Raw genomic sequence first — 57,671 nt, 5'->3', positions numbered from 1 at the left:
CTATACTTTACACACAAGGATTAGGGGCTTTTCCCCTGACAACCCAAAGTTCCGGAGGTGACACATGAAACGCAAAAACGCTTCGTTACTCGGTAACGTGCTGATGGGGTTGGGGCTGTTCGTGATGGTAGCCGGCGTGGGTTATTCAATTTTAAACCAGCTGCCGCAGCTTGATCTTCCGCAATACTTTGCGCATGGCGCGATATTGAGCATCTTCATTGGTGCAGTGTTGTGGCTGGCGGGAGCACGCGTGAGTGGCCATGAGGAAGTGTGTGACAAATACTGGTGGGTGCGCCACTACGATAAACGCTGTCGTCGCGACCAGCATAAGCACAGCTAGTGCTATGATAAAGAACACCGAAACGGCTCCTGAGGGAGTCGTTTTTTTTGCATCAAAGGTTGACCCTCACGTAACGTAAGGCTCCAGAGTGATGCCACTGGCAAAGAAAAGGAGCAGTTATGTTGATTCAGGTGGGTGAGCTGGCGAAACGTGCCGGGATCACCGTGCGGACATTGCACCACTATGAGCAAACAGGGTTGTTGCTGCCTTCTGCCAGAAGCGCGGCAGGTTATCGGCTTTACAACCTGGCGGATGTCCAGCGTCTGCACATGATTCAGGCGCTGGCAAAAGCGGGGCTGGAACTTGCTGAAATCAGGGATTTCCTGGAACAGGAGTCGCTGTCGTTAACCGAATTACTCGATGCGCAAATCACGCTGCTGGATAAACAGCTGCGCAGCATACATACGCTGCGCGACCGGCTGGTGGAGCTGCGGACCGGGCTTCTCGACGATGCGACGCCGGATCTGGAATCCTGGCTACAGACTCTGGAGTTAATGAATATGTACGATCGCTGGTTTAGCAAAGAAGAGTTACAGCAGCTCCCGTTTGCGGTGCAGAAGGATGCGCTGGCGGCTATCTGGTCAGGGCTGGTTGCAGAGGCAAACACGCTGTTGAAACAGCACATACCCGTTACGGACCCGCGGGCCATGGACCTGGCGACGCGCTGGATGGAACGCCTGGAGCAGGATACGGCGGGCAAGCCGGAATTTCTCACCCGGCTGAATGAAATGCATAGCGTTGAACCGCAGATGCAGGTGCAGACCGGTATCACGCCGGTGATGACGGTTTACATCACGCGCGCGTTTGCGGAATCAAAGCTCAACATATGGGAGAAGTATCTCACTGCCGAAGAGATGGCCTTTACCCGGGCACACTACTTTGACCGCATGATGGAGTGGCCGCCGCTGGTGGCAAAACTGCATCAGGCGCTGCGAGAAAATATCGACCCCGCCTCTGACGATGCGCAAAAGCTGGCTGAAAACTGGCTGACATTGTTCCAGTCTTACGCGGGCACCAGCCCGGAGACTCAGCAAAAGTTTCGCACGGCCATGCAGCAGGAGCCGCATCTGATGAAGGGAACCTGGATGACGCCTGCCGTGCTTGCTTGGCTCCAGCAGGCGATCGGGGTAATGATGCAAAGACGTTTCTCTGCATCAGGTGGCTCACAGATCCGCTAATGCGGCTTCACGGTTAGGATAAAAGGCAAGGCGGCCAGGGATCGGCTGCACGCCCGCCCGCGCCATGGTGCGCAGTGGCTGAAACTCCAGGTTACTCACCCGCAGTTCACAGCCTTCCGGCAGACGTGCAACAAAGCGCTGGAAGGCATCCAGGCCGCCTGCATCCAGCACCGGTACGGCATCCCATTTCAGCACCACAACCCGTTTGCCCGCGATGCGGGACTCCAGATCGCTGAACAGACCTTCCGCCGCGGCGAAGAACAGCGGGCCAATCACGCGCAGAACCAGCACATCATCAGGCACCTCTACGTTGACCGGGGAGAGGCGCGTCATTTGCGCAATGCGGCGCATAAACAGCAAAGAAGCCAGCACGATCCCGACGCTGATGGCGATAACCATATCGAACAGCACAGTCAGCGACATGCAGATCAGCATCACGATGATGTCGTCTTTCGGCGCGCGACGCAGCAGGTTCACCACCTTATGCGCCTCACTCATGTTCCAGGCCACCATCAGCAGCAGGGCGGCCATGGCGGAAAGCGGTAGCCAGGAGAGCAGCGGGGCGAGGATCAGCAGGGCGAGGATCACCAGCACGGAGTGGATAACCGCCGAAACGGGTGAGGTTGCCCCCGCGCGCACGTTTGCAGCTGAACGGGCGATGGCTGCCGTTGCGGTAATTCCGCCGAAGAACGGCGCGACAAGGTTGCCTAATCCCTGACCGACCAGCTCGCTGTTGGCTTTGTGTTTGGTGCCGGTCATCCCGTCCAGAACGACGGCACAGAGCAGGGATTCAATCGCCCCCAGCATCGCCATAGAGAACGCGGCGGGAAGCAGGGCGCGCAGGGAATCCCAGCTTAGGGTAAAGCTGGAGCCGGGCATGTCCCACGGCAGCACCAGCTGCGGCAACAGCTGCGGAATGCCGCTACCCTGTGAACCGTCCGCCAGAACATAGTGGAACTGCGAGCCGATAGTCGCGACGTGACCACCGAACATATTGACGATGGCCATCACCGCGCAGCCCAGCAGCAGCGCGGGCAGGTGGCCCGGCAGACGGATCCCCAGACGAGGCCAGACGATCAGCGTGCCCAGCGTCACAATCCCAATGGCGGCATCGCCCAGGTTGGCCGTCGGCAGCGCCATAAACAGGGCCCCCACTTTTTGCAGGTAGTGTTCCGGTACGTGGGGCATCTGCAGGCCGAGGAAATCCTTAATCTGCATGGTTCCGATGGTGATCCCAATCCCCGAAGTGAACCCCAGCGTCACGGAAAGGGGGATGTACTCGATCAGCCGCCCAAAGCGGGCCAGGCCAAACAGAATTAAAAAGACCCCGGACATCAGGGTGGCGACGAGCAGGCCTGCCAGACCAAACTGTTGCGAAACGGGGTAGAGGATCACCACAAAGGCGGCGGTCGGGCCGGAGACGCTAAAGCGCGAGCCGCCCGTCAGGGCAATGACTATCCCGGCAACGGCCGAGGTGTACAGGCCATACTGCGGGGCAACGCCGCTGCCAATCGCCAGCGCCATCGCCAGCGGGATGGCAATAATGCCTACGGTGATCCCGGCAATCAGGTCACGCACAAAGCGTGAGGAGGTGTATTTCTCTTTCCAGCAGGCGTCGATGAGGGCGCGAAAGGGCAGAACATGTGAGGAGGTTACGTTTTTCACAATTATCTATCATCCGTATGCGCATCATCTGTCATATCAATGGCAGGTGAAGGAGGCATTAATCATACAAATAAAACCCAGAGACAAAAAAACCCGCCGCAGCGGGTTTTTCGGCCGTGTTCGATTAGTGTTCGAACATTGCTGAGATAGATTCTTCGTTGCTGATACGACGAATCGCTTCGGCCAGCATCCCGGACAGGGTCAGGGTACGCACGTTTGGCAGTGCCTTGATCTCGTCGCTCAGTGGGATGGTATCGCATACCACAACTTCGTCGATAACGGAGTTGCGCAGGTTGTTTACGGCATTGCCGGAGAAGATCGGGTGGGTCGCGTAGGCGAATACACGCTTAGCACCACGCTCTTTCAGCGCTTCAGCCGCTTTACACAGCGTACCGCCGGTATCGATCATGTCGTCGACCAGCACGCAGTCGCGGCCAGCCACGTCACCGATGATGTGCATCACCTGAGAAACGTTAGCGCGCGGACGACGTTTGTCGATGATCGCCATGTCGGTATCGTTCAGCAGCTTAGCGATAGCACGGGCACGTACCACGCCGCCGATATCCGGAGAAACCACGATTGGGTTATCCAGGTTCAGCTGCAGCATGTCTTCCAGCAGAATTGGGCTGCCGAATACGTTATCAACCGGAACGTCGAAGAAGCCCTGGATCTGCTCTGCGTGCAGGTCAACGGTCAGTACGCGGTCAACGCCGACGCTGGACAGGAAGTCAGCGACAACTTTAGCGGTAATTGGCACACGCGCGGAACGGACGCGACGGTCCTGACGGGCATAACCGAAGTAAGGGATTACAGCAGTGATACGGCCTGCGGAAGCGCGACGCAGGGCGTCGACCATAACAACCAGTTCCATCAGGTTGTCGTTCGTTGGAGCACAGGTGGACTGGATGATGAAAATATCACCACCGCGTACATTTTCGTTAATTTGTACGCTGACTTCGCCGTCGCTAAAGCGACCTACGGCGGCGTCGCCGAGGGAAGTGTACAGGCGGTTGGCAATACGTTGTGCTAGTTCCGGGGTGGCGTTACCAGCAAAAAGCTTCATATCAGGCACGAGAAGAACCTCAGGCATGCGTCCAGTGGTGGATAGCGTTCGCCGCAAACTGTGCGGGCCAGGCGAAGGCTATCCAGGCGGTGTATTAAAGAGCGCGATGCAACGTCTGGAACAGGGTGACGTTGTCACCGAAACTCAGTCTGCGCCAGAATGGCCTGCTGTAGGGGGGAAATGTTCATCCCACGCGCTACAAAACCATGCAGCCAAACCGGCGCTTGCTCAAGCACCTGACGAGCGGCGGATTCGGTGTCAAATTCAGCAAAGACACAGGCCCCTGTACCAGTCAGGCGCGACGGCGCGTATTCTAACAGCCAGGAAAGCACCGCATCAACCTCGCGAAAACGTTTTCTTGCGATATCCTCGCAATCGTTGCTGAATTCACAATTTAATAACGTTTCTATTGACCGAACCGGGGTATTCCTTTTCAGGTCAGGATCTTTAAAGATGACCGGAGTCGGAATGCTCACGCCAGGGTGAGCAACCAGATACCATTTCTCCGGCGGTTCAGCCGGGGAGAGGATCTCACCCACGCCCTCAGCAAAGGCCGCATGACCGCGCACAAACACCGGGACATCCGCCCCCAGCGTCAAGCCCAGAGTTGCTAGTTCGTCCTTCGACAGCCCGCAGCCCCAGAGGTGGTTCAGCGCAACCAGCACGGTGGCGGCGTTAGATGAGCCGCCGCCCAGACCGCCGCCCATCGGCAGGCGCTTCTCGATACGGATATCCGCACCGCTTCCTGCGGGCAGACGGCCTGATTCCGCCGCGGCTTTCATCAGCAGACGCGCGGCGCGCACGATGAGGTTGTCCTCATGCGCCACGCCATCGACCGGCGTCAGGAGGCAAATCTGCCCGTCCTGACGCAGTTCAATGGAGATCGTGTCGCCATAGTCAATAAACTGAAACAGCGTCTGCAGGGTGTGATAACCGTCAGCGCGCTGGCCGGTGATGTACAAGAACAGGTTCAGCTTTGCCGGAGAGGGCCATTGGGTCATCATTTAACGATCCAGTTGTCCATTTTCAGCTTGATACGCTGGCTGCCCTGGGTCAGCTCCATATTCGATGGCAGCGACGGTTTACTCTTACTGTCATAGGCGCTGTACACCACTTTCCAGGTTTTACCGTTTTGGGTGTAGTTCACCTGGCTCAGACGATACTGATCGTCCAGGGTGTAGTCGGTGGCGTCACCCGGCAGGCCGAGGATCCACTGGCGCAGGCTGTTGAGCGGGATAGGCATCCCGGTCAGCTTGCCAATCATCTCTTCGGCATCGGTCGCGGTGTAGTGCTGGCCTTTGTTATCGGTGATCTGCGCTTCGCCCGGTTTAGCGATAAGCTCCAGCTCGGTGCTGCCCAGCGGGTTCAGCAGCAGCAGGCGATAGTGGTCCTGACCCGTCTGCTGCCAGAAGAAGCGGGCATAAACTTTTTGTTCGTCAGAGAGATAAGCGAACGCGCCGCGGGTCTGGTACTGGTTCAAATTACGGACGTCCTGCTGGTGCTGACGCCACTGCGGTGAATCAGGGCTTTTGCCCGGGCCTTTTGGCTGGGTGACGGTACACGCGGTCAGAACCAGTGCTGCCAGCGGCAGCAGGCGAATCAGTCGGGTCATAATGAGGACAAATCCTTGAGATACGTTGCAGTTATAACTGTTAATGCTAGCGTCGAAGGGGGCTACCGTCTACGTTCAAATTATCTCAAAGCGTTGTGTAACCTATTACTCCGAAAGGGGGCTGTCTCTTTTATTGATCTCGCGCATCCTGTATGATGCGTTCTGCTAACCTTATTAACGCTGGTACTACTCCCGCTCAACATGACCCTATTAGCACTCGGCATCAACCACAAAACAGCCCCGGTTTCGCTGCGAGAACGCGTAACGTTTTCGCCAGATACGCTCGACCTGGCGCTGGACAGCCTGCTTGCACAGCCGATGGTGCAGGGTGGCGTGGTGCTCTCGACGTGCAACCGTACCGAGCTCTATTTAAGCGTGGAAGAGCAGGACAACCTGCATGAAGCGCTTATCCGCTGGCTATGCGACTACCACAACCTCAACGAAGACGAGCTGCGCAATAGCCTGTACTGGCATCAGGACAACGATGCCGTCAGCCATCTGATGCGCGTCGCCAGCGGGCTGGATTCGCTGGTGCTCGGCGAACCGCAGATCCTGGGGCAGGTGAAAAAAGCGTTTGCGGATTCGCAAAAAGGGCATCTGAAGGCCAGCGAGCTGGAGCGCATGTTCCAGAAGTCGTTCTCCGTGGCGAAGCGTGTGCGAACCGAAACCGACATTGGTGCCAGTGCGGTTTCCGTTGCTTTCGCGGCCTGCACCCTTGCGCGCCAAATCTTTGAATCCCTCTCCACCGTCACCGTGATGCTGGTGGGCGCGGGCGAAACCATCGAACTTGTGGCGCGCCATCTGCGCGAGCATAAAGTGAAAAAGATGATTATCGCTAACCGCACCCGCGAACGCGCGCAGGTGCTGGCGGATGAAGTGGGCGCAGAGGTGGTTGCCCTGAGCGACATCGATGAACGTCTGAAAGAGGCGGACATTATTATCAGCTCGACCGCCAGCCCGCTGCCGATTATCGGAAAAGGGATGGTGGAGCGTGCGCTGAAGTCCCGTCGTAATCAGCCGATGCTGCTGGTGGATATTGCCGTCCCGCGCGATGTTGAGCCGGAAGTGGGCAAGCTGCCTAACGCCTACCTCTACAGCGTGGATGACCTGCAAAGCATCATTTCGCACAACCTCGCCCAGCGTAAAGCGGCGGCGGTGCAGGCGGAAACCATCGTTGAGCAGGAAACCAGTGAGTTTATGGCCTGGCTGCGCGCGCAAAGCGTCAGCGAGACCATCCGCGAGTATCGCGGACAGGCGGAGCAGGTGCGGGATGACCTGACAGCCAAAGCGTTAGCGGCCCTGGAGCAGGGCGGCGACGCACATGCAATTATGCAGGATCTGGCGTGGAAACTGACCAACCGCCTGATCCATGCGCCAACCAAATCTCTTCAGCAGGCTGCCCGTGACGGGGATGATGAACGCCTGACTATTCTGCGCAACAGCCTCGGGCTGGAATAGCGCCCTATACCCATTTTCTAAGACAAGGTGCACTTACGCCTATGAAGCCTTCTATCGTCGCTAAACTGGAAGCTCTGCACGAGCGCCATGAAGAAGTCCAGGCGCTGCTCGGCGATGCCGGGACCATTGCGGACCAGGAGCGTTTTCGCGCGCTCTCACGTGAATACGCGCAGTTAAGTGATGTTTCTAAATGCTTTACCGACTGGCGACAGGTTCAGGAAGATATCGAAACCGCGCAGATGATGCTCGACGATCCTGAAATGCGCGAGATGGCGCAGGAAGAGTTGCAGGATGCGAAAGCGCGTTCTGAAGAGATGGAGCAGCAGCTTCAGGTGCTTCTGCTGCCAAAAGATCCGGACGACGAGCGTAACGCGTTCGTGGAAGTCCGCGCCGGGACCGGCGGTGACGAAGCGGCACTGTTTGCCGGGGATCTGTTCCGCATGTACAGCCGCTACGCCGAGTCGCGTCGCTGGCGCGTGGAGATCATGAGCGCCAACGAAGGCGAACATGGTGGCTACAAAGAGGTTATCGCCAAGATTAGCGGCGACGGCGTGTACGGTCGTCTCAAGTTTGAATCCGGCGGTCACCGCGTGCAGCGCGTACCGGCCACCGAATCCCAGGGCCGTATTCACACCTCCGCCTGTACGGTGGCGGTGATGCCGGAGCTGCCGGAAGCGGAACTGCCGGACATCAATCCGGCGGACCTGCGTATTGATACTTTCCGCTCCTCTGGCGCGGGTGGTCAGCACGTTAACACCACCGACTCCGCCATCCGTATTACCCACCTGCCAACCGGCATTGTCGTCGAATGTCAGGACGAGCGTTCACAGCACAAAAACAAAGCCAAAGCGCTGTCCGTGCTGGGCGCGCGTATCCACGCGGCCGAAATGGCGAAACGCCAGCAGGCGGAAGCGTCTACGCGTCGTAACCTGCTGGGGAGCGGCGATCGCAGCGACCGTAACCGCACCTACAACTTCCCGCAGGGCCGTGTAACCGACCACCGCATCAACCTGACGCTGTACCGTCTGGACGAGGTGATGGAAGGGAAGCTGGACATGCTGATTGAGCCTATCGTGCAGGAATACCAGGCTGACCAGCTGGCGGCACTGTCCGAGCAGGAATAATGGATTTTCAGCGCTGGTTACGTGAGGCGGCCGGTGAGCTTTCCGAAAGCGAAAGCCCGAAACGCGATGTCGAAATTTTGCTTGAGCATGTGACGGGTAAAGCCCGGACGTATCTGCTGGCTTTTGGTGAAACCGAACTGACCGCGGAGCAGGAAGCGCAGCTCGCCGCGCTGCTTGCCCGTCGTAAAACCGGCGAGCCGGTGGCGCACCTGGTCGGGGAGCGCGAGTTCTGGTCGTTACCCCTGTTCGTCTCGGCGGCGACGCTAATCCCGCGTCCTGACACCGAATGTCTGGTGGAGCAGGCGCTGGCGCGTTTACCGGCGGCGGCCTGCAGTATTCTCGATCTCGGGACGGGAACAGGTGCTATCGCGCTGGCGCTCGCCACCGAGCGGCCCGACTGCGCGGTGACGGCGGTGGATGTCATGCCCGACGCGGTGGAGCTGGCGCAGCGTAACGTGGAACGTCTCGGGGTCCGCAACGTGACGGTGCTGCAAAGCAGCTGGTTTTCCGCGCTGGAGAATCGCACATTTGCGATGATTGTCAGCAATCCTCCTTACATCGACGAACATGACCCGCACCTTGCGCAGGGAGATGTTCGCTTCGAACCGCTGACGGCGCTCGTGGCCGCCAACGCGGGATTAGCCGATCTTGATTACATTGTGACAACGTCACGGGAACATTTACTTCCCGGCGGCTGGCTGCTCGTGGAGCATGGCTGGACGCAGGGAGAAGCCGTGCGGGCACTGTTTACGCAAGCAGGTTATGACGCTGTCGAAACCTGCTGCGACTACGGCGGCAACGAACGCCTGACGCTGGGGCGGTGGTCTTGAGTTCCGGGTATCTGCCATTTACTGATAAAGGCGTAAGGCTGACTGAAAGGCGGTTTGGCGTTATCATCTACATCGTTTTGAGTTTTATCTCGTCCGGGCGTCGCTGTACGCTCGGTCGTTACTGGGGTAAGTCATGAGGTCCTTAGCCGATTTCGAATTTAATAAAGTGCCGCTTTGCGATGGCATGATCCTGATTTCTGAGATGATTCGCGACGATTTTACGTCGCAGTTTGTCTACGATGAGCTGGAGAATCTGGTCAGCCTGGCGCGTGAAGAGATTAATCAGGCGCGGCCGCAAGACTGGCAATTAGAGAAGCTGCTTGAGCTTTTCTACGGCGAATGGGGTTTCTGCGACACGCGGGGCGTGTATCGCCTGTCTGACGCATTATGGCTGGACCAGGTCTTAAAAAATCGTCAGGGCAGCGCCGTTGCGCTGGGCTCTATTTTACTGTGGGTCGCGCACCGCCTGGATATTCCGCTAGTCCCGGTCATTTTCCCGACGCAGATGATCCTGCGTGCGGAGTGGCTGGACGGTGAGATGTGGCTCATTAATCCCTTCAACGGCGACACGCTGGATGAACATACGCTGGACGTGTGGCTGAAAGGCAACATCAGCCCAGTGGCTGAGCTCTTCAACGAAGATCTCGACGAGGCGGATAACGCAGAAGTGATCCGCAAGCTGCTCGATACGCTGAAGTCAGCGTTAATGGAAGAGCGTCAGATGGAGCTGGCCCTGCGCGCCAGCGAAGTGCTGCTGCAGTTTAATCCGGAAGACCCGTACGAAATTCGCGACCGTGGGTTGATCTATGCCCAGCTCGACTGCGAACACGTGGCGCTAAACGATCTGAGCTATTTCGTTGAGCAGTGTCCGGAAGACCCCATTAGCGAAATGATTCGTGCGCAGATCAACGCGATCTCGCACAAGCAAATTACACTGCATTAATCTTAATTCCGATTCACACCTGAATAAGGCGATCCTATGAAACAAAAAGTGGTTAGCATTGGTGATATCAAGGTAGCAAACGACCTGCCTTTCGTGCTGTTTGGCGGCATGAACGTGCTGGAATCCCGCGACCTCGCCATGCGTATCTGCGAGCACTACGTGACCGTGACCCAGAAGCTGGGCATCCCGTACGTGTTTAAAGCCTCTTTTGACAAAGCCAACCGCTCCTCCATCAACTCTTACCGTGGCCCGGGCCTGGAAGAAGGGATGAAGATTTTCCAGGAGCTGAAGCAGACCTTTGGCGTGAAAGTGATCACCGACGTGCATGAAGCCTCTCAGGCGCAGCCGGTGGCAGACGTGGTTGACGTGATTCAGCTCCCGGCATTCCTGGCTCGCCAGACCGACCTGGTTGCCGCGATGGCGAAAACCGGTGCCGTGATCAACGTGAAAAAACCGCAGTTCGTGAGCCCAGGTCAGATGGGTAACATCGTTGATAAGTTTATCGAAGGCGGTAACGATCAGGTGATCCTGTGTGACCGTGGCGCTAACTTCGGTTACGACAACCTGGTGGTGGACATGCTGGGCTTCAGCGTGATGAAAAATGTCTCCGGCCAGTCTCCGGTAATTTTCGACGTGACCCACGCGCTGCAGTGCCGCGACCCGTTCGGTGCCGCGTCCGGTGGCCGTCGTGCTCAGGTGACCGAACTGGCGCGCGCCGGTATGGCAACCGGTCTGGCGGGTCTGTTCATTGAAGCGCACCCGGATCCGGATAACGCAAAATGCGACGGCCCATCCGCGCTGCCACTGGATAAGCTGGAGCCGTTCCTGAAACAGATCAAAGCGATTGACGATCTGGTGAAAAGCTTCGACGAGCTGGATACCAGCAAATAATAAAAAACCCGCTTCGGCGGGTTTTTTTATGTTGTCTCCCTCTCCCTGTGGGAGAGGGTTGGGGTGAGGGCATCAGGCCGCACCGGATCACTCTCAGGCAAAAATCGTCATCAAATAAGCCACAAACAACGCCATATGCGCCGCGCCGTTCAGCACGTTGGTACGCCCGGTGGAGAACGAAATCTGGCACAGCAGCAACGAGGCCACCATCACAATCATTTCCGGCGCACCCAGCGCAAACTGCAGCTCGTTGCCCGTCATAAAGGCAATCAGCGTCACCACCGGTACGGTAAGTGATATTGTCGCCAGCACGGAGCCGAAGAACAGGTTCATGGCGCGCTGCACCTGATTGTTTAAGACGGCTTTCAGCGCGCCCAGCCCTTCAGGAGACAGGATCAGCAGCGCCACCAGGAAGCCGGTAAACGCTACCGGCGCGTTCAGCTCGGTTAACAGCGTTTCCAGCGGGTTGGCGTTCATCTTGGTGACGGCAATCACCGCAATCAGATGTACGATCAGCCAAACCGTATGCCACGCGCTGCTGTGGGCCGACGGCTTACCGTGGTGCGGGTCATCGTCGTCGCTGTCGTCTTCATGCTCATACACAAACAGGCTCTGGTGCGTTTTGGTCTGAATCAGCAGGAACACGCCGTACATGGCGGCGGAAATCAGTGCGACCAGAAGTGCCTGACCGGTAGAGAAATTCGCGCCCGGCAGCGCCATCGGGAAGACCAGCACGATAATGGCCAGCGGGAAGAGGGCAATCAGATACTGTTTAATGCCGAACAGGTTCATATACTGGGTCGCGAACTTGCGCCCGCCCAGCAGCAGAGAGAAGCCCACCAGGCCGCCCGTCACAATCATAATGATAGAGTAGAGCGTGTCGCGCATCAGCGTCGGCGCGGCATCGCCGGTCGCCATGAGCGCGGAAATCAGGCTGACTTCGAGAATAACGACGGAAAGGCTGAGAATTAACGATCCGTACGGCTCGCCCAGACGGTGGGCCAGGACGTCCGCATGGCGAACGACGCTAAATGCGCTGGTTAAGATGCCGACCAGGGCAAGAATATTGATACCAACCACCACTGGCAGTGACTGACTGCTTCCCCAGAAGAGCAGCACAGCCAGTGCCAGAACCGGGAAAATGAGTGACGTCTCCTTGTGGCGGGTCTTTACCGCCTCGTGTGTTGCTGTCATGTGCTTCTCCATCAATGCAGGTGCTTGTAATTATAGATAGATTTTTGAGGTCATTAAACTAACAGATCTCTGTTAAATACCCTTTATTTTTTACTTAATTTTACCCTTTGTCATAAATTTAATACCTGGCTCCTGTAATTGACGGTTTTCATATAATATTTATTAAATAACAATAAATTAAATTTGGTTTGAATCCATAAATTAAGGCCGGGTGGCACGCTGCCATATCGTCGTCCACACTTATCTCTTTAAGCAAAAGAGAGGTGAGTGATGCCATATAAAACGAAACGCGAATTACCCGATAACGTGCAAAACGTGCTGCCCGCTCACGCGCAGGATATCTACAAAGAGGCGTTTAACAGCGCCTGGGAACAATACAAAGATAAGGACGATCGCCGGGATGATGCCAGCCGTGAAGAGACAGTGCACAAAGTCGCCTGGGCCGCCGTAAAACATGAATATGAAAAAGGAGACGACGATAAATGGCATAAAAAGAAATAGCCGTGAAATAATTCGCTGCCTTCATTTTGACTTTTCAGGCGGTTGAACGGCCGTTGTATTGCAACTGGTCCGCTAATTGCTTATCGTTATTTAACTGCTGGCAAAATGACCAGCACATAATGCCGGGAAGGCGAATTACAGATGTCGCAAGGAAGCATGCAGTGGCGGAGGTGTAAAGTGTTAACGCGTGATTTCTTAATGAAGGCAGATTGTAAGACGGCATTTGGTGCTATTGAGGAATCGCTTCTCTGGTCAGCTGAACAACGTGCGGCGTCACTTGCTGCCACGCTTGCCTGCCGCCCGGATGATGGCCCGGTATGGATTTTTGGCTACGGTTCCCTGATGTGGAACCCGGCTCTGGAATTTGTCGAATCGGCAACGGGAACGCTGCCTGGCTGGCATCGCGCATTTTGCCTGCGTCTGACGGCCGGACGCGGCAGCGCGTGCCAGCCGGGACGTATGCTTGCACTGAAAGAGGGCGGACGCACCACGGGCGTGGCGTATCGCCTCCCGGATGCCTCGCTGGAAGAGGAGCTTACGCTGCTCTGGAAGCGCGAGATGATTACCGGCTGCTATATGCCGAGCTGGTGCAAGCTGGAGCTGGACGACGGACGCACCGTCAATGCGCTGGTGTTTATTATGGACCCGCGTCATCCGCTGTATGAAGCGGACACTCGCACGCAGGTCATCGCCCCGTTGATTGCTGCCGCCAGCGGACCGCTGGGGACCAATGCACAATATCTCTTCTCCCTGGATCAGGAGCTGACCCGCCTCGGCATGAAAGACGATTGTCTGAATGAGCTGGTGGTAAAGGTGAAGGCTCTGCTGGAAGGGAACCCGCTCAACGGCACGCTGCGACCGGGCTTTGCCTGATGATACGCCCGGCTCGCCGGGCGTTTATTATTATGCAGCCACGTAGCTGACGGAATGCTCCAGCGACTGGCTGTGGCTGTCGATCAGCACATCCCACGTGCCGGTATACGGTACGGTAAGCCACGCTTTATCATCCTGCACGGTGAGAATATCCGCCTGGGATTGTTTATGTGCTTTCGCACTCATCAGGTGAATACGACAGCGCTCTGAGCAACGCACCACTACCGTATCCCCGCCAAACAGTTTCAAACTTGTTTTTACCAGTGCCATTTTTTTACCCCGTCGATTTTGCCCATCCCGAGCGTGATATTGTTCACAAATTACTCATTGCATAACACCAAAGCGGGGGGCGAGGGATGATGATTTTGATCAAAAAATGGCATAACGTTTAAACAAAAATGACAAAATTCCTGAAAGCATTCAGCTGGCGCGGGTTTTACCCGGTAAACCCGCGCCGGAATAAAATTAAATGCGGAAATGGCCGGCGGTTTCAGCAAGGTCCCCAGCCTGGCTCTGCAGGGCACCCGCAGCGGCGGCGGATTCCACCACCAGCTCGGCGTTCTGCTGGACCATCCTGTCGAGATGGGTCACCGCATGATTGATCTCATGAATGCCTTTCATCTGCTCGCTGGTGGCGATGGAGATTTCGCGCATGATGCCGGAGACGCTGCCGATGCTGGAGCGGATCTCGTCCATGCTTTCCCCGGCCAGATGCACGTAGCGGGAGCCGGTGGCCACGCTGTCGGTGGTGGAATCGATGAGCGATTTGATCTCTTTCGCCGCCTGGGCGCTACGGCTCGCCAGGTTACGCACTTCGCCTGCCACCACGGCAAACCCGCGACCCTGCTCCCCGGCACGGGCCGCCTCGACGGAGGCGTTCAGCGCCAGAATGTTGGTCTGGAAAGCAATGCCGTCAATCACGCTGGTGATATCGCCAATTTTAGCCGACGCGACTTCGATGGACTGCATGGTGCTGATCGCCTGGGATACCACCTCGCCGCCGCGCGCAGCGGCCGCTGAGGCCTTGCTCGCCTGATCGTTCGCTTCTGCCGCCGACTCGTTCGACTGCGTCACGGAGGCGGTGATCTGCTCCACGGCGCTGGCCGTCTCGCGCAGGCTGGACGCCGCCTGCTCGGTACGTCCGGAGAGATCCTGGTTACCTGCAGCAATCTCCTGGGCGGCGTTTTTCACCGATTCACTGGCATCCCGGAGCTGCACCATCACCACCGACAGCTTATCGCTGAAGGCGTTAAAGGCCTGCGCAATCTGCGCGACTTCGTCCTCGCCGCTGTCCGGCAAACGCTGGGACAGATCGTTAGTCCCGTTGGCAATGTTGTGCATCGCGTCGCGAATGTCGGACAGACGCTTCAGCAGGCGGGCAATCAGGAGGTGAACAATGGCCGCGCTCAGCAGTGCCAGGATCACCAGCGAAATCGCCGATGCTTTAAGCAGGGAACGCATGCCGGAGGTGGCGTCGCCGTTGTCGAGGGCGACGACTAGCAGCCAGTTTGTGCCCGGCACGGCTGTCGCCACGAAGGTTTTTTCAGCATCGTTCAGCGTTCCGTCGACCGGATTACCGCTTTTCAGCGCAGCAAAATCGATGCCTTTGATGGTCTCAGCAAACGGTTTAAGCGTCAGAGCCGGATCGTTAGCGGCAATCACGCTGCCGTCACTGTTCAGAAGCAACCCGCTGCTGGCCGGGGTTGGATGGATCCCGCGTACGTTCGCCACCACGCTGTCCATGGCTACATCGCCTGCCACCACCGCTTTCAGTGTGCCATTCTCTTTCACCGGTACGGCGAAGGTCACCACCAGTTTACCGGTCCCCGCGTCAACGTAGGGCGCGGTGACAACCGGACCGTCCGTACTGACTACCTGCTGATACCACGGGCGAATGGTCGGGTCATAATCTGCCGGAACGCCCGCCGGTTCAGAGAATTTCGCCGTTTTGCTGGCGTAGCCGACATAAACGTTGGTGAATCCACCCGCCTGTGCAAGCTGTTTAAACACCGGAACCGGATCGTCACTCAGTGCGACGGTCTGCGCGGAGGCAATCACCGTCATCTTGCTTTTGACCCAGTCGGCAATCGCCATGTTATGGCTGGCGCTGGTGCTGGTCAGGATATCGCGCTGTGACTGCTGGTTATCCTGGCGTGTGACCTGGAAGTTAATAACGGTATTGAGGAGAAGGGCGACGACCAGACAGCCTGCCGTCGCCGCGATGATGCGTGCACGAATCGATCTGAACATAAGTGAAATACCTGCTGTGTTGTTTCCATGCCTATCGGCAACCCCGCAGGTAAACTTGATGCTGAAACCGCGTCCATAAGAAAATAATATTTTTACGGGTTTATTATTAAAAAGTTAATACTTTATCCGCGGACAGCGTCCACTCGGCCAGCTCAACCAGCGTACCAATTTCTACGCCATCAATCAGCGGCAGCCCGGTGATACCGCGCCCGTCGGTGCAGGTTTTGCACAGCTTCACCGGCACGTTTTGCGCGGTCAGGATCTCCAGCATCTGCTGAATGTTATAGCCCTCGGCCGGTTTTTGTCCCTTCAGCCCGGCGGTGACCGCGTCCGACATTAAAAAGAGGCGTAACGCGAGGTCACTCTCTTTTTCGCGCAGCGCAATGGCCAGGCGCAGGCTGTTAAAAAGCGATTCACTCCCGTAGGCCGCACCGTTGGCGACGATCACAATCTTCTGCATGTTGACTCCTGTTCTTATAAAGGCACGAATATTGCTTAATTTCCCGGAGTTTCGCTGTCCGGGAGAGTAAGCATGATATTAATGGCAGGCATTTCGCCAGGCGCTGCCGAATGGCTCACGCGCGCAAAGATGATGCGCCAGGAGCAGTTCAGCAAGCTGGCACAGCTGGGTGTGCTTGTGCACGGCATTAGCCAACTGGTGCACATGTTACAGTGCGAGCGCGGGGCGTCCAACGTCTGGCTCTGCTCACAGGGCAAGCTGTACGCCCCCGAATGCAAAGCCAGCCGGGCGCTGGTGGATGAAAACCTCGCTGCCCTTTACGGCATTCTTGAAACACAGTCGCCGATCCCAGGAAGTGCCGTCTGTGAACGCATCGGCGGCGCGCTCCTGAGCCTGGATACACTTCCCGCGCTGCGTGACGGTGTGATTCAGCAGACTGTAACGGCACCCCAGGCGATGGAACACTACTCCCGTATGCTTCGCCATCTGCTCAGTATCGTGCCGCAGCTTAATGACAGCATTGACGATCCGCAAATCGCAGGACGTTTTGTCGCGCTTTATAGCCTGATGCAGGGAAAAGAGCTGGCAGGACAGGAGCGGGCGCTGGGGGCGATTGGCTTCACGCAGGGTTTTTTCGATGATGTGACTCGTCAGAGGCTGGTTGACCGCATTGACGGGCAGCAGGCCTGCTTTGAGATCTTTCTCTCGCACAGCTCCGCTGACGTTCAGACCACCTTTTCAATGCACTGTCAGCCCGATCGTGAAACGGAGCAACTCCGGCGCGTGGCCTGTACCCGCCAGCCTGCCGCCGATAACGGCCTTACCGCACTGGCCTGGTTTGCTCTGCAAACCGCGCGCCTTGAGCATCTGCGCACGCTGGAGGAGACGATCATCGCCGATCTGATGGTCGCGGTGGACGAATGCATTCACCGTGACGATGAGTACGCGCTCCCCGGCGATGAACAGGATGATCCGCCGATCCGCTATCCGGAAAAACCGTTGCTTACCTTGGTTCGCCAGCAGGCGCGCGAGATAGAGCAGCTCTCACGTCAGCTTGCGTCGCTGCGCGATACGCTTGAAGAGCGCAAAATCATTGATAAAGCGAAGAGCGTGCTGATGACCCACCAGAATATGAGTGAGGAACAGGCCTGGACGGCGCTGCGCAAAATGGCGATGGACAAGAACCAAAGGATGGTGGATATCGCCCGCGCGCTGCTCATGGTGAAGAATGTATGGCAGGTAACACCAAAGGAGTAGCTGCACGGTCAGTGGGCATTTTATGCCTGTTTGCGGTGCGTAAAGGCGAGGGAGGAACGGTAAGCACCGCAAGAAACAGTGTGTTAAAACCTGGCATTCACTTTGCATTATCAGATTAACCATTTTTGACGATGCGCCAACGGCGGTGCATCCGTCTTCGGGATAAAGGCGTCCACTGGTGCTTCGGCACCGTGGGCGCTTTTTTTTGGTTTTTTTTCAGGAGTGGTCATGGCGGATTTGTCGAGACGGCGTTTTTTGCAGGCCAGCATGCTGGCGAGTGGTGCAATTCTGTTGCCGGGTGTCATGCAGGCCGCATGGGCGGCAGGCTCGGATAAACCGGAGCAGGAAACAGTGCGCATCGGGTTTATCCCACTGACCGACTGTGCCCCGGTGGTTATCGCTGCGCTGAAAGGGTTTGATAAAAAATACGGTATTACCATCCTGCCCACCAAAGAGGCGAGTTGGGCGGCGGTGCGCGACAAGCTGGTGGCGGGCGAACTCGATGCCGCGCACATTCTTTACGGCCTGCTGTACGGACTGGAGCTGGGCATCGCTGGCAAGCCACAGCAGATGGCTAACCTGATGACCCTCAACCAGAACGGCCAGGCGATTACGCTCTCCAGCGATTTGGCAGAGAAGGGCGTTCGTGACCTTGACGGGCTGAAAAAGCTGATTGGGCAGCAGGCGCCTGGCACCTATACCTTCGCGCACACCTTCCCGACCGGGACGCACGCCATGTGGCTCTACTACTGGCTGGCCAGCGCGGGCATTCACCCCTTTGACGACGTGCGTACGGTGGTGGTGCCGCCGCCGCAGATGGTGATGAACATGCGCATTGGCAACATGGTCGGCTTTTGCGTCGGCGAGCCGTGGAACGCGCGTGCCATCAACGACCGCATCGGTTTTACGGCCGCCACGTCGCAGTCTATCTGGGCCGACCATCCGGAAAAAATCCTCGGGACGCGTCGCGACTGGGTGGAGAAAAATCCGCACACCGCCCGGGCGCTGGTGAGCGCAGTGCTGGAGGCGGCACGCTGGATTGAGTCCTCCCCGGAAAACAAACGCGAAACCGCGCAGATCCTCTCCCGCCGGGCGTGGCTCAACTGCAAAGAGCAGTATCTCACCGGACGCATGCTCGGCGAGTACGACAACGGCCTGGGCCAGCGCTGGCAGGACGCGCACCCGATCCGCTTCTTCAACGAGGGGGCCGTCAGCTACCCGTATCACTCCGACGGCATGTGGTTCTTAACCCAGTTCCGCCGCTGGGGCTTGCTCAAAGCCGCCCCGGACTATACGGGCATCGCACAGCGCATTAACCAGACGGCGGTCTGGCAGGATGCCGCCACGGCGGTGGGGGGCATTACCACACCGACTTCACCACTACGCAGCAGCACATTGATGGACGGCACCGTCTGGAACGGTACCGACCCGGAAGAATACGCCAGCCGTTTCGCCATTCACCGTAAAGGGGCCTGATTATGCAGCATCTGCAAAAGACAAAATCACACGAGACGCCGGAGAGTGGAGAGGTGATTCTCCTGCCTCCGGTGCAGGTTCGCCGCCGTACGCCGACGTTTGCGCGTCGTATTAACGCGATCCTTCAGCGCATCATTCCGGCTTTTCTGGGGCTGGGACTGCTGGTGGTGCTCTGGCAACTGGCGGCGATTAACAGCAAAGGTTTCCCGACGCCGCTCAGCACGCTCGATTCCGCTATTACCCTGTTTGCCGATCCGTTTTATCGCGACGGGCCTAACGACATGGGCATCGGCTGGAACGTGCTCGCCTCATTACAGCGCGTGGCGGTGGGGTTTGGCCTGGCCGCGTTCGCCGGGATCCCGCTTGGTTTCCTGATTGGCCGCTTCACCTTTTTTTCGCGCATGTTCGGCCCGCTGATCGCGCTATTACGCCCGGTTAGCCCGCTGGCCTGGCTGCCCATCGGCCTGCTGCTGTTCCAGAAAGCGGAGCCCGCGTCGAGCTGGACCATTTTTATCTGCTCCATCTGGCCGATGGTGATCAACACCGCCGAAGGCGTGCGGTGTATTCCGCAGGACTACCTTAACGTCGCCCGGGTGCTGCAGCTTTCAGAGTGGACCATCATGCGCCGCATTCTCTTCCCGGCGGTGCTGCCCGCGGTGCTGACCGGGGTGCGCCTCTCTATTGGCATCGCCTGGCTGGTGATTGTCGCCGCCGAGATGCTGACCGGCGGTTTAGGGATCGGTTTCTGGATCTGGAACGAGTGGAACAATCTCAACGTCGAAAACATTCTCATCGCCATCGTCATCATTGGCGTGGTCGGGCTGCTGCTGGAGCAGGGGCTGATGCTGATCGCCCGTCGCTTTAGCTGGCAGGAAAAATAAGGAGCGAACATGAAACCATTAATCCAGGTCCAGGCCGTGAGCCAGCGTTTTTCCACCGCCAGCGGCGAATTTCTGGCGCTGCAGAACGTCTCCTTTGATATCCATGAGGGCGAAACCGTCAGCCTGATTGGGCACTCCGGCTGCGGTAAATCGACGCTGCTTAACCTTATCGCTGGGATCACGCTGCCGACGGAAGGCGGGCTGATTTGCGACAACCGCGAAATTGCCGGGCCGGGTCCGGAGCGCGCGGTGGTATTCCAGAACCATTCGCTGCTACCGTGGCTCACCTGCTTCGACAACGTGGCCCTGGCGGTAGATCACGTGTTTCGCCACAGCATGAGCAAGGCGGAGCGCCGGGAGTGGATTGAGCACAACCTCGACCGCGTGCAGATGGGGCACGCCCTGCACAAGCGCCCGGGGGAGATCTCCGGCGGCATGAAGCAGCGCGTCGGGATTGCCCGCGCGCTGGCGATGAAGCCGAAAGTCCTGCTGATGGATGAACCCTTCGGCGCGCTGGATGCGCTGACGCGCGCCCATCTGCAGGACTCGGTGATGCAGATCCAGCAGGCGCTGAACACCACAATCGTGCTGATTACCCACGACGTGGACGAGGCGGTGCTGCTCTCCGATCGCGTGCTGATGATGACCAACGGCCCGGCGGCGACCATCGGGGAGATCCTGCACGTTGACCTGCCGCGCCCGCGTAACCGGGTGCAGCTGGCTGACGACAGCCGCTATCACCACATGCGCCAGCAGATCCTGCATTTCCTCTATGAAAAGCAGCCGAAAGCGGCGTAGCGAGGGGGCTTTGATGCGACTGGTCATTATCGGAAATGGCATGGCGGCCACGCGGCTGATTGCCTCGCTCACCGGGCGTGCTGCCGATCGTTTCGCAATTACCGTCATCGGCGACGAGCCGGAGCATGCCTATAACCGCATCCAGCTTTCGCCGGTGCTGGGCGGTGAAAAAACGGCGGCGGGCATCAGTCTTCAGAATGACGACTGGTACCAGGAACGGGGCGTGACGGTGCTGCGGGGCGAAAAGGCGCTCGCCGTGAATGTGGACACGCGGGAAGTGCAAACCACCGTCCGCACGCTGGGCTGGGATGCGCTGGTGTTTGCCACCGGATCAACGCCCTTTGTTCCGCCAATTCCCGGCTGCGATGCGCCGCATGTCTTCACGTTCCGTACCCTTGAGGATATCCGGGCCATAGGGGCGATCGCCGGTCCGGTGGTAGTGCTGGGCGGCGGCGTGCTCGGGGTTGAGACGGCGGCAGCGCTGGCGCGCTCAGGGGACAACGTCATCCTTGTTCATCGCGGTCTGTGGCTGATGGAGCAGCAACTGGATGAGCAGGCGGGCGTGCTGCTGGAAGAGGCGCTGGCGGCGCGGGGCGTGCGCTGTGAGCTCGCCTCTGGCATCGCGGCGATTGACGGGAATAGCGTGACGCTGCTGAACGGACGCAGCATCACCGCCGCGCGCGTGGTGCTGGCGACGGGCGTGCAGCCTAACGTCGTACTGGCGCAGGCCAGCGGCATTCGCTGCGCGCGCGGCATCGTGGTGGATCACCAAATGCAAACCTCCGTGCCGGACGTCTACGCCATTGGCGAATGCTGTGAAATTGACGACCAGACGTTTGGCCTGGTCGCCCCCTGTCTGGCGCAGGCGGATATCCTCGCCGCACGGCTGGCCGGAGACGTCACCGCGCCATTTGCCCTGACCGACAACGGCATGCGCCTCAAGGTGACCGGCGTGGAGTTGTTCAGCCTTGGTCGCGCGGCAGAGCAGAAGGGCGATGTGGTCTGGAGCGCATGGGATCCGCTGACCCGTCACTATCGTCGTTTACTGATCCATCAGGGGGCGCTGGCTGGCGTGCTGCTGATGGGGGACTGCCGCAGCGCGGCGACATTTACCGAATTACTGGCAACGGCTGCGCCCGCGCACGCGGACTGGCTGTTCGATCGTTTCACTACGCAACCGCAGGTTGCAGGACAGCACGCTATGACAAAACCTACTCTGGTGGTGGTTGGGCACGGTATGGTCGGCCATCATTTCCTCGAAGATTGCGTGAACCGCAATCTGCATCAGCAGTATCAGATCGTTGTCTTTGGCGAGGAGCGCTATGCCGCCTACGACCGCGTGCATCTGTCGGAATATTTTGGCGGCCGTAGCGCGGCGTCGCTTTCGCTGGTGGAAGGGGATTTCTTTGCCGACAACGGCATTGAGCTGCGCCTGTCGCAGCAGATTGTCGCTATCGATCGTGACGCGCGCGTGGTGCGTACCGCCAGCGGGCATGAGATCCACTGGGATAAACTGGTGCTGGCGACCGGGTCCTATCCGTTTGTCCCACCGGTGTCGGGCCACGATCTACCGGGCTGTTTTGTTTATCGCACGCTTGACGATCTGGACAAGATTGCGGCGCATGCGGCGGGCTCACGCCGGGGTGTAGTGATTGGCGGCGGGCTGCTGGGGCTGGAGGCGGCGAATGCCCTGAAGCAGCTCGGGCTGGAAACTCACGTGGTGGAGTTTGCGCCCAATCTGATGGCGGTCCAGCTCGACAACGACGGCGCGGCGATGCTGCGCAAGAAAATTGAGGCGCTAGGCGTCGGCGTTCACACCAGTAAAGCGACAACGGAGATCGCCACGGCGGACGGCGGGCTGGTGTTGCGCTTTGCCGATGGCGAACAGCTTGAAACAGACATGGTGGTCTTTTCTGCAGGCATTCGTCCGCAGGACGCGCTGGCGCGCAGCAGCGGGCTGGCTATCGGCGAGCGCGGCGGGATCGGCATTGACGACCGCTGTCAGACCTCCGATCCGGACGTGCTGGCCATTGGTGAATGCGCCCTGTGGGAAGGGAAAATCTTCGGGCTGGTTGCGCCCGGCTACCAGATGGCGCGGGTGGCCGCCGCCGCGCTGGCGGGAGAGGAGAACCTCTTCGCCGGCGCGGATATGAGCACCAAACTCAAGCTGCTGGGCGTGGACGTGGCCTCTTTCGGCGATGCTCACGGGCGCACGCCGGGGGCGCTGAGTTACCAGTGGACGCACGGCCCGCAGCAAATCTACAAGAAAATCGTGGTCAGCCACGACGGCAAAACGCTGCTCGGCGGCGTGCTGGTGGGTGATGCCAGTGAATACGCCACGCTGGTACAGATGATGCTCAACGGGATAGCCCTGCCAAAAGAGCCGGAAACGCTGATATTACCCGCGTCTTCAGGCAGTGCGCCAAAAGCGCTCGGCGTGGCAGCGCTGCCGGAAAGCGCACAAATCTGTTCGTGTCATAACGTCAGCAAAGGCGATATCTGTCAGGCGGTAAGTGCGGGCGCAACGGATATCGGCGCGATTAAGCAGTGCACCAAAGCGGCGACCGGTTGTGGAGGATGTAGCGCACTGGTGAAGCAGGTGATGGAGTTCCAGCTGGCGGCGCAGGGTGTGGAGGTGAAAAAGGACATCTGCGAACACTTCCCGTACTCGCGTCAGGAGATTTACCACCTCGTGCGCGTCAACCATATCCGCACCTTTGACCAGCTCATTAGCCGCTACGGTCAGGGACACGGGTGCGAAATTTGTAAGCCACTGGTGGGGTCAGTGCTCGCCTCCTGCTGGAACGAGTATCTGCTGAAACCGGCACACCTGCCGCTGCAGGACACCAACGACCGCTACTTCGCCAATATCCAGAAGGACGGTACTTACTCCATCGTACCGCGCATGCCTGCGGGGGAAGTGACCGCCGACGGGCTGATCGCCATCGGCCAGATTGCGAAACGCTACAGACTGTACAGCAAAATCACCGGCGGCCAGCGTATCGATCTGTTTGGCGCCACGCTCGAACAACTGCCGGAGATCTGGCAGGCGCTGGTGGAAGCCGGATTTGAAACCGGGCACGCCTACGGCAAATCCCTGCGCACGGTGAAATCCTGCGTCGGGTCGACCTGGTGTCGCTACGGCGTGCAGGACTCCACCGGCCTCGCAGTCAGGCTCGAGCACCGTTACAAAGGCCTGCGCGCACCGCACAAAATCAAAATGGCGGTCTCAGGGTGTACCCGCGAATGCGCCGAGGCGCAGAGTAAAGACGTGGGGGTGATTGCCACCGATAAGGGGTGGAACCTCTACCTGTGCGGCAACGGCGGCATGAAGCCTCGCCATGCGGATCTCTTCGCCAGCGATCTCGATGATGACACGCTGATCCGCACCGTCGATCGATTCCTGATGTTCTACATCCGCACGGCGGATCGCCTACAGCGCACCAGCACCTGGATGGACAACCTGGAAGGCGGTCTCGACTACCTTCGGGAGGTGATCCTCAACGATAGCCTGGGCATCGCCCACGAGCTGGAGCAGGAGATGGCCCGGGTGGTGGAGACCTACCAGTGCGAATGGCAAACCACGCTTAACGATCCGAACCGTCTGGCGCTGTTCCGCACGACGGTGAACGACATCACAGCGGATCAAGGTAAACGCTGGCAGGAAATCTGTGGCATCGACGATATCCCCGAGCAGGCGGGCATTGGCGCGCGGCTTGGGCGTAAGCCGATTGCGTTGTTCCGATTTGGCAAAACCGTCTATGCCCTTGACGACCGGGAGCCTGGCAGCAGCGCGAACGTGCTTTCCCGAGGCATTCTTGGCGATGCGGCGGGGGAGCCGGTGGTGATCTCTCCGCTCTACAAGCAGCGTATTCGCCTGCGCGACGGCTGTCAGGTGGAGAACGGCGAACCCGCGGTGCGCGCCTGGCCGGTCAAAATTGAGAACGGCAAGGTGTGGGTCGGTAATGATGCCCTGGTAATGCGTGCGGAGGCCTCATGACGGAAACCCGGACAACGTGTCCCTACTGCGGGGTAGGCTGCGGCGTGGTCGCCCGCGTGGACGGTGAAACGGTCAGCGTTCGGGGGGATGAAACCCATCCTGCGAACTTTGGCCGCTTGTGCGTGAAAGGATCGGCCCTGGGGGAAACAATGGGGTTACAGGGGCGATTGCTGCGCCCCGTTGTTGACGGTGCTGAGGTGGCCTGGGCGCAGGCGCTGGGAGCGGCAGGCGAGCGCCTCCAGGACATTATCGACAAATGGGGGCCGCAGGCGGTGGCGTTTTACGCGTCCGGGCAATTGCTTACCGAGGATTATTACGCCGCCAATAAGCTGATGAAAGGGTTTATCGGCGCGGCGAACATTGATACCAACTCCCGGCTCTGCATGTCATCGGCGGTCGTTGGCTACAAGCGCGCCTTTGGTGAAGATGTCGTGCCGTGCAGCTACGAGGATGTGGAAAACAGCGATCTGGTGGTGCTGGTGGGCTCAAACGCGGCCTGGACGCATCCGGTGCTGTATCAGCGCCTGGTACAGGCAAAGCACAACAATCCGGAGATGAAAGTGGTGGTCATCGATCCGCGCAGAACCGCCTCCTGTGATATTGCTGACCTGCATCTGGCGCTCACTCCCGGCAGCGACGCCGGGCTGTTCGTCGGTCTGCTCAATGTGATTCAGGGAACGGACGCGTGGCCGATATCCCGCGTGGCGGCGTTTTGCGGCCTCTCGCCGCAGGATATTGGTACGTTTTACGACTGGTTTATGACGGCGCCCAGGGCCATCACGCTCTACACCATGGGAATCAACCAGTCCTCCAGCGGCAGCGACAAATGCAGCGCCATCATTAACGTGCACCTTGCCAGCGGGAAATTTAACCGTCCGGGCTGCGGCCCGTTTTCGCTGACCGGACAGCCAAACGCAATGGGCGGAAGAGAGGTGGGCGGGCTGGCAAATCAGCTGGCGGCGCACATGAACTTTGAGCCGGACGATCTCTCGCGGGTGGCGCGTTTCTGGGGAACGGAACGGCTTGCGCAGACGCCGGGCTTGATGGCGGTGGAGCTGTTTGACGCCATTGCCCGCGGCGAGGTGAAGGCGGTGTGGATCATGGGCACCAATCCTGCCGTCTCGCTGCCGGACAGCCACGCGGTGTGTCAGGCGCTGGGGCGCTGCCCGCTGGTCATTGTCTCTGAGGTGATGAACGATACCGACACCAGCCGGTTTGCCCATATTCGCTTTCCGGCGCTGGCCTGGGGAGAGAAGGACGGTACGGTAACCAATTCCGAGCGACGCATTTCGCGCCAGCGCGCGTTTCTGCCCGCGCCCGGTGAGGCAAAGCCGGACTGGTGGATCGTCGCGCAGGTGGCGAAACGGCTGGGGCACGGCGACGCCTTTGCCTGGCAGCATCCCCACGAGATTTTTTGCGAGCATGCGGCGCTGACGGCCTTTGAAAATGACGGCGCGCGGGCCTTAAACCTTCACGACCTGGCTACGTTAACCCGTGAGGAGTGGGAGCGGCTTGAGCCCTGGCAGTGGCCTGGGGGGGATTTTCCGTGCCGAAACATTGTTCCCGTTGACCCACAGTCGCACGGTGCGACGGTCAGCGCGTTGTACCCGCTGATTCTCAACTCCGGGCGCATCCGCGATCAGTGGCATACCATGACGCGAACAGGATATGTGGCCAGACTCATGCAGCATATCACCGAACCCTTTGTTGAGGTTTGCCCCGCAGACGCCGTTCGGTTTTCCCTGTGCGGCGGCCAGCTGGCGCGCATCAGTTCGCCGCGCGGCGTCATGGTAGCAAGAGTGCGCATCAGCGACGCTCAGCGTGAAGGGAACGCTTTTGCCCCGATGCACTGGAACGCTGAGTTTGCCCGCCAGGGAAAGGTGAATGCACTGGTGGAAGGGCGCTGCGATCCGGTTTCGGGGCAGCCGGAGAGTAAACAAACCGCCGTCAGAATCCAGCCCTGGCAGCCCGCCTGGCAGGGAGAACTCTATGCCCGCGAAGGACTGGAAATGCCCTCTCCGGTTTACTGGTGGCGTAAAGCTTCACGCCTGACGGTGGCGTGCGATAAACCGCTGCTGTCGTGGGTAATGGAATACGCCAGCGGCCGGGGCTGGCAACTGCAGGTTGCTCAGGCCGGTGAACGCAGCAGCGTGCTGGCCTGGTATGAAGGCCAGCTTATGCTGGGTTTCTGGGAAGGTACCGCGTTACCGGCGCTGGCGCATACGGTGATTGAAGCCGCTTTTCATTCACCACCCGTGCTGCCCGCAGAACGCCACGCCCTGTTGAACGGGCAGAGCGTCGGGAGGGCGACGGATCCGGGACGCATTATCTGTAGCTGTTTCAGCGTCGGGGAAGAGGCGATACGGGAGGCGATTGCCGGAGGGTGTGATTCCGTCACCGCGCTGGGGGCTAAGCTGCGCTGTGGTACGAACTGTGGTTCCTGCGTGCCGGAGCTGAAAGGGCTGTTTCAGGATAATCCTGAAATGTCCGCCAGGACTGCATTTCAGGGCTTATCGCGTTAACATAATAAGAGTTTATTCATAAACACAGGTTCTTATTGACGACGTTGATGGCTGTATCGTCCCGCATTCGTTTGCTGTTTTTACTCCCCCTTCTTACGGCCGGAGCCGTTCACGGTGCGCCGAATTCCTTTATGCATCAGGCGCAGCACCCCTTTGATAATAACGGGGACAGTCTGCCCGACCTCGGCATGGCGGCGCCCACCGGCGAAGGGGAAAAACATCTGGCCGAAATGGCGAAAGCCTTCGGTGAAGCCAGCATGACCGACAACGGTCTGACGACCGGCGAGCAGGCGCGTCAGTTTGCCTTTGGTCAGGTGCGCGACGCGGTAAGCGGGGAAGTGAACCAGCAGATTGAGTCCTGGCTGTCGCCCTGGGGAAACGCCAGCGTGAACCTGCTGGTGGATAACGACGGCAAATTTAACGGCAGCAGCGGGAGCTGGTTTATCCCGTGGAATGATACTAACCGCTACCTGAGCTGGAGCCAGCTTGGCCTGACGCAGCAGGCGGATGGCCTGGTCAGCAATGCCGGAATCGGTCAGCGCTGGGTCGCCGGGAAGTGGCTGCTGGGCTACAACACCTTTTACGATAATCTTCTGGATGAAAATTTGCAGCGTGCCGGGCTGGGGGCGGAAGCGTGGGGGGAAAATCTGCGTCTGTCAGCCAACTATTATCAGCCCCTGGCAGGATGGCGCGAGCGCTCCGATGTCCAGGAGCAGCGCATGGCGCGTGGATATGACGTCACCGCTAAAGCCTGGCTGCCCTGGTTCCATCATCTGAATACCAGCGTTAGCTTCGAGCAATATTTTGGCGATAACGTCGACCTCTTCAACAGCGGAACCGGCTATCACAATCCTGTGGCGGTGAATCTGGGGCTTAACTATACCCCCGTTCCGTTGGTGACGCTGACCGCCGGGCACAAGCAGGGCGAAAGCGGCGAGAGCCAGAATAACCTCGGGCTGAAGCTCAACTATCGCTTTGGCGTGCCGCTGGCTAAGCAGCTTTCCGCCGGTGAAGTCGCCGCCACGCGTTCCCTGCGCGGAAGCCGCTATGACTCGCCGGAGCGCACCAGCCTGCCGGTTATGGAGTTCCGCCAGCGGAAAACGCTGTCCGTGTGGCTGGCCACGCCGCCGTGGGATCTGAAAGGAGGCGAGACCGTTATGCTGAAGCTACAGGTTCGCAGCACGAACGGTATTCGTCAGATCCACTGGCAGGGGGATACGCAGGCATTGAGCCTGACGTCACCGGCGAAAAGCAACAGCAGCGACGGCTGGAGCGTGATTATCCCTGCCTGGGATGACCGGGAAGGGGCGACAAACCGCTGGCACCTGTCGGCGGTAGTGGAAGATGAGAAAGGCCAGCGCGTCTCGTCCAATGAGATCACGCTTGCCGTGGTGCAGCCGCTGGTCGCATTGCCTGACGACGATCCGCGCTGGAAGCTGCTGCCGGATGAGTAGTCCTTAAAAAATGCGTTCCTGATGCACCCATACGGCGGCTTCAACGCGGGATTTTAGCTTCATTTTCTTCAGCATATGCTTCACGTGTACTTTGACCGTGCTTTCGGTGATGTCCAGACGGCGGGCGATCATTTTGTTCGGCAGCCCCTGGGCGATAAGCTTGAGAATATCGCGCTCGCGCGGGGTTAACTGGCTGACGTCACGGTCAGAGGTGGCGCGGTTGGCGCGCAGGCTGGCGGCCAGGACCGGCGTTAAGGCTTCGCTGAGCACCATTTCGCCCGCCGCCGCCTGCTGTAGCGCCTTAAGCAAGTCTTCCGGCTCCATATCCTTCAGCAGATAGCCATCCGCCCCGCGCTTCAGCGCTGTGACTACGTCCTCCTCATGGTTTGACACGCTAAAGACGACGATGCGCCCGGAAAGCGATTTTTCCCGCAGCTTGTCGAGGGTCTCCAGACCGTTCATGCCGGGCATATTCAGATCGAGCAGGATCAGATCGGGATCGAGGGATTCGGCAAGCTCAATGCCCTGTTCACCGTTGCTGGCTTCGCCCACCACGGTGATATCGGGTGCCATGCTGACCAGCTGTTTCACGCCAGTACGCAGCATCGGATGGTCGTCGATCAACAGGATGGATGCCGGTTCCTGATTAGTCATGGGTTTCTCCTTGAGCAGTTGTGAGCGGTTTCTCGGGAATAAAGGTGACGACAACTTCCGTGCCGCCCGTCTCTCTCCGGCGAACCTGGCAATCACCGCGCAGGCTTTGGGCGCGGTCTCGCATAATGATTAAACCATAATGGTTAGTGCGTTCGGCATTTTCCGGCACGCCGCGGCCGTTATCGTGAACCGTCAGTTTGACCTGATTATCGTGCTGGCTGACGGTGACCGTGACCGCCGTCGCGTCAGCGTGTTTAAGCACGTTGCTCAGCGCTTCGCGGGCGATCTGCAGTAAATGTATGGCCTGATGGGAGGGGACAAACCGCGGCGGCAGCTGGTAATCCAGCTTCACCGGGAACCCCAGCCGGGCGCTAAATTCGTGACAGCTGGATTCCAGCGCCGGGCGCAGGCCCGGCTCGGTCAGCTGCAGGCGGAAGGTGGTCAGCAGCTCGCGCAGCTGCACCCAGGAGGTGTTCAGCTCGTTGCGGATCTGGCTGAGCAGCTGCTTGTTGCTTTCGGGCATCTCCGCATCCTGCATCTGCAGGCAGCTCACCTGCATTTTCATACAGGAGAGCGACTGAGCGATAGAGTCGTGAAGCTCGCGGGCGATGGTCGCGCGCTCTTCCATGACGATCAGCTGCTGCTGCTTTTCCTGATGCCTGTCGAGCGCCAGCGTGGCCGTCAGCTGTTCAACCAGCGTATCCACCAGCTGCTGCTGGTCGTGGCTCAGGTGACGCCCGGCTGGCAGCGTTGCCAGCAGAATACCGTACTGAGTGTGGCTGTCGGTCAGGCGCCACTTCAGGGTGGTGCCGCCGGTCGTCAGCGGCGGCAGGCCGCGAGGGCAAAGATGGCAGCCTTTGTCATCGCAGGACATATCGGACTGGCAGGTGAATTCCTGGTGGTTATCTTCGTCTTCCACATCGTAGACCCGCAGCTCAAGGTCGTGAAGCAGAGTCAGATTTTGCAGGCCGTTCAGTACCGGCGAGAGACGTTCACATAGCGGTATCTGCATGTGCAGCCGACGGTTGGCCTGCCACAGGAAGGAGAGTATCTCGTTTTTCTGCTCCAGCCCGGCCGTTTTTTCCTGAACGCGCTGTTCAAGCACCGCGTAGCTCTCTGAGAGCTCTGCCGACATGGTATTAAGCGCCTGGCCGAGCATGGCCATCTCGTTGCGCCCGCTGATGTGCGTGCGCTGGGTAAAGTCGCGTGCGGTGACCGCGCGGGCCATGGCCAGCAGCTGTTTCCACGGGTTCAGCAGCCGCGCGCGGAGCCAGACGATGGTGAAGATCAGCAGCAGCCCCATAAACAGCGCCATGGCCCGGTGTACCATCACCACCCGGTCGATGCGTAATTCGGTGGTCTGGTCGAAAGCGGAGACCAGCGCATCAATGCGGGAGACGAACCCCGCCACGTCCTTTGCGACGGTTTCTGTGCTGCGCGCCTGTTTCAGCCCGGGCTGCAGCTGGGTGTGCCAGTAGCCCTGAAGAGCGTTAAGCTGGGACTGCTGACCGGCGCGGATAGCGGCGTTTTCCAGCTCGGGGCTGAAGACCGTGCGCTCCATTTCATCAATCAGGGGACGATCGTCCTGCGTCAGGGGAACCGATGCCAGCAGGCGATAGCTCTGCATGCGTAGCGAGCCTGCCTCGTTGATGGCATGCGCATTACCCTGTACTCCCTGTACCAGCCAGCCGGAGATCGCCATGCCGGTCACACCGATGGCGGTGGACAGCAAAACGATCAGGGCGAGCTGATTCACGAGCGTCAGCGGAGATAAACATCTTTTTAACATAGAGGTGGCGTGCTCCTGACGTGGCCTGCTTGCAGGAATGGCGCTATTCTGGTGCATACCCTGGAGTATACCCATACCAATAAAGGATTACCCCTAAATTGCCAACGGAGTAGGGGGAAGGAGGTGGGGGTAGCCAGGAACCGTCAGCACCGTGAAAAACCACGTCTTTTTTACCGAATTAGCCTACTCACTAAGGGTGAGGCCTTATTTTTTGCCGCAAATCCTCCCACTTTTCCTTTGATTTATATCAACTTACCGCCGCTCTAAAACCCTAATGTTTGCAGCATCATTCGAGAATCAGAGGTGTCTATGAGTCACTCATCCGCTCCCGAAAGGGAAAATGGTGCCGTTATTACAGACTGGCGTCCAGAGGATCCGGCGTTCTGGCAACAGCGCGGCCATCGTGTAGCAAGCCGGAATCTGTGGATTTCCGTGCCGTGTCTGTTATTAGCGTTTTGCGTATGGATGTTGTTTAGCGCGGTGGCGGTCAACCTGCCGAAAGTGGGTTTTACGTTTACCACCGATCAGCTATTCATGCTGACCGCGCTGCCGTCGCTGTCAGGCGCGCTGCTGCGTGTGCCTTACGCGTTTATGGTGCCGGTGTTTGGCGGTCGTCGCTGGACGGCGTTCAGTACAGGCATCATGATCGTTCCTTGTGTCTGGCTCGGATTCGCGGTGCAGGATACCTCTACGCCATTTAGCGTATTCGTGATTATCTCCCTGCTGTGCGGTTTTGCGGGTGCAAACTTCGCCTCCAGCATGGCGAACATCAGCTTCTTCTTCCCGAAAGCGAAGCAGGGCGGCGCGCTGGGGATTAACGGCGGTCTGGGGAATATGGGCGTGAGCGTGATGCAGCTCATTGCCCCGCTGGCGATCTCGGTCTCCATTTTTGCAGCCTTTGGCGGCGGTGGCGTTGAGCAGGCGGATGGTTCTTCCCTCTATCTGCAAAATGCAGCCTGGATCTGGGTACCGTTCCTCGTGGTCTTCACCCTCGCAGCCTGGTTCTTTATGAATGACCTGTCCGCGTCGAAGGCGTCGCTGAGCGAACAGCTGCCGGTGCTGAAGCGTGGACACCTCTGGGTGATGGCGCTGCTGTATCTGGCCACCTTCGGTTCGTTTATCGGCTTCTCAGCGGGCTTCGCAATGCTGTCGAAAACGCAGTTCCCGGAGATTCAGATCCTGCACTTTGCCTTCTTCGGGCCGTTTATTGGTGCCCTGGCACGTTCGCTGGGTGGCATGGTATCTGACCGCCTGGGCGGTACCCGCGTGACGCTGGTTAACTTTGTCGTGATGGCTGTCTTCTGTGCGCTGCTGTTCCTCACGCTGCCAGCCGACGGGCAGGGCGGTAACTTCATCGCCTTCTTCGGCGTGTTTATGGTGTTGTTCCTTACGGCCGGGCTGGGGAGTGCGTCCACCTTCCAGATGATCTCCGTGATCTTCCGTAAGCTGACCATGGACCGCGTAAAAGCACAGGGCGGGAGCGAAGAGCAGGCCATGCGCGAAGCGGCGACGGATACGGCTGCGGCGCTGGGCTTTATCTCTGCCATCGGCGCGATTGGCGGCTTCTTTATCCCGAAAGCGTTCGGTATCTCTCTGGACCTGACCGGCTCTCCGGCCGGTGCCATGAAAGTCTTCCTCGTCTTCTATATCGCCTGCGTTGTGATTACGTGGCTGGTATATGGCCGTAATACCAAGAAAAATAAGTAAGTATGATTATCCGTTTACGCGGCCTTCGGGCCGCGTTTTTTTTGGCGTCAAAATAGTTACAACATACTGGTTGCCATGCAGAGGAAATCCGCAGGCAGCATTGTGATCGCCATCGCTTTACAGGGCGCTCTACCCCTTAATACCTGAGAGGTTAAATTTTGCCTGGCGGTTTGTACGATAAAATAAAAATAACGATATATTTCATGTGGATATGAAGTTTCAAAAGATACCGCTTTGGTGGTATTCGGTGTAACCCCTCGCCTGAAAGTCCCTCGTCGTCTTGATCGTTATCAATTCTCCCCCTCTTTCAGGGCGTTACCTTCGCTGCAAATCAGCAATGTCGATTTAGAGAGCCACAGGCTCCATACAGGAGATACCCGATGAGCAAATTTTTGGACCGGTTTCGCTACTTCAAGCAGAAGGGCGAAACGTTTGCCGATGGGCACGGCCAGGTTCTGGATACCAACCGGGACTGGGAAGACGGTTACCGCCAGCGCTGGCAACATGACAAAGTCGTCCGTTCGACCCACGGCGTGAACTGCACCGGCTCATGTAGCTGGAAGATTTTCGTTAAGAACGGTCTGGTGACCTGGGAAATGCAGCAGACCGACTACCCGCGCACCCGCCCGGATATGCCGAACCACGAACCGCGCGGCTGCCCGCGTGGCGCCAGCTACTCCTGGTATCTCTACAGCGCGAACCGTCTGAAATACCCCCTGATGCGCAAGCGCCTGATGAAAATGTGGCGTGAAGCGAAAGTGCAACACAGCGATCCGGTGGATGCCTGGGCCTCTATCATTGAAGACGCGGATAAAGCGAAAAGCTTCAAGCAGGCTCGCGGCCGCGGCGGCTTTGTACGTTCCTCCTGGAAAGAGGTGAACGAGCTGATTGCCGCCTCCAACGTCTACACCGTGAAAACCTACGGTCCTGACCGCGTGGCGGGCTTCTCGCCGATCCCGGCGATGTCGATGGTCTCTTATGCCTCCGGCGCGCGCTATCTCTCCTTAATCGGCGGTACCTGCCTGAGCTTCTACGACTGGTACTGCGACCTGCCGCCGGCGTCTCCGCAGACCTGGGGCGAGCAGACCGACGTGCCGGAATCCGCGGACTGGTACAACTCCAGCTACATCATTGCCTGGGGCTCTAACGTGCCGCAGACCCGTACGCCGGACGCGCACTTCTTTACCGAAGTCCGTTATAAAGGCACCAAAACCGTGGCGGTGACCCCGGACTACGCCGAAATCGCCAAGTTGTGCGATCTGTGGCTGGCACCGAAGCAGGGTACCGATGCGGCGATGGCGATGGCGATGGGCCACGTCATGCTGCGCGAGTTCCACCTGGATAAACCAAGCCAGTACTTCACCGACTACGTCCGTCGCTACACCGACATGCCGATGCTGGTGATGCTGGAAGAGCGTGACGGCTACTACGCAGCAGGCCGTACGCTGCGCGCCGCCGATCTGGTGGACGCGCTGGGCCAGGAAAATAACCCAGAGTGGAAAACCGTTGCCTATAACAGCAACGGCGAGCTGGTGGCGCCAAACGGCTCTATCGGCTTCCGCTGGGGCGAGAAGGGCAAGTGGAACCTTGAGCAGCGTAACGGCACGACCGGCGAAGAGACGGAGCTGCGCCTGAGCATGCTGGGTAGCCAGGACGAGATCGCCGAGGTGGGCTTCCCGTACTTCGGCGGTGAAGGTTCCGAGCACTTCAACAAGGTTGAACTGAAAAACGTACTGATGCACAAGCTGCCGGTGAAACGCCTGCAGCTGGCGGACGGGTCTACCGCTCTGGTCACCACCGTCTATGACCTGACCATGGCGAACTACGGCCTGGAACGTGGTCTGGGCGATGAAAACTGCGCCACCGGCTATGACGACGTGAAGGCTTATACCCCGGCATGGGCAGAGCAGATCACCGGCGTTCCACGCGCGCAGATCGTGCGTATCGCCCGCGAGTTTGCGGAAAACGCCGACAAGACTCACGGTCGTTCCATGATCATCGTCGGTGCGGGTCTGAACCACTGGTATCACCTCGATATGAACTACCGTGGCCTAATCAACATGCTGATCTTCTGCGGCTGCGTCGGCCAGAGCGGCGGCGGCTGGGCGCACTACGTGGGCCAGGAAAAACTGCGTCCGCAGACCGGCTGGCAGCCGCTGGCGTTTGCCCTCGACTGGCAGCGCCCGGCACGCCACATGAACAGCACCTCGTACTTCTATAACCACTCCAGCCAGTGGCGCTACGAGACGGTCACCGCGCAGGAGCTGCTGTCGCCGATGGCGGATAAATCCCGCTACAGCGGCCATCTGATTGACTTCAACGTGCGTGCCGAGCGCATGGGCTGGCTGCCGTCGGCACCGCAGCTGGGCACGAACCCGCTGCGCATTGCGGAAGCGGCGAAGCAGGCGGGCATGTCACCGGTGGATTACACCGTGAAATCCCTGAAGGATGGCTCAATTCGCTTCGCGGCGGAACAGCCGGAGAACGGTAAAAACCATCCGCGTAACCTGTTTATCTGGCGCTCCAACCTGCTGGGCTCGTCCGGTAAAGGCCACGAGTACATGCTGAAATACCTGCTCGGTACCGAAAACGGTATCCAGGGGAAAGATCTCGGCAAGCAGGGCGGCGTGAAGCCGGAAGAGGTGGAGTGGAAAGACAACGGTCTCGACGGCAAGCTGGATCTGGTGGTCACCCTCGACTTCCGCCTGTCCAGCACCTGCCTGTACTCCGACATCGTGCTGCCTACCGCCACCTGGTACGAAAAAGACGACATGAATACCTCGGATATGCATCCGTTTATTCATCCGCTGTCTGCGGCCGTTGACCCGGCGTGGGAATCGAAAAGCGACTGGGAAATCTACAAAGACATCGCGAAGACATTCTCAGAAGTCTGCGTGGGGCACCTGGGCAAAGAGACTGACGTGGTGACGCTGCCCATCCAGCACGACTCCGCCGCCGAACTGGCGCAGCCGCTGGACGTGAAGGACTGGAAAAAAGGCGAGTGCGACCTGATCCCGGGCGTGACCGCGCCGCACATTATTCCGGTTGAACGCGACTACCCGGCAACCTACGAGCGCTTTACCTCTATCGGCCCGCTGATGGAGAAAATCGGTAACGGCGGGAAAGGGATCGCCTGGAACACCCAGAGCGAAATGGACCTGCTGCGCAAGCTTAACTACACCAAAGCGGACGGCCCGGCCAAAGGCCAGCCAATGCTCAACACGGCGATTGATGCAGCAGAGATGATCCTGACTCTGGCCCCGGAAACCAACGGCCACGTGGCGGTGAAGGCCTGGGCGGCCCTGAGCGAGTTCACCGGTCGCGACCATACGCACCTGGCGACGAATAAAGAGGAAGAGAAAATCCGCTTCCGCGATATTCAGGCCCAGCCGCGCAAGATTATCTCCAGCCCGACCTGGTCAGGCCTGGAAGACGAGCATGTGTCTTATAACGCGGGCTACACCAACGTTCACGAGCTGATCCCATGGCGCACCCTGTCAGGCCGCCAGTCGCTGTATCAGGATCACCAGTGGATGCGCGACTTCGGTGAAAGCCTGCTGGTGTACCGTCCGCCAATCGACACCCGCTCCGTGAAAGCCGTGATGGGGGCGAAATCGAACGGTAACCCTGAGAAGGCGCTGAACTTCCTGACGCCGCACCAGAAGTGGGGTATTCACTCCACCTACAGCGACAACCTGCTGATGCTGACCCTGTCGCGCGGCGGTCCGATTGTCTGGATGAGCGAAACGGATGCCAAAGATCTGGGTATTGAAGATAACGACTGGATCGAAGTGTTCAACAGTAACGGTGCCCTGACGGCGCGTGCGGTGGTGAGCCAGCGCGTACCGGCCGGGATGACCATGATGTACCACGCGCAGGAACGTATCGTTAACCTGCCGGGGTCAGAGATCACCGAGCAGCGCGGCGGGATCCACAACTCCGTGACCCGCATTACGCCGAAGCCGACCCACATGATCGGTGGCTATGCGCAGCTGGCCTACGGCTTTAACTACTACGGCACCGTAGGATCGAACCGCGATGAGTTCGTGGTGGTACGTAAGATGAAGAATATTAACTGGTTAGACGGCGAAGGTAATGACCAGGTACAGGAGAGCGTAAAATGAAAATTCGTTCACAAGTCGGCATGGTGCTGAATCTGGATAAATGCATTGGCTGCCATACCTGCTCGGTCACCTGTAAAAACGTCTGGACTAGCCGTGAAGGGATGGAATACGCCTGGTTCAATAACGTGGAAAGCAAGCCGGGCACCGGCTTCCCTACCGACTGGGAAAACCAGGAGAAGTGGAAGGGCGGCTGGATCCGCAAAATCAACGGCAAGCTGCAGCCGCGTATGGGTAACCGCGCTTGGCTTCTGGGAAAAATCTTCGCTAACCCGCACCTGCCGGGCATCGACGATTACTACGAGCCGTTTGATTACGACTACCAGAACCTGCACAACGCGCCGGAAGGCAAACACCAGCCGATCGCCCGTCCTCGCTCGCTGATTACCGGCCAGCGCATGGACAAAATTACCAGCGGTCCAAACTGGGAAGAGATTCTGGGCGGCGAGTTCGAGAAACGCGCCAAAGACCAGAACTTCGAGAACATGCAGAAGGCGATGTACGGCCAGTTCGAAAATACCTTCATGATGTATCTGCCGCGCCTGTGCGAGCACTGCCTCAACCCGGCGTGCGTGGCGACCTGCCCGAGCGGCGCCATCTACAAGCGTGAAGAAGACGGCATCGTGCTGATCGACCAGGACAAGTGCCGCGGCTGGCGTATGTGCATCACCGGCTGTCCGTACAAAAAGATCTACTTCAACTGGAAGAGCGGCAAATCCGAGAAGTGCATCTTCTGCTATCCGCGTATTGAAGCCGGGATGCCAACCGTCTGCTCCGAAAGCTGCGTAGGCCGTATTCGCTACCTCGGCGTGCTGCTGTACGACGCGGACGCGATTGAAAACGCAGCCAGCACCGAGCACGAGAAAGATCTCTATCAGCGTCAGCTGGACGTGTTCCTCGATCCGAACGATCCGAAGGTGATTGAGCAGGCGCTGAAGGACGGCATCCCGCAGAGCGTGATTGACGCCGCGCAGCAGTCGCCGGTGTACAAAATGGCGATGGACTGGAAGCTGGCCCTGCCGCTGCATCCGGAATACCGCACCCTGCCGATGGTCTGGTACGTGCCGCCGCTGTCGCCGATTCAGTCTGCGGCTGACGCGGGCGAACTAGGCAGCAACGGCATCCTGCCGGACGTGGAGAGCCTGCGTATCCCGGTTCAGTATCTGGCAAACCTGCTGACCGCAGGCGATACCCAGCCGGTCCTGCTGGCGCTGAAGCGTATGCTGGCGATGCGCCACTTCAAGCGTGCCGAAACTGTGGATGGCGTAACCGATACCCGCGCGCTGGAAGAGGTCGGTCTGACCGAAGCGCAGGCGCAGGAGATGTACCGCTATCTGGCGATCGCTAACTACGAAGACCGTTTCGTGGTGCCGAGCAGCCACCGTGAGCTGGCCCGCGAAGCCTTCCCGGAAAAAAATGGCTGCGGCTTTACCTTTGGCGACGGTTGCCACGGGTCAGACAGCAAATTCAATCTGTTCAACAGCCGCCGCATTGATGCCATGGATGTGACCAGCAAAACGGAGCCGCACCAATGATTGAACTCGTCATTGTTTCGCGTCTGCTCGAGTATCCGGATGCTGCGCTTGCGCAGCATCAGCAGGAACTCTTTGATGCACTCGCGTCATCTGAAAACCTGGATAAGGACGATGCCCAGAAGCTGGGTGTTTTCCTCCGTGACCTGCTGGCGCGCGACCTTCTGGATGCCCAGTCGGACTACAGCCAGCTGTTTGACCGTGGTCGTGCAACGTCCCTGCTGCTGTTTGAACACGTTCACGGTGAGTCCCGCGACCGCGGTCAGGCGATGGTGGATCTGATGGCCCAGTATGAACAGCACGGCCTGCAGCTCGACAGCCGCGAGCTGCCGGATCATCTGCCGCTGTATCTGGAGTACCTCGCGCAGCTGCCGAAAGAAGAGGCGCTGGGCGGTCTGCAGGACATCGCGCCGATCCTGGCGCTGCTCGGCGCGCGTCTTCAGCAGCGCGAGAGCCGCTATGCGGTTCTGTTCGATCTGCTGGTGAAGCTGGCCAACACCGCGGTCGACAGTGAAAAAGTGGCGGAGAAAATTGCGGATGAAGCCCGCGATGATACGCCACAAGCGCTGGATGCGGTCTGGGAAGAAGAGCAGGTGAAATTCTTTGCTGACCAGAACTGCGGCGAGTCTGAAATCTCCGCTCACCAGCGTCGTTTTGCCGGCGCGGTTGCCCCGCAATATTTGAATATCTCTAACGGAGGACGGCACTAATGCACTTCCTGAATATGTTCTTCTTTGACATTTACCCGTATATCGCGGGCACCGTATTCCTGGTGGGAAGCTGGCTGCGTTATGACTACGGTCAGTACACCTGGCGTGCTGCCTCCAGCCAGATGCTGGATCGTAAGGGAATGCATGTGGGCTCTAACCTGTTCCACATCGGTATTCTGGGGATTTTTGCCGGTCACTTCCTGGGAATGCTGACGCCGCACTGGATGTATGAAGCGTGGCTACCGATTGAGGTGAAGCAGAAGATGGCGATGATCGCGGGCGGTGCCTGCGGGGTGATGACTCTGGTCGGTGGCCTGCTGCTGCTGAAACGTCGTCTGTTCAGCCCGCGCGTGCGTGCGACCACGACTGCAGCGGACATCCTGATCCTCTCCCTGCTGATGGTGCAGTGTGCGCTGGGTCTGTTGACCATTCCATTCTCGGCGCAGCATATGGACGGGAGCGAAATGATGAAGCTGGTGGGCTGGGCACAGTCCGTGGTGACCTTCCACGGCGGAGCCTCCGCGCACCTGGACGGCGTGGCCTTTATCTTCCGCGTTCACCTGGTGCTGGGGATGACGCTGTTTGTGCTGTTCCCGTTCTCTCGTCTGGTGCATATCTGGAGCGCGCCGGTGGAGTACCTGACGCGCAAATACCAGATAGTACGCGCCCGTCGCTAATTTGCCGTTTTGATACCAACCCCGCACTCGCGGGGTTTTTTTTCGCACCAGCCCAGGTTGTTCCCAGCGGCAGCAAACAGGATCAGCGCGCCGCCCGCCAGCTGCGTCAGATTCAGCGCGTGCCCGAACACCAGATTATCAACAACAATTGCCACCACCGGATAGATAAACGACAGGGAGCCGGTAATGGGCGTAGGCAGCTTCTGAATCGCGCTGTAGAGCAGCTGGTACATAATGCCGGTATGGACAATGCCCAGCGTCAGCAGGATCGGCCAGGGGAAATCACCGGAAAATGACGGCAGGCTGGCAAACGGCAAAAGCATCACGACGCCCGTCAGTACCTGGATAAAGGCAATATGCTGCGGCGCAACGGATCTGAGCTTGCGGGCAATAATGGCCGTGACCGCATAGAAGAAGGCCGCGGCCATCGCCAGACCGATTCCGGCGAGCCATTCACCGCCATGCGCGCCGGTCAGCTCGCTGGAGAGCAGTATCACCACGCCGCCAAAGGCGAGGAACAGCCAGCCCCATTTCACCAGGCTGACGCGTTCACCTAAAAACATCCCCATCAGTACCAGCATAAACGGCTGGGTGTTATACACCACGGTAGAAAGACCAATAGAGATCCGCTCATAGGCGGCGAAGAGCAGCAGCCAGTTCACCACTAATGCCGCGCCGCCGAGAATAGCCAGCAGCAGCGTGGTGCGGGTGAGGGGACTGAAGGGCTTTTGACTTACCCGGATAAAAATAAAAAGCGCCATAGCTCCGATAAGACAGCGCCAGAACACCACTTCCGTCACCGGCAGACCGGAGAGCAAAACAAACGCGCCGATAGAGCCGGAAATTAACATCGCCAGGCTCATTTGCCAGACGCCTTTATGTAAATCACGCATCATCCACCTCCTGATTAATGACGCTATTGTCGAAAATCGCTATCGGGTTTTACAGGGGTGATATAAGGTTGAATAGGTAAATCACTTTTTAAAATTAGGTGAAAAGAATGGAATGCCTTATCGATGATATCGATCGACAAATTTTAGCCTGTCTGGTTGAGGATGCGCGCATGTCGTTGAAGGTGCTCAGCGGCCGCATCGGTCTGACGTCCCCCAGCACGGCAGAACGCCTGAAGAGGCTGGAAGAACGCGGTGTGATTCAGGGTTATGGTGCACGGGTGAATCTGGCGGCGCTGGGGTATACGCTGCAGGCGCTGGTGCGCGTGCGGCCTTTGCCGGGGCTGTTGCATAAGGTGGATAAGTACATTCAGGCGATGCCGGAGTGTATTGAGAGCGACAAAGTCACCGGGGAAGATTGCTTTGTAATTAGGCTGGTGGTGCGGTCAATCGAACAGCTTGATGCGCTGCTTGACGGCCTGGCAGAACATGCCCAGTGTAATACGTCGATTGTGAAGAGTTCGCCGGTGAAGCGCCGTTTGCCGCCGATGTAGGTTTCTGTCGCCGGGTGGCGGCTGCGCCTTACCCGGCCTACGAACGCTTCCGCGTTACGGAAATGCATGATACCTGGTGCGAACAGAAGGTTTGGAGTCGTTTGAAAGTGATGGTGGTGGGGGAAGGATTACTCGGCGCGTTGCGCCTCGCCCTTCGGGTCGTTGCCTGCGGCAACGCTTTCTCGCTACGCTCGAATCGAACCTTAGTCGAAGCTTCTCATCCTTCCCCGTTACGGAAATACATGATGCCTGGTGCGAACAGAAGGTTTAGCGTCGTTTGGAAGTGATGGTGGTGGGGGAAGGATGACTCGGCGCGTTGCGCCTCGCCCTTCGGGTCGTTGCCTTCGGCAACGCTTTCTCGCTGCGCTCGAATCGAACCTTAGTCGAAGCTTCTCATCCTTCCCCGTTACGGAAATACATGATGCCTGGTGCGAACAGAAGGTTTAGCGTCGTTTGGAAGTGATGGTGGTGGGGGAAGGATTCGAACCTTCGAAGTCGATGACGGCAGATTTACAGTCTGCTCCCTTTGGCCGCTCGGGAACCCCACCAGGGGCAATTCAAATTTTGAGGTCGTGCTGAGAGATGGTGGTGGGGGAAGGATTCGAACCTTCGAAGTCGATGACGGCAGATTTACAGTCTGCTCCCTTTGGCCGCTCGGGAACCCCACCACGGGGTAATGCTTTTTTACTGGCCTGCTTCCTGCTGGAAGCGGGGCGCATCATATCAAATGAGACGCCCCTGTAAAGCATTCCTTTAGGGAAATGAAGTCGTTTGCCTGCTTTTTATCCGTAAAGGCGCAAAGCTAATCAATTCATTTTCCGAAAGATTAAAGAATGATGGTCCTGTTGCCGTACACGAAGACCCGCTGCGCCAGCACCTGATACAGCGCACGACTCAACACATTCTTCTCAACGTCACGACCCGCACGCATCATGTCCTCAGCAGTGTAAGTGTGATCCACATGAATGACGTCCTGCATGATGATTGGACCTTCATCCAGGTTGTCATTCACGTAGTGCGCGGTCGCACCGATGATCTTCACGCCGCGCTCGTACGCCTGGTGGTAAGGACGCGCACCAATAAAGGCTGGCAGGAACGAGTGGTGAATGTTGATGATCTTGTTCGGGAAACGCGCTACGAAGGATGGCGTTAACACGCGCATGTATTTCGCCAGCACCACGTAGTCCGGGTTATGCGCTTCAATGGCCTGTGCCATCAGATCGTCGTGTTCTTCACGGGTATGGCCTTCGTGGCTCACCAGCTCGAACGGAATATCAAAACGCTCGACCAGCGTGCGCAGCGTCTCATGGTTGCCAATAACGGCAGCAATTTCAACGTCCAGACCGCCGTAGTTGGCTTTCATCAGCAGGTCGCCCAGACAATGTGCTTCTTTGGTCACCAGGATCACGATGCGGCGTCGACCCGCTGGGGTCAGTTCGCGCACGGAACCTTCCGGAAGCGCGCTGTCCAGATCGGCAAGCAGGGTGGTGTCGTTGAAAATACCTTCCAGCTCGGTACGCATAAAGAAGCGACCGGTACGGTGGTCAACGAACTCGTTGTTCTGCACGATATTCAGTTCATGCTTGTAGCAAATGTTGGTAATTCGTGCGATCAGTCCTTTTTGATCGGGACAGATGGTGCGCAGAACTTTACGTTGTAATGATTGCATCGCCGGGAAATCCTGTTTGTATTTGCGAAGTCTGGGTTGTCAGGCATTACTGCCCGCAACACTTTTTAAATTTTTTACCTGAACCACACGGGCAGGGATCGTTACGACCAAACTGTGGGCGCGTTCCGTCAATATAATACCATTGCCCGCTTTCCTTTAAGAACCGGGAACGCTCGATAATGGCACCCGGTTTATTATTCTCGCTAAAACGGGCAACAAAGCTGACGTAACCTTCGTCAACATGACTGCCTGTTGCGGATTCATAGACGGTAAGGCCGAGCCACTGCGTGTTCGCGAACCCGGCTTCGATGTCCTGTTTGAAATCGGCTGCGCGGCAGGATGGATGCCAGGTTTTAATCAGGTAGTCTGCGTCCTTGATCACAAAAGCAGTGTACCGTGAACGCATGAGGTGTGACGGGTCTGGTGCAACCTGATCGCCAGACAGATATCGCTGGCAACATAGGCTATACTCCAGAGCGCTACCACAGGGGCAGAGTTGAGACACGATTCTCTTCCTGGAACAAAAAATAAAGGCGTTAAACGCTTCGGGTAGCACTATGTTAACTGAGCTGTTGCGTTGACGCTATGTCAGGAATCCAGGGGAAGTAAAACAGGGCTAATGAGAAAGGTTAAAATTGGACTGGCGCTGGGCTCAGGTGCAGCCCGGGGGTGGTCACACATCGGCGTAATTAATGCCTTAAACAAGATGGGCATTGACATTGATATTGTCGCAGGGTGTTCAATAGGATCGCTTGTCGGCTCTGCTTACGCGTGCGGGAAGCTTCCGGAACTCGAGACGTGGGTGCGCTCCTTCAGCTACTGGGACGTGCTGCGTCTGATGGACCTCTCCTGGCAGCGTGGTGGGCTGCTGCGCGGCGAGCGCGTGTTTAACCAGTTCCGCCAGGTTATGCCTCTCGAAGACTTCACCGATTGTCAGATGCCTTTCGGCGCCGTCGCGACGAACCTCAGTACAGGACGCGAGCTCTGGCTCACCGAAGGGGATATCCATCTTGCCGTGCGTGCCTCCTGCAGTATGCCGGGGCTCATGGCGCCTGTCCCACACAACGGTTACTGGCTTGTCGACGGTGGCGTCGTTAACCCGGTTCCCATCTCTCTGACGCGCGCAATGGGGGCGGATATCGTGATTGCCGTCGACCTGCAGCACGACGCCCACCTGATGCAGCAGGATCTCATGCCGGTCAATCTCCAGAGCGAAGATGTTGAGGGCGAGAAACTGGCCTGGCATGAACGCCTGCGCGGAAGAATCGGGCGTATGGCCGCACGTCGCTCGGTTACCGCACCGACGGCGATAGAAATCATGACCACGTCAATTCAGGTACTTGAGAACCGCCTTAAACGTAACCGTATGGCAGGCGATCCTCCGGATATTCTTATTCAGCCGTACTGTCCGCAAATCTCTACCCTTGATTTCCATCGGGCTGAGGCCGCCATCGCAGCGGGCTCGTTAGCCGTCGAAAAGAAAATGGACGAATTGTTGCCTTTTGTGCAGACCGCACGTTAAGCACCTTTTTTTGACTACTTCAGCAAAATCTGACAGGCGATAGTGCCGATCGCATGCCACTATTTAGTTACTGTCAGCCAGGGGAGGAACCATGACGCAGCCATTGGCCGGAAAACACATTTTGATTGTTGAAGACGAGCCCGTTTTCCGATCGCTACTGGATTCGTGGTTATCCTCGCTGGGCGCAATGACGTCACTGGCTGAAGATGGCATCGACGCCCTGGAAAAAATGATTAGCATTACGCCCGATTTGATGATTTGCGACATTGCGATGCCGCGCATGAATGGACTGAAGCTGGTTGAACATCTGCGTAACGAAGGTAATCAGACGCCGATTCTGGTGATCTCTGCCACCGAGAACATGGCGGATATCGCCAAAGCATTACGTCTTGGGGTACAGGATATTCTGCTCAAACCAGTCAAGGATTTGCATAGATTGCGGGAAACGGTCTTAGCGTGCCTTTATCCGAATATGTTTAATTCCCGGGTAGAGGAAGAGGAGCGTCTTTTCCAGGACTGGGACGCTCTGGTGAGTAATCCGCCTGCTGCGGCGAAGCTGTTGCAAGAACTCCAGCCGCCCGTCCAGCAAACTATTTCACACTGCCGTGTAAATTATCGCCAGCTGGTGGCCGCTGATCAGCCTGGACTGGTGCTGGATATTGCACCACTGTCAGATTCCGACCTTGCGTTTTATTCTCTGGATGTCACCCGGGCGGGGGATAACGGTGTATTAGCCGCGTTACTTCTTCGTGCGCTATTTAATGGCTTGTTGCAGGAACAGTTATCCCATCAGGGACAACGGTTGCCGGAGTTAGGCAGTTTACTCAAACAGGTAAACCAGCTTTTTCGTCAGGCCAATTTGCCAGGACAGTTCCCGCTGCTGGTCGGCTATTACCACAGCGGTTTAAAGAATCTGATCCTCGTTTCAGCCGGTCTCAATGCATCACTGAATACCGGTGAACACCATATTCAGGTGAGTAACGGTGTGCCGCTTGGGACATTGGGAACGGCGTATCTTAATCAAATTAGCCACCGCTGTTCCTCCTGGCAGTGCCAAATTTGGGGCGCCGGGGGACGGCTACGCTTAATGTTGTCCACGGAATAAGCAATTGGATCGTAATTTTAAGATTGCTTTACCTGTGTTTTGCGGGGAGTGCTACTATCGCTGCCCGGTTTCATGCGTATTTATCCTAATTGATCGGCAACGCGTTCTTTTCAGACCCGGACTGCGGGGCGAGGCTGATATACTCAACGCGTTATTTATTGCATAAAAGTTCAAAACTTGAACAGCTCAGGAGAATTTGAATGGCTGCCCTAAATTCGAAAGTCAGAAAGGCCGTTATCCCGGTAGCGGGATTGGGGACCAGGATGTTACCAGCAACTAAGGCGATTCCTAAAGAGATGTTGCCTCTGGTTGATAAGCCATTAATCCAGTATGTCGTTAATGAATGCATTGCAGCCGGCATCACTGAAATTGTGCTGGTTACGCATTCATCTAAAAACTCTATCGAAAACCATTTCGATACAAGCTTTGAACTTGAAGCCATGCTGGAAAAGCGTGTTAAGCGTCAGCTGTTAGAAGAGGTTCAGTCTATTTGCCCTCCACACGTCACCATTATGCAGGTTCGTCAGGGGCTGGCTAAAGGTCTGGGTCACGCTGTTATGTGCGCGCATCCTGTTGTCGGTGATGAGCCTGTAGCGGTAATTCTGCCTGACGTTATTCTGGACGAATACGAATCCGATCTTTCTCAGGATAACCTGGCTGAAATGATCAAACGTTTCGACGAAACCGGCAGCAGCCAGATTATGGTTGAGCCTGTTGAAGACGTAACGGCATACGGTGTGGTTGACTGCAAAGGCGTTAACCTTGAGCCGGGTGAAAGTGTGCCAATGGTTGGCGTCGTAGAGAAGCCTAAAGCCGATGTAGCCCCTTCAAACCTTGCTGTTGTAGGTCGCTATGTCCTGAGTGCTGAAATCTGGCCTCTGCTGGCTAAAACGCCTCCAGGAGCGGGTGATGAGATCCAACTGACGGATGCCATCGATATGCTGATCGAGAAAGAGACCGTTGAGGCCTACCATATGAAAGGTAAGAGCCATGACTGCGGTAATAAGCTCGGTTATATGCAGGCGTTTGTTGAATATGGTATCCGCCACAATACCCTTGGCGAAGAATTTAAAACCTGGCTCAAAGAGAGCGTAGGTATTAAGAAATAAGCCACGGTTGTAAATGTTCGAAACCGGTGAGGCGCTGCCCACCGGTTTTTTTATGCCTATACACTCCCGAAAACCTGTCTGAAAGTACAGTCGATAAAGTTGTTAAATAATGCTTTATGACAGAGTGTAAGAGGATGTTTGGGACAAATTTAGGTTAAAAAAAATCCCGCAATATGCGGGATTTCTCTGAATGTGCCGTGATTAATCCTTGATCAGGAAGTCATCCAGCTGTTTACCTTGCTCATCCATGGCTTTCTTGATAACAGCAGGAGTACGACCCTGGCCAGTCCAGGTTTTAGTTTCGCCGTTCTCGTCAACGTAGCTATATTTAGCAGGACGAGCAGCACGCTTGGCTTTGGTACCGGTTTTAGCCGCAGCCATGCTGTTCAGCAATTCATTTGGATCGATACCATCAGCAATCAGCATTTCACGATATTGCTGCAGTTTACGAGTACGCTCTTCGATTTCAGCAGCAGCAGCGCTTTCTTCTTCGCGACGTTCATTAACTACAACTTCTAATTTTTCCAGCATTTCTTCAAGCGTTTCGAGGGTGCATTCTCTTGCCTGCGCACGAAGAGTACGGATGTTGTTCAGAATTTTAAGTGCTTCGCTCATTGTAGTAATCTCAAACTTATAATGGGGGGGGTGGTTTGTTGAACTAATAATAGAGCCATAAATTCATATGTGCAATAGCCAGGAATGTAAGGAATTCAAAAAATACTAAATCGTCTCACTATTATTAATTACGCTAACTTAAATTTCATCACCCGACAGTCTCGCTTGTTATCACATCAACCTGCTTTGTCCGGTTGATTGCCTCTTTTTTTTGTGACATTTACCGCAGGAATTATAGTTGCGGCGGATAAATATCAGCCTTTTGTATTAGTTCCCCCCCGTGATGTTAAGGCTGAAATAGTTAATAAATGGTGAATTTTAATGAACGGTGATTCCACTATAAAAACAAGTGTTATGTTGAGCTTAACATATAACATATTGGCCTGGCTGCATGCGTTTACTTCATGTTTTAACGGATTATTTTCGAAAACAGAAGGTTCTGAACGCCGCGCTGAACTACATCCTCTGTGCGCTGTATCGCTGATGACCTGACAAAATATGGTACAATGACTCATCGGGAATATTACACATTGATTAGGGTTTTACGGCCAATGGCACAACTGTATTTCTACTATTCGGCGATGAATGCCGGTAAATCCACCGCGCTGCTGCAATCCTCGTACAATTACCAGGAGCGCGGGATGCGTACCGTTGTTTATACGGCTGAGATTGACGATCGCTTTGGGGCAGGGAAGGTGAGCTCCAGAATAGGACTCTCGTCACCTGCCAGGCTGTTTAACCCGAAAACCGATCTGTTTGAGGACATTCGCATGGAACATGCTGAGCGGCCTATTCACTGTGTCCTGGTCGATGAGAGCCAGTTTCTGACGCGTGAACAGGTTCACGCACTTTCCGAGGTGGTTGATGAGCTTGATATCCCCGTGCTGTGCTATGGGCTGCGTACGGATTTTCGCGGTGAGCTCTTTGCCGGGAGTCAGTATTTGCTCGCCTGGTCGGATAAACTCGTCGAATTAAAAACGATCTGCTTCTGCGGTCGCAAAGCCAGTATGGTGCTTCGTCTCGACCAGGCAGGAAAACCTTATGCAGATGGTGAGCAGGTGGTTATAGGCGGTAATGAACGCTATGTATCGGTCTGTCGCAAGCATTATAAAGAAGCGCTGTCTGTAGGCTCGCTGACGGCGATTCAACACGACAACAGAAAATAACGTCAGCTTTATTATTCAGACATAAAAAAACCCGCCATAAAGGCGGGTTTTTCATTTGCTGTCAATTAAGCGCTTTTCTTCGCTTTCTTGTCAGCTTTGATGACCGGAACTTCTGTTTTCACAGCGGCAACGTCACCTTCTTTGAACTCACGACCGTAGAAGGTATCCAGCAGAATCTGTTTCAGCTCGGAGATCAGTGGGTAGCGCGGGTTGGCACCTGTACACTGGTCATCGAATGCATCTTCAGACAGCTTATCTACATGAGCGAGGAAGTCAGCTTCCTGTACGCCCGCTTCACGGATAGATTTAGGAATACCCAGCTCAGCTTTCAGACTTTCCAGCCATGCCAGCAGTTTCTCAATCTTCGCAGCAGTACGGTCGCCCGGTGCGCTCAGACCAAGGTGGTCTGCGATTTCAGCATAACGACGACGTGCTTGCGGACGGTCGTACTGGCTGAAAGCAGTCTGCTTGGTTGGGTTGTCGTTAGCGTTATAACGAATAACGTTGCTGATCAACAGGGCGTTCGCCAGACCGTGAGGAATGTGGAACTGTGAACCCAGCTTGTGCGCCATAGAGTGGCAAACACCCAGGAAGGCGTTCGCAAACGCGATACCGGCGATGGTTGCTGCACTGTGAACGCGTTCACGTGCTACCGGGTTTTTAGACCCTTCGTTATAGGACGCTGGCAGGTTTTCCTTCAGCAGTTTCAGAGCCTGCAGAGCCTGACCGTCAGAGAACTCAGACGCCAGTACAGAAACGTAAGCTTCCAGGGCGTGAGTTACCGCATCCAGACCACCGAACGCACACAGTGACTTCGGCATATCCATGACCAGGTTCGCATCGACGATAGCCATGTCTGGGGTCAGGGCATAGTCAGCCAGCGGGTATTTCTGACCTGTCGCATCGTCCGTTACTACCGCGAATGGCGTGACTTCTGAACCGGTACCGGAAGTGGTGGTGACCGCGATCATTTTCGCTTTTACGCCCATTTTCGGGAACTTGTAGATACGTTTACGGATGTCCATAAAGCGCAGCGCCAGTTCTTCGAAGTGGGTTTCAGGATGCTCGTACATGACCCACATGATTTTCGCGGCGTCCATTGGGGAACCACCACCCAGTGCGATAATCACATCTGGTTTGAAGGAGTTAGCCAGCTCAGCACCTTTACGCACAACGCTCAGGGTAGGGTCAGCTTCAACTTCAAAGAACACTTCAGTTTCAACGCCAGCCGCTTTCAGCACAGAGGTGATCTGGTCAGCGTAGCCGTTGTTAAACAGGAAACGGTCAGTCACGATGAGCGCACGTTTGTGGCCATCAGTAATCACTTCATCCAGCGCGATTGGCAGTGAGCCACGGCGGAAGTAGATAGATTTCGGAAGTTTGTGCCACAACATGTTTTCAGCTCGCTTAGCAACGGTTTTCTTGTTGATCAGGTGTTTTGGACCAACGTTTTCAGAGATGGAGTTACCACCCCAGGAACCACAACCCAGAGTCAGGGAAGGTGCGAGTTTGAAGTTGTACAGGTCACCGATACCACCCTGAGAAGCAGGGGTGTTAATCAGAATACGGGCAGTTTTCATCATCTGACCGAAGTGAGCAACACGCTCTGGTTGGTTATCCTGGTCAGTGTACAGACAAGAGGTGTGACCGATACCACCCATGGCAACCAGTTTCTCGGCTTTTTCTACCGCGTCTTCGAAATCTTTCGCACGGTACATTGCAAGCGTTGGAGACAGTTTTTCATGTGCAAACGGCTCGCTTTCGTCGACAACTTTTACTTCACCGATCAGGATTTTAGTTGTTGCCGGAACGGTAAAGCCTGCGAGTTCAGCAATCTTGTACGCTGGCTGACCCACGATAGCGGCGTTCAGCGCGCCATTTTTCAGGATGATGTCCTGAACTGCTTTCAACTCTTTGCCCTGCAGCAGGTAGCCGCCGTGGCTGGCGAAACGTTCGCGAACGGCGTCGTACACGGAGTCAACAACAACAACAGACTGTTCAGATGCACAGATCACACCGTTATCGAAGGTTTTAGACATCAGTACAGACGCAACGGCACGTTTGATGTCAGCGGTTTCGTCGATAACAACAGGGGTGTTACCGGCGCCCACACCGATGGCTGGTTTACCGGAGCTGTATGCCGCTTTAACCATGCCAGGACCACCGGTCGCCAGGATCAGGTTAATGTCCGGGTGATGCATCAGGGCGTTAGAGAGCTCAACGGAAGGTTGGTCGATCCAGCCGATCAGATCTTTTGGTGCGCCAGCAGCGATCGCCGCCTGCAGGACAATATCCGCAGCTTTGTTGGTCGCGTCTTTCGCACGTGGGTGTGGAGAGAAGATGATTGCGTTACGGGTCTTCAGGCTAATCAGCGATTTGAAGATAGCGGTAGACGTTGGGTTAGTGGTCGGAACAATACCGCAGATGATGCCGATAGGTTCAGCGATGGTGATAGTACCGAAGGTGTCGTCTTCGGACAGCACGCCACAGGTTTTCTCATCTTTATAGGCGTTATAGATATACTCGGAAGCGAAGTGGTTTTTAATCACTTTATCTTCCACGATACCCATGCCGGATTCGGCAACGGCCATTTTAGCGAGAGGGATTCGAGCATCTGCAGCAGCCAGTGCGGCCGCGCGGAAGATTTTATCAACCTGTTCTTGGGTGAAATTGGCATATTCACGCTGGGCTTTTTTAACGCGCTCGACGAGGGCGTTCAGTTCAGCGATATTAGTAACAGCCATAATGCTCTCCTGATAATGTTTAAACTCTTTTAGTAAACCAGCGCTCGATACGTCACACAGTATAGACAGAGCCGATACGACTTGCGTAACACAAAGTAAAACAAAGAGTTACTTTCTGCGTCAGCACACTAATTTACTAAAAGAGCCTTACCTTGGCATCATCCCTTTTGTCAGGTGACCTCCCTGGGGGTGTAACCAAGATTACTCACTTCTGAGTACGGAAATCATGATCTGTGTCAATTTTCCCCCAAGCTGATACCTTTCAGCAGGGTTATTTCGTGCTGATTTTTCCAGTGTTAAATAATTACGTAAGTATTGGAAGCGGCGCTATCATTGATTATACATATGTTTAACATCCTGAAATGATAACGTTTTGGCACAGATTTCGAGTGAAGTATGCTAATAAAAAGGGTATCTTCAGCGCGATTTCTCATGACGAATTGTCAGTCCAGGGCATGTGTATAAGCGGAGCAAAACGTGATCCAAACGCTCTTTGATTTTCCAACGTACTTTAAATTTTTTATTGGTTTGTTTGCCCTGGTCAACCCGGTGGGGATCATTCCTGTCTTCATTAGTATGACGAGTTACCAGACGGCGGCGGCCAGGAACAAGACCAACCTGACCGCTAACCTGTCAGTGGCGATCATATTGCTCACCTCTCTTTTTCTGGGTGACGCCATTCTCCAGCTCTTCGGGATTTCGATCGACTCTTTCCGCATTGCGGGTGGGATCCTGGTGGTGACCATCGCCATGTCCATGATCAGCGGTAAGCTGGGCGAGGATAAGCAGAATAAACAAGAGAAGTCAGAAACCGCTATCCGCGAAAGCATTGGCGTAGTGCCGTTGGCCTTACCGCTGATGGCCGGTCCTGGTGCCATCAGTTCAACCATTGTCTGGGGGACGCGCTATCATAGCCTGATGCACCTGATTGGTTTTTCAGTGGCGATTGCCATTTTCGCGCTCTGCTGTTGGGGCGTGTTCCGCATGGCACCCTGGCTGGTGCGCTTACTGGGTCAGACGGGCATTAACGTCATAACGCGTATCATGGGCCTGCTGCTGATGGCGTTAGGGATTGAATTTATCGTTACAGGTATTAAAAGCATTTTCCCCGGTTTGCTGCACTGATATTGCATATGAAAGAACGGAGCCACGGCTCCGTTTTTTTACATCATTATTAGTAAATCCTATAACTAAAGTTGAAATGCTCACATATCATAATAAATTCTACTAATAATGTTCATTGCTTGTATTTCAACAAGTTATTAATTCCCCTCAAACCCGCCTGCGCAGAAAATCTTCGATCGCTCTGTTATTTTACTCACATGATACTCTGGGGCTTGCTGAGAGATAACCGAAATGATATTAGTAATTTCAACATTCCCCTAGATGAATGTGCTAAATAATAACCAGTTGTTAAATTTTTGTACAAAGTCACTCGATGATAGCGCAGCGACGCGCTTGTAGAGAAAAATTTCTCTATCTTGTTGAATATCATGTTTTTTAATTGATGTTCGATGTCCGGCAGGGCTGCCCTCAACGATGCGGTACTCACCGTAAAAGAGAATTGCTTAACAAATTTGCAAAATGTATTGGCGCACGTTTACGCCATTTGATACTTTCCGGCCTAATATTTTGCAGCATAAAACAAACAGATGAGAATTATTTTCATATGGTTCTCTTCTCAGATATCCAACGCAGGTCTCAAACAGGGTGGCCTGTAAAGAATCGACGCAAGACGGCCATACGAGCGGTCAGTAATAAAAAAGTCGGTGATAGCAAGCAGTAAAAGAAGAACCTGACAGCAGCAAAAAAAAACTCCTGCGCTGTACAGGCCCCAACAGGGGATTACACAGCTGGCGAAGGCCAGTCATTATAATGAGTGGAGTACCAACACAATGTCCATCATCACAAAAAAAAATCTGGTAGCGGCGGGGATTTTAACTGCGCTAATCGCGGGCAACGCTGCAATGGCTGCGGACGTTCCTGCAGGTGTTCAACTGGCTGAGAAGCAAACGCTGGTGCGTAACAACGGTGCGGAAGTTCAGTCTCTTGACCCGCACAAAATTGAAGGTGTTCCTGAGTCTAACGTTAACCGCGACCTGTTCGAAGGCCTGCTGGTGACAGACGTAGACGGCCACCCGGCGCCGGGTGTAGCCGAAAAATGGGAAAACAAAGATTTCAAAGTCTGGACCTTCCATCTGCGTAAAGATGCGAAATGGTCCGACGGTACACCGGTCACGGCCGAAGATTTCGTTTATAGCTGGCAGCGTCTGGCGAACCCAACAACCGCTTCTCCGTATGCGAGCTACCTGCAATATGGCCACATCGCCAATATTGATGACATCATCGCGGGTAAAAAACCTGTTACCGACCTGGGCGTAAAAGCGATTGATGCGAATACCTTTGAAGTGACGTTGAGCGAACCTGTTCCGTACTTCTATAAGCTGCTGGTTCACCCGTCCGTCTCCCCGGTACCAAAATCCGCCGTGGAAAAATTTGGTGAAAAATGGACGCAGCCTGCCAATATCGTGACCAACGGTGCCTATAAGCTGAAAGACTGGGTGGTCAACGAGCGTATGGTGCTTGAGCGTAACCCGCAATACTGGGACAACGCGAAAACCGTCATTAATCAGGTTACCTACCTGCCAATTTCGTCCGAAGTGACTGACGTTAACCGCTACCGCAGCGGTGAAATCGACATGACCTATAACAACATGCCGATTGAACTGTTCCAGAAACTGAAAAAAGAGATCCCTAAAGAAGTTCACGTCGACCCGTACCTGTGCACCTACTACTATGAAATCAATAACCAGAAAGCACCGTTCACCGACGTACGTGTACGTACCGCGCTGAAGCTGGCTCTGGATCGCGATATCATCGTAAACAAAGTGAAAAACCAGGGCGATCTGCCGGCATACAGCTATACCCCTCCATACACCGATGGCGCAAAACTGACCGAGCCAGACTGGTTCAAACAGACGCAGGAACAGCGTAACGCAGAAGCGAAGAAACTGCTGGCCGAAGCGGGCTATACCGCAGATAAGCCGCTGACCTTCAGCCTGTTGTACAACACCTCCGATCTGCACAAAAAACTGGCTATCGCCGTCGCTTCGATCTGGAAGAAAAACCTGGGCGCGAACGTGAAGCTGGAGAACCAGGAGTGGAAAACCTTCCTCGACAGCCGTCATCAGGGCACCTTTGATGTGGCACGTGCTGGCTGGTGTGCGGACTATAACGAACCGACCTCCTTCCTGAATACCATGCTGAGCGACAGCTCGAACAACACCGCGCACTATAAGAGCCCGGCGTTCGACAAGCTGATTGGCGACACGCTGAAAACCACTGACGAAGCACAGCGTACGGAACTGTACTCTAAGGCCGAGCAGCAGCTGGATAAAGATTCCGCGATCGTTCCGGTTTACTACTACGTTAACGCCCGTCTGGTGAAACCATGGGTAGGTGGGTATACCGGTAAAGACCCGATGGATAATATCTACGTTAAAAACTTGTATATTATCAAGCATTAATGGCAATGAGTGGGGCGGGCGTGCTCGCCCCACGGTGTCTAACCAACGTCACATAATATAGGCACACGCCAGAAGGTACGGGCAATGTTGAAATTTATCCTACGTCGCTGTCTTGAAGCGATTCCAACGCTATTTATTCTCATCACGATTTCCTTCTTCATGATGCGCCTTGCGCCGGGAAGTCCATTTACCGGTGAACGTACGCTGCCGCCAGAAGTCATGGCGAATATCGAAGCGAAATACCACTTAAACGATCCCATCTCCACCCAGTACTTCAATTATCTGAAGCAGCTGGCTCACGGTGATTTTGGACCGTCATTTAAATATAAAGACTATTCCGTTAACGACCTTGTGGCGTCCAGCTTCCCGGTTTCGGCTAAGTTGGGGGCTGCGGCATTCATTCTGGCCATCGTTTTCGGGGTCACCGCAGGCGTTATCGCCGCGCTCAGACAAAATACCAAATGGGATTATGCCGTAATGGGGGTGGCAATGACCGGGGTAGTGATACCCAGCTTCGTTGTCGCGCCATTACTGGTGATGATATTTGCCATCACGCTGAAGTGGCTGCCTGGCGGCGGCTGGAACGGCGGGGCATTGAAGTTCATGATTTTGCCAATGGTGGCATTATCTCTGGCGTACATTGCCAGTATCGCGCGTATTACCCGTGGTTCAATGATCGAAGTGCTGCACTCAAACTTCATTCGCACCGCGCGCGCTAAAGGGCTGCCGATGCGTCGGATTATCTTCCGCCACGCGCTCAAACCGGCGCTGTTGCCCGTGCTCTCCTATATGGGACCGGCATTTGTCGGGATCATCACCGGCTCGATGGTTATCGAAACAATCTACGGCCTGCCTGGCATTGGTCAGCTGTTCGTAAACGGTGCGCTCAACCGCGATTATTCGCTGGTACTGAGCCTGACCATTCTCGTCGGTGCGCTGACCATTCTCTTTAACGCAATCGTCGATGTGCTGTACGCCGTCATCGACCCGAAAATCCGTTACTAACTGGAGCACGCCATGATGTTGAGTAAGAAAAACAGCGAGGCGCTGGAAAACTTCAGTGAAAAACTGGAAGTAGAAGGTCGTAGCCTCTGGCAGGACGCGCGCCGTCGCTTTATGCACAACCGCGCGGCGGTTGCCAGTCTGGTTGTTCTGGTGATTATCGCGCTGTTTGTGACCCTGGCGCCGATGCTGTCGCAATTTACCTATTTCGACACCGACTGGGGCATGATGTCCAGCGCGCCGGATATGGAGTCTGGCCACTATTTCGGCACGGACTCCTCAGGACGCGATCTGCTGGTGCGTGTCGCTATCGGTGGCCGTATCTCGCTGATGGTCGGGATTGCTGCCGCGCTGGTGGCGGTGATCGTGGGTACGCTCTACGGCTCACTGTCCGGCTACCTTGGCGGCAAAATAGACTCGGTAATGATGCGTCTGCTGGAAATCCTGAACTCCTTCCCGTTTATGTTCTTCGTCATCCTGCTGGTGACCTTCTTCGGTCAGAATATTTTGCTGATCTTCGTGGCCATCGGGATGGTTTCCTGGCTGGATATGGCGCGTATTGTCCGCGGCCAGACCCTGAGCCTCAAACGCAAAGAGTTTATCGAAGCCGCGCAGGTCGGCGGCGTTTCTACCGGGAATATCGTGGTTCGCCATATCGTTCCTAACGTGCTGGGCGTGGTGGTGGTCTATGCCTCATTGCTGGTGCCAAGCATGATCCTGTTTGAATCTTTCCTGAGCTTCCTCGGTCTGGGTACGCAAGAGCCGCTGAGCAGCTGGGGCGCGCTGCTGAGTGACGGTGCAAACTCAATGGAAGTGTCTCCGTGGCTGCTGTTATACCCGGCGGGTTTCCTGGTCGTTACCCTGTTTTGTTTTAACTTTATCGGCGATGGCCTGCGTGATGCCCTCGACCCGAAAGACCGTTAAGGAGCGCCGTCATGACAATGATTGAAACGGCAACCGCGCCACAGGCGCAGCAGCGGAGCGACCTTCTGCTGGACGTAAAAGATCTTCGCGTCACCTTTAAGACCCCGGACGGGGATGTGACCGCCGTGAACGATCTCAACTTCAACCTGCGCGCGGGCGAAACGCTCGGCATCGTGGGTGAATCCGGATCCGGGAAATCCCAGACTGCCTTTGCGCTAATGGGCCTGCTGGCCGCTAACGGTGTGATTGGCGGTTCCGCGAAATTCAACGGTCGTGAAATCCTCAACCTGCCGGAGCACGAGTTGAACAAGCTGCGCGCCGAGCAGATATCGATGATTTTCCAGGATCCGATGACCTCGCTGAACCCGTACATGCGCGTCGGTGAGCAGCTGATGGAAGTCCTGATGCTGCACAAAGGCCTGGGCAAAGCCGAAGCCTTTGAAGAGTCTGTCAAAATGCTCGATGCGGTGAAAATGCCGGAGGCGCGCAAGCGCATGCGCATGTTCCCGCACGAGTTTTCTGGCGGTATGCGTCAGCGCGTGATGATTGCGATGGCGCTGCTGTGCCGGCCAAAACTGCTGATTGCCGACGAACCGACCACCGCGCTGGACGTTACCGTTCAGGCACAAATCATGACCCTGCTGAACGAGCTGAAGCGTGAGTTCAACACGGCGATTATCATGATCACCCACGACCTGGGCGTGGTGGCGGGCATCTGTGACAAAGTGCTGGTGATGTATGCCGGTCGTACCATGGAATACGGCAAAGCGCGTGACGTGTTCTATCAGCCTGCTCATCCTTACTCGATTGGCCTGCTGAACGCGGTACCGCGCCTCGATGCGGAAGGGGAATCCCTGCTCACCATTCCGGGCAACCCGCCAAAC

At 56.5% G+C, this 57,671-nt stretch carries 46 protein-coding genes, 2 tRNA genes, 2 other RNA genes and 1 pseudogene (1 of these 51 only partly in view); 32 read left to right on the top strand and 19 right to left on the bottom strand.

What is annotated here, in order from left to right; translation table 11 throughout:
* Nucleotides 1–64 precede the first annotated feature (64 nt).
* Nucleotides 65–340, top strand: a complete 276-nt coding sequence (gene ychH, locus AC0TNG_RS20185) for a stress-induced protein YchH (RefSeq protein WP_024907062.1) — start codon at nucleotides 65–67, stop codon at nucleotides 338–340.
* 119 nt (nucleotides 341–459) lie between these two features.
* A complete protein-coding gene (locus AC0TNG_RS20180) occupies nucleotides 460–1,518 on the top strand; it encodes a MerR family transcriptional regulator (protein WP_473712700.1) in 1,059 nt (352 codons plus the stop codon).
* Here the strand turns inward: AC0TNG_RS20180 and dauA are convergent.
* From dauA to lolB, 4 genes are all read right to left on the bottom strand, one after another.
* Nucleotides 1,504–3,183 (bottom strand): C4-dicarboxylic acid transporter DauA, encoded by a 1,680-nt coding sequence (gene dauA, locus AC0TNG_RS20175; RefSeq protein ID WP_090421002.1) that lies wholly within the window; start codon nucleotides 3,181–3,183, stop codon nucleotides 1,504–1,506. The genes AC0TNG_RS20180 and dauA overlap by 15 nt on opposite strands.
* 124 nt (nucleotides 3,184–3,307) lie before the next feature.
* On the bottom strand, nucleotides 3,308–4,255 hold the full coding sequence (gene prs / locus AC0TNG_RS20170) for a ribose-phosphate diphosphokinase (RefSeq protein WP_003856663.1): 948 nt from the start codon (nucleotides 4,253–4,255) through the stop codon (nucleotides 3,308–3,310).
* Nucleotides 4,256–4,380: 125 nt separating this feature from the next.
* Nucleotides 4,381–5,250: a 4-(cytidine 5'-diphospho)-2-C-methyl-D-erythritol kinase gene (ispE, locus tag AC0TNG_RS20165; RefSeq protein ID WP_463726781.1), complete on the bottom strand. Its 870-nt coding sequence runs from the start codon at nucleotides 5,248–5,250 to the stop codon at nucleotides 4,381–4,383.
* Nucleotides 5,247–5,858, bottom strand: coding sequence for a lipoprotein insertase outer membrane protein LolB (lolB, locus tag AC0TNG_RS20160; protein ID WP_024907066.1), 612 nt, complete (start codon nucleotides 5,856–5,858; stop codon nucleotides 5,247–5,249). The genes ispE and lolB overlap by 4 nt, the downstream gene beginning before the upstream one ends.
* A 201-nt stretch (nucleotides 5,859–6,059) precedes the next feature.
* Here lolB and hemA point away from each other — a divergent pair, with 201 nt between their 5' ends.
* The 6 genes and pseudogenes from hemA (at nucleotide 6,060) to kdsA (ending at nucleotide 11,104) form a co-directional block, all read left to right on the top strand.
* Entirely contained in the window at nucleotides 6,060–7,316 is a 1,257-nt protein-coding gene (gene hemA, locus AC0TNG_RS20155) for a glutamyl-tRNA reductase (RefSeq protein WP_024907067.1), read from the top strand.
* 41 nt (nucleotides 7,317–7,357) lie between these two features.
* Nucleotides 7,358–8,440, top strand: a complete 1,083-nt coding sequence (prfA, locus tag AC0TNG_RS20150; protein ID WP_021240360.1) for a peptide chain release factor 1 — start codon at nucleotides 7,358–7,360, stop codon at nucleotides 8,438–8,440.
* Nucleotides 8,440–9,270 carry a peptide chain release factor N(5)-glutamine methyltransferase gene (prmC, locus tag AC0TNG_RS20145; RefSeq protein ID WP_473712699.1) on the top strand — a complete coding sequence of 277 codons (831 nt, stop codon included), beginning with the start codon at nucleotides 8,440–8,442 and terminating at the stop codon, nucleotides 9,268–9,270. Before prfA ends, prmC begins: the two co-directional genes overlap by 1 nt.
* An 8-nt stretch (nucleotides 9,271–9,278) precedes the next feature.
* Nucleotides 9,279–9,374 (top strand): annotated as a pseudogene (locus AC0TNG_RS20140) (siroheme synthase); the annotation flags it as partial.
* 29 nt (nucleotides 9,375–9,403) lie between these two features.
* The gene (sirB1, locus tag AC0TNG_RS20135; RefSeq protein WP_024907069.1) at nucleotides 9,404–10,213 is read left to right on the top strand and encodes an invasion regulator SirB1; all 810 of its coding nucleotides are present in this window, start codon (nucleotides 9,404–9,406) and stop codon (nucleotides 10,211–10,213) included.
* 36 nt (nucleotides 10,214–10,249) lie between these two features.
* A complete protein-coding gene (gene kdsA, locus AC0TNG_RS20130) occupies nucleotides 10,250–11,104 on the top strand; it encodes a 3-deoxy-8-phosphooctulonate synthase (protein WP_023312123.1) in 855 nt (284 codons plus the stop codon).
* A gap of 93 nt (nucleotides 11,105–11,197) precedes the next feature.
* On the opposite strand, the gene chaA is transcribed toward kdsA, so the two are convergent.
* The gene (gene chaA / locus AC0TNG_RS20125) at nucleotides 11,198–12,298 is read right to left on the bottom strand and encodes a sodium-potassium/proton antiporter ChaA (protein WP_008499517.1); all 1,101 of its coding nucleotides are present in this window, start codon (nucleotides 12,296–12,298) and stop codon (nucleotides 11,198–11,200) included.
* A 270-nt stretch (nucleotides 12,299–12,568) separates the two neighbouring features.
* Here chaA and chaB point away from each other — a divergent pair, with 270 nt between their 5' ends.
* Together chaB and AC0TNG_RS20115 are read left to right on the top strand one after the other, a co-directional pair.
* Entirely contained in the window at nucleotides 12,569–12,799 is a 231-nt protein-coding gene (gene chaB, locus AC0TNG_RS20120; protein ID WP_473712698.1) for a putative cation transport regulator ChaB, read from the top strand.
* Nucleotides 12,800–12,976: 177 nt separating this feature from the next.
* A complete protein-coding gene (locus AC0TNG_RS20115; protein ID WP_032647627.1) occupies nucleotides 12,977–13,672 on the top strand; it encodes a gamma-glutamylcyclotransferase in 696 nt (231 codons plus the stop codon).
* A gap of 30 nt (nucleotides 13,673–13,702) precedes the next feature.
* Here the strand turns inward: AC0TNG_RS20115 and AC0TNG_RS20110 are convergent, their stop codons facing one another.
* The 3 genes from AC0TNG_RS20110 to AC0TNG_RS20100 all read right to left on the bottom strand — a co-directional run bounded on the left by AC0TNG_RS20110 (nucleotide 13,703) and on the right by AC0TNG_RS20100 (nucleotide 16,382).
* Nucleotides 13,703–13,942, bottom strand: a complete 240-nt coding sequence (locus tag AC0TNG_RS20110; RefSeq protein WP_024907074.1) for a DUF1883 domain-containing protein — start codon at nucleotides 13,940–13,942, stop codon at nucleotides 13,703–13,705.
* Nucleotides 13,943–14,137: 195 nt separating this feature from the next.
* Nucleotides 14,138–15,922, bottom strand: coding sequence for a methyl-accepting chemotaxis protein (locus tag AC0TNG_RS20105; protein WP_048989615.1), 1,785 nt, complete (start codon nucleotides 15,920–15,922; stop codon nucleotides 14,138–14,140).
* 106 nt (nucleotides 15,923–16,028) lie between these two features.
* Complete coding sequence (locus tag AC0TNG_RS20100) at nucleotides 16,029–16,382, bottom strand: DsrE/DsrF/TusD sulfur relay family protein (protein WP_008499522.1); 354 nt, start codon at nucleotides 16,380–16,382, stop codon at nucleotides 16,029–16,031.
* Nucleotides 16,383–16,454: 72 nt separating this feature from the next.
* Between AC0TNG_RS20100 and nasR the strand changes: the two genes are divergently transcribed.
* The 7 genes from nasR to AC0TNG_RS20065 all read left to right on the top strand — a co-directional run bounded on the left by nasR (nucleotide 16,455) and on the right by AC0TNG_RS20065 (nucleotide 28,770).
* Nucleotides 16,455–17,639, top strand: coding sequence for a nitrate regulatory protein NasR (gene nasR, locus AC0TNG_RS20095; protein ID WP_024907076.1), 1,185 nt, complete (start codon nucleotides 16,455–16,457; stop codon nucleotides 17,637–17,639).
* A 228-nt stretch (nucleotides 17,640–17,867) separates the two neighbouring features.
* Nucleotides 17,868–19,115, top strand: coding sequence for a CmpA/NrtA family ABC transporter substrate-binding protein (locus tag AC0TNG_RS20090; RefSeq protein ID WP_024907077.1), 1,248 nt, complete (start codon nucleotides 17,868–17,870; stop codon nucleotides 19,113–19,115).
* Between the two features lie 2 nt (nucleotides 19,116–19,117).
* Nucleotides 19,118–19,996, top strand: coding sequence for a nitrate ABC transporter permease (gene ntrB / locus AC0TNG_RS20085; RefSeq protein ID WP_024907078.1), 879 nt, complete (start codon nucleotides 19,118–19,120; stop codon nucleotides 19,994–19,996).
* Between the two features lie 9 nt (nucleotides 19,997–20,005).
* Nucleotides 20,006–20,794: an ABC transporter ATP-binding protein gene (locus AC0TNG_RS20080; protein ID WP_024907079.1), complete on the top strand. Its 789-nt coding sequence runs from the start codon at nucleotides 20,006–20,008 to the stop codon at nucleotides 20,792–20,794.
* A 13-nt stretch (nucleotides 20,795–20,807) separates the two neighbouring features.
* On the top strand, nucleotides 20,808–24,794 hold the full coding sequence (gene nirB / locus AC0TNG_RS20075) for a nitrite reductase large subunit NirB (RefSeq protein WP_473712697.1): 3,987 nt from the start codon (nucleotides 20,808–20,810) through the stop codon (nucleotides 24,792–24,794).
* Nucleotides 24,791–27,316 carry a nitrate reductase gene (locus AC0TNG_RS20070; protein WP_024907081.1) on the top strand — a complete coding sequence of 842 codons (2,526 nt, stop codon included), beginning with the start codon at nucleotides 24,791–24,793 and terminating at the stop codon, nucleotides 27,314–27,316. Before nirB ends, AC0TNG_RS20070 begins: the two co-directional genes overlap by 4 nt.
* Nucleotides 27,317–27,363: 47 nt before the next feature.
* Nucleotides 27,364–28,770 (top strand): YchO/YchP family invasin, encoded by a 1,407-nt coding sequence (locus tag AC0TNG_RS20065; RefSeq protein WP_050597743.1) that lies wholly within the window; start codon nucleotides 27,364–27,366, stop codon nucleotides 28,768–28,770.
* A gap of 3 nt (nucleotides 28,771–28,773) precedes the next feature.
* Here AC0TNG_RS20065 and narL read toward each other — a convergent pair whose 3' ends face one another.
* Entirely contained in the window at nucleotides 28,774–29,424 is a 651-nt protein-coding gene (gene narL / locus AC0TNG_RS20060; RefSeq protein ID WP_008499531.1) for a two-component system response regulator NarL, read from the bottom strand.
* Nucleotides 29,417–31,213 carry a nitrate/nitrite two-component system sensor histidine kinase NarX gene (gene narX / locus AC0TNG_RS20055; protein ID WP_473712696.1) on the bottom strand — a complete coding sequence of 599 codons (1,797 nt, stop codon included), beginning with the start codon at nucleotides 31,211–31,213 and terminating at the stop codon, nucleotides 29,417–29,419. Before narX ends, narL begins: the two co-directional genes overlap by 8 nt.
* Nucleotides 31,214–31,522: 309 nt before the next feature.
* Between narX and AC0TNG_RS20050 the strand changes: the two genes are divergently transcribed.
* The 5 genes from AC0TNG_RS20050 to narI all read left to right on the top strand — a co-directional run bounded on the left by AC0TNG_RS20050 (nucleotide 31,523) and on the right by narI (nucleotide 39,960).
* Nucleotides 31,523–32,920 (top strand): NarK family nitrate/nitrite MFS transporter, encoded by a 1,398-nt coding sequence (locus tag AC0TNG_RS20050; protein ID WP_048989619.1) that lies wholly within the window; start codon nucleotides 31,523–31,525, stop codon nucleotides 32,918–32,920.
* 380 nt (nucleotides 32,921–33,300) lie between these two features.
* Nucleotides 33,301–37,044, top strand: coding sequence for a nitrate reductase subunit alpha (locus AC0TNG_RS20045; RefSeq protein WP_069719045.1), 3,744 nt, complete (start codon nucleotides 33,301–33,303; stop codon nucleotides 37,042–37,044).
* Nucleotides 37,041–38,576, top strand: a complete 1,536-nt coding sequence (gene narH, locus AC0TNG_RS20040) for a nitrate reductase subunit beta (RefSeq protein WP_024907086.1) — start codon at nucleotides 37,041–37,043, stop codon at nucleotides 38,574–38,576. The genes AC0TNG_RS20045 and narH overlap by 4 nt, the downstream gene beginning before the upstream one ends.
* Nucleotides 38,573–39,283 carry a nitrate reductase molybdenum cofactor assembly chaperone gene (gene narJ, locus AC0TNG_RS20035; protein ID WP_024907087.1) on the top strand — a complete coding sequence of 237 codons (711 nt, stop codon included), beginning with the start codon at nucleotides 38,573–38,575 and terminating at the stop codon, nucleotides 39,281–39,283. The genes narH and narJ overlap by 4 nt, the downstream gene beginning before the upstream one ends.
* Complete coding sequence (narI, locus tag AC0TNG_RS20030) at nucleotides 39,283–39,960, top strand: respiratory nitrate reductase subunit gamma (RefSeq protein WP_023312107.1); 678 nt, start codon at nucleotides 39,283–39,285, stop codon at nucleotides 39,958–39,960. Before narJ ends, narI begins: the two co-directional genes overlap by 1 nt.
* Here the strand turns inward: narI and AC0TNG_RS20025 are convergent.
* Nucleotides 39,957–40,853 carry a DMT family transporter gene (locus tag AC0TNG_RS20025; RefSeq protein ID WP_024907088.1) on the bottom strand — a complete coding sequence of 299 codons (897 nt, stop codon included), beginning with the start codon at nucleotides 40,851–40,853 and terminating at the stop codon, nucleotides 39,957–39,959. The genes narI and AC0TNG_RS20025 overlap by 4 nt on opposite strands.
* A 107-nt stretch (nucleotides 40,854–40,960) precedes the next feature.
* On the opposite strand from AC0TNG_RS20025, the gene AC0TNG_RS20020 reads away from it, so the two are divergent.
* The gene (locus tag AC0TNG_RS20020; protein ID WP_024907089.1) at nucleotides 40,961–41,404 is read left to right on the top strand and encodes an Lrp/AsnC family transcriptional regulator; all 444 of its coding nucleotides are present in this window, start codon (nucleotides 40,961–40,963) and stop codon (nucleotides 41,402–41,404) included.
* Nucleotides 41,405–41,515: 111 nt separating this feature from the next.
* Here the strand turns inward: AC0TNG_RS20020 and AC0TNG_RS20015 are convergent.
* From AC0TNG_RS20015 to AC0TNG_RS19990, 6 genes are all read right to left on the bottom strand, one after another.
* Nucleotides 41,516–41,646: non-coding RNA, RtT sRNA (locus tag AC0TNG_RS20015), on the bottom strand.
* A gap of 45 nt (nucleotides 41,647–41,691) precedes the next feature.
* Nucleotides 41,692–41,822: non-coding RNA, RtT sRNA (locus tag AC0TNG_RS20010), on the bottom strand.
* 45 nt (nucleotides 41,823–41,867) lie between these two features.
* Nucleotides 41,868–41,952 (bottom strand) — tRNA-Tyr (locus AC0TNG_RS20005).
* Nucleotides 41,953–41,987: 35 nt separating this feature from the next.
* Nucleotides 41,988–42,072: transfer RNA gene (locus AC0TNG_RS20000), tRNA-Tyr, on the bottom strand.
* 158 nt (nucleotides 42,073–42,230) lie between these two features.
* Nucleotides 42,231–43,073, bottom strand: coding sequence for a formyltetrahydrofolate deformylase (gene purU / locus AC0TNG_RS19995; RefSeq protein ID WP_023312104.1), 843 nt, complete (start codon nucleotides 43,071–43,073; stop codon nucleotides 42,231–42,233).
* A gap of 46 nt (nucleotides 43,074–43,119) precedes the next feature.
* Nucleotides 43,120–43,578 (bottom strand): YchJ family protein, encoded by a 459-nt coding sequence (locus tag AC0TNG_RS19990; RefSeq protein WP_024907090.1) that lies wholly within the window; start codon nucleotides 43,576–43,578, stop codon nucleotides 43,120–43,122.
* Between the two features lie 114 nt (nucleotides 43,579–43,692).
* Here AC0TNG_RS19990 and rssA point away from each other — a divergent pair, with 114 nt between their 5' ends.
* The 3 genes from rssA (at nucleotide 43,693) to galU (ending at nucleotide 46,809) form a co-directional block, all read left to right on the top strand.
* Nucleotides 43,693–44,595 carry a patatin-like phospholipase RssA gene (gene rssA, locus AC0TNG_RS19985; protein WP_032647607.1) on the top strand — a complete coding sequence of 301 codons (903 nt, stop codon included), beginning with the start codon at nucleotides 43,693–43,695 and terminating at the stop codon, nucleotides 44,593–44,595.
* 91 nt (nucleotides 44,596–44,686) lie between these two features.
* Nucleotides 44,687–45,700 carry a two-component system response regulator RssB gene (gene rssB / locus AC0TNG_RS19980; protein WP_032647605.1) on the top strand — a complete coding sequence of 338 codons (1,014 nt, stop codon included), beginning with the start codon at nucleotides 44,687–44,689 and terminating at the stop codon, nucleotides 45,698–45,700.
* Between the two features lie 200 nt (nucleotides 45,701–45,900).
* Nucleotides 45,901–46,809: a UTP--glucose-1-phosphate uridylyltransferase GalU gene (gene galU, locus AC0TNG_RS19975; RefSeq protein ID WP_008502780.1), complete on the top strand. Its 909-nt coding sequence runs from the start codon at nucleotides 45,901–45,903 to the stop codon at nucleotides 46,807–46,809.
* 201 nt (nucleotides 46,810–47,010) lie between these two features.
* On the opposite strand, the gene hns is transcribed toward galU, so the two are convergent.
* Entirely contained in the window at nucleotides 47,011–47,424 is a 414-nt protein-coding gene (gene hns, locus AC0TNG_RS19970; RefSeq protein ID WP_008502781.1) for a histone-like nucleoid-structuring protein H-NS, read from the bottom strand.
* A 551-nt stretch (nucleotides 47,425–47,975) separates the two neighbouring features.
* Here hns and tdk point away from each other — a divergent pair.
* Nucleotides 47,976–48,590 carry a thymidine kinase gene (gene tdk / locus AC0TNG_RS19965; protein WP_417927499.1) on the top strand — a complete coding sequence of 205 codons (615 nt, stop codon included), beginning with the start codon at nucleotides 47,976–47,978 and terminating at the stop codon, nucleotides 48,588–48,590.
* 65 nt (nucleotides 48,591–48,655) lie between these two features.
* Here tdk and adhE read toward each other — a convergent pair whose 3' ends face one another.
* Nucleotides 48,656–51,334, bottom strand: coding sequence for a bifunctional acetaldehyde-CoA/alcohol dehydrogenase (gene adhE / locus AC0TNG_RS19960; protein WP_032647603.1), 2,679 nt, complete (start codon nucleotides 51,332–51,334; stop codon nucleotides 48,656–48,658).
* Nucleotides 51,335–51,811: 477 nt separating this feature from the next.
* Here adhE and AC0TNG_RS19955 point away from each other — a divergent pair, with 477 nt between their 5' ends.
* The 5 genes from AC0TNG_RS19955 to oppD form a co-directional block, all read left to right on the top strand.
* A complete protein-coding gene (locus AC0TNG_RS19955; RefSeq protein WP_021240330.1) occupies nucleotides 51,812–52,459 on the top strand; it encodes a YchE family NAAT transporter in 648 nt (215 codons plus the stop codon).
* A gap of 770 nt (nucleotides 52,460–53,229) precedes the next feature.
* Complete coding sequence (oppA, locus tag AC0TNG_RS19950) at nucleotides 53,230–54,861, top strand: oligopeptide ABC transporter substrate-binding protein OppA (protein ID WP_024907095.1); 1,632 nt, start codon at nucleotides 53,230–53,232, stop codon at nucleotides 54,859–54,861.
* Nucleotides 54,862–54,945: 84 nt separating this feature from the next.
* Nucleotides 54,946–55,866, top strand: a complete 921-nt coding sequence (oppB, locus tag AC0TNG_RS19945) for an oligopeptide ABC transporter permease OppB (protein ID WP_008502786.1) — start codon at nucleotides 54,946–54,948, stop codon at nucleotides 55,864–55,866.
* 12 nt (nucleotides 55,867–55,878) lie between these two features.
* Nucleotides 55,879–56,787 (top strand): oligopeptide ABC transporter permease OppC, encoded by a 909-nt coding sequence (gene oppC, locus AC0TNG_RS19940; RefSeq protein WP_023312096.1) that lies wholly within the window; start codon nucleotides 55,879–55,881, stop codon nucleotides 56,785–56,787.
* Nucleotides 56,788–56,798: 11 nt separating this feature from the next.
* Nucleotides 56,799–57,671, top strand: partial view of an ABC transporter ATP-binding protein gene (gene oppD, locus AC0TNG_RS19935; RefSeq protein WP_407820457.1) — the 5' portion only. Its footprint extends 141 nt past the window's final position; the window shows 873 of its 1,014 coding nt (coding positions 1–873); the start codon lies at nucleotides 56,799–56,801; its stop codon lies beyond the right edge, outside the window.

It is taken from the genome of Enterobacter sp. PL_is514, assembly GCF_055816715.1.
Note: the sequence above shows the minus strand (reverse complement) of the source record. Positions and strands in the feature narration are given on the sequence as shown.

Excerpts from the sequence above, each read along its gene's own strand:
- nasR (WP_024907076.1), top strand. The coding sequence starts at position 16,455 with ATGATATTAATGGCAGGCATTTCGCCAGGCGCTGCCGAATGGCTCACG.
- tdk (WP_417927499.1), top strand. The coding sequence starts at position 47,976 with ATGGCACAACTGTATTTCTACTATTCGGCGATGAATGCCGGTAAATCC.
- AC0TNG_RS20180 (WP_473712700.1), top strand. The coding sequence starts at position 460 with ATGTTGATTCAGGTGGGTGAGCTGGCGAAACGTGCCGGGATCACCGTG.
- ispE (WP_463726781.1), bottom strand. The coding sequence starts at position 5,250 with ATGATGACCCAATGGCCCTCTCCGGCAAAGCTGAACCTGTTCTTGTAC.
- adhE (WP_032647603.1), bottom strand. The coding sequence starts at position 51,334 with ATGGCTGTTACTAATATCGCTGAACTGAACGCCCTCGTCGAGCGCGTT.
- narL (WP_008499531.1), bottom strand. The coding sequence starts at position 29,424 with ATGACTAATCAGGAACCGGCATCCATCCTGTTGATCGACGACCATCCG.
- oppC (WP_023312096.1), top strand. The coding sequence starts at position 55,879 with ATGATGTTGAGTAAGAAAAACAGCGAGGCGCTGGAAAACTTCAGTGAA.
- AC0TNG_RS20100 (WP_008499522.1), bottom strand. The coding sequence starts at position 16,382 with ATGCAGAAGATTGTGATCGTCGCCAACGGTGCGGCCTACGGGAGTGAA.
- narH (WP_024907086.1), top strand. The coding sequence starts at position 37,041 with ATGAAAATTCGTTCACAAGTCGGCATGGTGCTGAATCTGGATAAATGC.
- chaB (WP_473712698.1), top strand. The coding sequence starts at position 12,569 with ATGCCATATAAAACGAAACGCGAATTACCCGATAACGTGCAAAACGTG.
- narJ (WP_024907087.1), top strand. The coding sequence starts at position 38,573 with ATGATTGAACTCGTCATTGTTTCGCGTCTGCTCGAGTATCCGGATGCT.
- AC0TNG_RS20070 (WP_024907081.1), top strand. The coding sequence starts at position 24,791 with ATGACGGAAACCCGGACAACGTGTCCCTACTGCGGGGTAGGCTGCGGC.
- AC0TNG_RS20090 (WP_024907077.1), top strand. The coding sequence starts at position 17,868 with ATGGCGGATTTGTCGAGACGGCGTTTTTTGCAGGCCAGCATGCTGGCG.
- narX (WP_473712696.1), bottom strand. The coding sequence starts at position 31,213 with ATGTTAAAAAGATGTTTATCTCCGCTGACGCTCGTGAATCAGCTCGCC.
- rssA (WP_032647607.1), top strand. The coding sequence starts at position 43,693 with ATGAGAAAGGTTAAAATTGGACTGGCGCTGGGCTCAGGTGCAGCCCGG.
- oppB (WP_008502786.1), top strand. The coding sequence starts at position 54,946 with ATGTTGAAATTTATCCTACGTCGCTGTCTTGAAGCGATTCCAACGCTA.
- kdsA (WP_023312123.1), top strand. The coding sequence starts at position 10,250 with ATGAAACAAAAAGTGGTTAGCATTGGTGATATCAAGGTAGCAAACGAC.
- ychH (WP_024907062.1), top strand. The coding sequence starts at position 65 with ATGAAACGCAAAAACGCTTCGTTACTCGGTAACGTGCTGATGGGGTTG.
- ntrB (WP_024907078.1), top strand. The coding sequence starts at position 19,118 with ATGCAGCATCTGCAAAAGACAAAATCACACGAGACGCCGGAGAGTGGA.
- narI (WP_023312107.1), top strand. The coding sequence starts at position 39,283 with ATGCACTTCCTGAATATGTTCTTCTTTGACATTTACCCGTATATCGCG.
- galU (WP_008502780.1), top strand. The coding sequence starts at position 45,901 with ATGGCTGCCCTAAATTCGAAAGTCAGAAAGGCCGTTATCCCGGTAGCG.
- AC0TNG_RS20045 (WP_069719045.1), top strand. The coding sequence starts at position 33,301 with ATGAGCAAATTTTTGGACCGGTTTCGCTACTTCAAGCAGAAGGGCGAA.
- chaA (WP_008499517.1), bottom strand. The coding sequence starts at position 12,298 with ATGACAGCAACACACGAGGCGGTAAAGACCCGCCACAAGGAGACGTCA.
- sirB1 (WP_024907069.1), top strand. The coding sequence starts at position 9,404 with ATGAGGTCCTTAGCCGATTTCGAATTTAATAAAGTGCCGCTTTGCGAT.
- AC0TNG_RS20025 (WP_024907088.1), bottom strand. The coding sequence starts at position 40,853 with ATGCGTGATTTACATAAAGGCGTCTGGCAAATGAGCCTGGCGATGTTA.
- prfA (WP_021240360.1), top strand. The coding sequence starts at position 7,358 with ATGAAGCCTTCTATCGTCGCTAAACTGGAAGCTCTGCACGAGCGCCAT.
- AC0TNG_RS20080 (WP_024907079.1), top strand. The coding sequence starts at position 20,006 with ATGAAACCATTAATCCAGGTCCAGGCCGTGAGCCAGCGTTTTTCCACC.
- AC0TNG_RS20110 (WP_024907074.1), bottom strand. The coding sequence starts at position 13,942 with ATGGCACTGGTAAAAACAAGTTTGAAACTGTTTGGCGGGGATACGGTA.
- nirB (WP_473712697.1), top strand. The coding sequence starts at position 20,808 with ATGCGACTGGTCATTATCGGAAATGGCATGGCGGCCACGCGGCTGATT.
- AC0TNG_RS20050 (WP_048989619.1), top strand. The coding sequence starts at position 31,523 with ATGAGTCACTCATCCGCTCCCGAAAGGGAAAATGGTGCCGTTATTACA.
- hns (WP_008502781.1), bottom strand. The coding sequence starts at position 47,424 with ATGAGCGAAGCACTTAAAATTCTGAACAACATCCGTACTCTTCGTGCG.
- AC0TNG_RS20065 (WP_050597743.1), top strand. The coding sequence starts at position 27,364 with ATGGCTGTATCGTCCCGCATTCGTTTGCTGTTTTTACTCCCCCTTCTT.
- prmC (WP_473712699.1), top strand. The coding sequence starts at position 8,440 with ATGGATTTTCAGCGCTGGTTACGTGAGGCGGCCGGTGAGCTTTCCGAA.
- oppA (WP_024907095.1), top strand. The coding sequence starts at position 53,230 with ATGTCCATCATCACAAAAAAAAATCTGGTAGCGGCGGGGATTTTAACT.
- lolB (WP_024907066.1), bottom strand. The coding sequence starts at position 5,858 with ATGACCCGACTGATTCGCCTGCTGCCGCTGGCAGCACTGGTTCTGACC.
- rssB (WP_032647605.1), top strand. The coding sequence starts at position 44,687 with ATGACGCAGCCATTGGCCGGAAAACACATTTTGATTGTTGAAGACGAG.
- purU (WP_023312104.1), bottom strand. The coding sequence starts at position 43,073 with ATGCAATCATTACAACGTAAAGTTCTGCGCACCATCTGTCCCGATCAA.
- hemA (WP_024907067.1), top strand. The coding sequence starts at position 6,060 with ATGACCCTATTAGCACTCGGCATCAACCACAAAACAGCCCCGGTTTCG.
- AC0TNG_RS20020 (WP_024907089.1), top strand. The coding sequence starts at position 40,961 with ATGGAATGCCTTATCGATGATATCGATCGACAAATTTTAGCCTGTCTG.
- AC0TNG_RS20105 (WP_048989615.1), bottom strand. The coding sequence starts at position 15,922 with ATGTTCAGATCGATTCGTGCACGCATCATCGCGGCGACGGCAGGCTGT.